This is a genomic window from Bacillus sp. HMA207, assembly GCF_003402455.1.
GTDB classification, from domain to species: Bacteria; Bacillota; Bacilli; order Bacillales; family Bacillaceae_G; genus Bacillus_A; species Bacillus_A cereus.
In genome coordinates, this window is record NZ_BEZT01000001.1 from 2,763,942 (window position 1) to 2,821,612 (window position 57,671).

A 57,671-nucleotide genomic window follows, 5' to 3' on the forward strand; every position below is an offset into this window, starting at 1 on the left:
CGAATTGGCAAATCTGTTATAATTCTGCCGCCTAATTGTCCTTGTTCTTCCCAAAATCGGCTTTTAAATTGAATTCCTATTTTCGTCGCAGGCATATAATGTAATTCACGAATTGCTTTCCATTTTTCATGAGATATAGAATCAAACGGATCTACTTCTACAAAACGCATTGTCGAAAACGGAATGGTAACAATAACTAAATCTCCTGTAATACTACTATATTCAAAAGTTTCCTCGTTCCGATAGAAAGCTGTCACACCATTATCGTGTTGATGTAGCTTCATTAATTTTTGATTATATATAATATTCTCTTCTAATTGCGGTAAAAATGACTTTGGCAATCTATCGTTCCCGCCCACAATTTCACAAAATCCGCTCTCCTCTTGCATAATGTATAGAAAGCGTAAAGTCTCTACAAACGATCGTTCCAAAAAACCTTCTAAATCTAATAGAACACCAATCATCTCAATTGTTACTGGCGAAAAGTAAGTATTATACTGATAAGGATGATACTTTAAAAATTGCCCAGTAGAGTATCTTCCAAAATCCTTTACTACAACGTCCCAATTTTTTTCTGGGTTCTTTTTTATAAAATTTATAATGGGCTGTACCGCTAACAATAATAATTCCTCTGACGTTTTTCCAACTTCATTCATTTCCACAGGATATCTTAGAATACTTGGATCTTTTTCATATTGTTTTAACGTCGTTTTCCGTCCATTTACGTATATAATATCCGTCTCATTCCTATTAATAAAAGGTCTCACCTGTAGCCCAAATTTTCTTATATATGTCATCGTTAATGTATGCGAATATGGAATCCTCATTGCTCCAACATCTAAATATAATCCGGTATCTTCCATTCTAACCGTTTCTATACGGCCACCTACCCGGTTATTTGCTTCAAAAATTTTCACATCATGTCCTGCAGCCTTTAATAAAGAGGCTGAAACTAACCCAGCCATACCAGCTCCCACTACAATAATCTGTTTTGGGCTTGTCGTCTTATTCAATCCTTTATCTATAACTTTTAACGCTTCATCCATTTCAGTGTTATACATTATATCTTTCTGCACAATTCCACCCCTTACTTCATCAAATGGACGTTAGTGGTTTAGTGCATTTTATTCATACATCCCCATAAACATAACACCATTGCAATTTGAATATTCACTAAAAGTACATAAGAGACAGATCTCACTTTTCTTTATACTTCGTATAATATAGCAACTACAAAGAAGGAGTGGTTAAAAATGAAACATACCTATGACTATGATGCTACAAAAAAACATTTAGAATTAAAGAAACAAAACTTATGTAAAAAACTTAGCAATATGACACTATCTGAAAAAGAACGTGAACAACTAAAACGTGAAATTGACAACTATGAATATATTTTAAATCTAGTCGAAATGAATCATTATGAACGCGGATTTTCTCGTTAAAAGCGGAAATAAGATTATCCGCTTTTCATTTTGAGCATTTCACTACGCATTTTTCATAAGTAAATATATAATAGGATGTACATTAAGATTGAGAGGTATATTCTATGATCAAGTTAAGTGTATTAGACCAATCACCTATTTCAGATGGTAGCACAGCAGCCCAAGCTTTTTCACATACAGTTACGCTTGCACAAGAAGTTGAAAAACTCGGATTCACACGTTTTTGGGTATCCGAACATCATAATTCCGTAAGCTTAGCTGGTTCAAGTCCAGAAATACTTATTTCTCATATTGCCGCAAAAACGGACCGTATTAGAGTCGGTTCAGGTGGTGTTATGTTACCGCATTATAGCCCATATAAAGTTGCTGAGAATTTCCGTGTTCTAGAAGCATTGTATCCGAACCGCATCGATCTCGGTGTTGGTAGAGCTCCTGGTGGTATGCCAATAGCAACTCGCGCACTTCAAGAAGGGAAAATGGTCTCACTTGATCAATATCCAGAACAAATTGCAGACGTTGCAATGTACTTACATGATCAAGTACCAGAAAACCATCACTATGCAAACTTAAAAGCCACTCCAGTTATCCCAACGTCTCCTGAAATGTGGATGCTCGGTTCTAGCGGAGAGAGCGCTAAAATTGCTGCAAACAACGGAGCTTCTTTCGCATTTGCACAATTTATTAACGGCTTCGGAGGCCCTGAAGTTATGAGGGCTTACCAAGAACAATATCAGCCTTCATTTTTAGGAGATAAGCCTAATTCAATCGTTGCCATCTTTGTTATATGCGGAGAAACAAATGAAGAGGCGGAAAAAATTGCTTCTAGTTTAGATTTATCAATCTTATTATTAGAGCAAGGAAAACGAACTACTGGTACACCTTCTATTGAAACTGCTCAAAATTATTCATACAGCGCTTATGATTTATTCCGTATAAAAGAAAATCGTCAACGTATGATTGTTGGTGATCCGTCTTCTGTAAAAGAAAAAATAATAAACTTAAGCAAAGCATACAATACTGACGAATTTATGATTGTCACGATTACTCATCAATTTGAACATAAATTAAAGTCTTATCGCTTATTAGCAAATGCTTTTAATTTATAATTCTAAAAAGAGATGCATCACATGTGATGCATCTCTTTTTCTTACTACTTATTGTTTTCATTTCCTATATATTCAATAGCTTCTTTTAATAGCTCTTCAAAGTTAATAGGATAATCATGATCTAAGTCAGGCACAACTTTATACTTATGTTCTATATTCTTCTCTCTTAATAGTTGTACAAATTGCTGCGTGGATTCGAAACAATCTTCATCTTGATCCCCGCATACTATATATCCTTTTATATGTTTATCCTGCAGCACTCTTAACAACTCATCCCATTCTTCAATCTCGGGAAGCCATGGTGCCATAAAAACAAAACCATCTACATTTATATCTTGTTGTAAAATCGTATATAAAGCTACTCTCGCCCCTGCAGAAAAACCACCAATGATTACACTTTCTACTGTATGATTTTCTATAAACTTATTGTAATGCTCTTTTAATTCCTCTTTTCCTCTCTCTATATCATCCCAAACAAATCCATCTGAAAACTCAATTTGTGAAGACTGTGGTAAAGCTAACATATAATCTTGTGTCAACACAGATTTCCAATATGGTTCTACTATTTGTATATTTTCTTGGTCACCGTGCAATGTAAGTAGTAGATTTCCCTCTTTCTTGCTGTATATATATTTCACATCTGGTCTTTCCTTTTTATGTGCTAATTCTTCTCTTTCTTTACATAATTGCACCATTGTATGAAATTCTTCAAATTTATGTAGTGATTTTAAATCTTCGTCGGAAATTAAATACTCATTTCCATACCAGAATCCCTTTTCTATAATGGCCTCTCTCATTAAATGTAATGCTTCTTTTTCAAGTCCCGATGCACTTGCGAGTGCATACTTAAAATTATATATTTGCGCCTCATTCCCTATTACACCTGTAGCGTTTTCCATTATATAATTGTACGCTTCAAAACTTCCTTTATTTGCATAACAACGTAACGTTTCATTTAATAATTGAATGTAAGTCATGCTATTTTTCATGTACCAATTCCCCCGAAACCTTTTATAATATTTTTTGCGAATCTTTATACCACTTTGTATAACCCACGCTAACAATACCTTATTCTCAAAATGATGCTTAATAGTTACTCTTCCCTGTCCAATACATTTAGTATAAATAATAATAGACTGAAAAATCAATATTTTAACAAACAAAAAAAGACAACAATATATGTATTGTTGTTTTCATTACATCTACCCGCTCTTTTGTTTTTTTCTATCTGGTTTACTTGAAACTAAATAATGTTTTTCTGAAATATATAAGTCTCTTTTTAAGCTACGATTTAAGTAAGGTCCTAGCTTCATTCCGCATATGAGGCGATCTTCGCTACCTTCAACAATTGGGAACATTTCTTTTTCTGTTACGTATTGGTCTACTGCTTTTTGTACGACATCAATTTCTTTCACTAGGCTTAAATTTTCTGCTGTATGTTCAAATACCTCAAGCGTTTCCTTCGTTATGAGAAAATCATTTGTTGGAAATGCAGGTAAATACGGTTTTAACAAATCATAATTTACTGTATAATCTTCATTTACTAATACTGTATAAACGATATTAGCATTCGTTTCTAAAAACTGAGCCATCGCTTGTTCTAATTCATCTTTCGTAATTTCCCGCTCTTCTTTTCCAGTTCTGAAAAAGCGAAACATCGCATCGCCTCCTTTTTACTATATTATAGCATAAAAGAAAACTGAAAAATCATAAAAAAACCCATTGAAATAATTTTTCAATGGGTTTCTATTATATTTATCGTTATTTTAAGAATGCACTTAGCATCCATACATGCTGTTCTAATGTTGTATGAATTGCTAACAGCATGTCAGCTGATGTTTCATCGCCAGCTTCACCTGCAACTTCCATACCTTCTTTTAATTCTTGAATAAGTGCAGAATAATCATTCACTAATGTTTGCACCATTTCTTCTGCAGATTCTTTGCTTGTCCCTTCGCTGACACTAGATGTTGCGAGATATTCTTTCATTGTCGCTAATGGTTTACCTTCTAAAGCTAAAATACGTTCTGCTAACTCATCAATATACGTTCCAGCCTCATTATAAAACTCTTCAAATTTCTCATGTAATGTAAAGAAGTGTGGCCCTGTCACATACCAGTGATAATTATGTAGTTTCACATATAACACATTCCAGTTTGCTACCTGCTTGTTTAATACTTCAACAACATTTGTTTTCGTACTCATACAATCACTCCTCTTATCATTTTGTAATGTTTATCTTTTAATAACCTAATTACATTTTACCATACATTCCCTTTCCTTTCGAACAATTGGCTTATATGTAACAAAGTTTTAACACCTTTAATGCTTCCCTAATATCATTAAATTCATGTATTTTTTCAAACACTTCATACGTCTAATTGTCCAAGCTCATACATATGCATAATAGTACATCAAGCTCATCATAGTAGAAAGAGGGATAACATGGACAATCAACAATGGCAAGTAGCAAAGAAAGTAGCCGCTACTTATATCGGAACTGTCGTTGGAGCTGGATTTGCTACTGGACGAGAAATTGTTGAATTTTTCACAGTAAATGGATTATACGGGACAATTGGCATATGTGTAAGTGGATTTTTTTTTATTTGGCTTGGCACAAAGATGATGTTACTTTCATCACAAATCGGGGCATTTTCAGCGCAAGAATTTAACAAATATTTATTTGGGGATGTATTTGGGAATGTTGTAAACACATTATTATTACTCGTTTTATTCGGCGTAACGAGCGTTATGTTATCAGGGGCTGGTGCAGTATTTGAAGAGCAACTTCGCTTACCAAGACAACTCGGTATTCTTATTACAGTTATCGCTTGTCTCATTATAAGTAGCCGCGGATTACAAGGTGTTTTTGAAGTAAATACACTTGTCGTACCTATTATGATGATTTTTATTATCGGACTTGCTATTACAACCTTTTTTCACGGTACAACTCCTATTAACAACACTATTCCTGCAGAGAGCTGGAATATGAAATGGATTACTAGCCCTATTACATATGTCGCCTTAAATCTTTCTCTCGCCCAAAGTGTTCTCGTCCCATTAGCCAGTGAAGTAAAGGATCGAAAAGCTATTTTTTGGGGTGGGATTTTAGGTGGTGCTGGACTTTCTTTAATTTTATTATGCAGCCATTTAGCAATCTTATCAGTCGATCAATTTTACCAATATAACATCCCAATGGCTGAAGTCATAAGAAGATTTAATGCAACTTTTCACTTCTTTTTCGTTCTCATTATTTTCGGTGAAGTTTTCACAACTTTAGTTGGTAATGTGTTCGGAATGACAAAACAGATGCAATCTATTACTGGGTGGAAAAATAACAATATTATTTTCTTCATTTTACTAATTAGTTATTGCTTTAGCTACATCGGTTACAGTGACTTACTTCACATTCTATATCCTATCATCGGATGGGTAAGTATTGTTATACTTCCAATCATTGCGTTTAAACAACTTCAAAAAACATAAAAAAGCATCCATGTTATTGGATGCTTTTTTATGTTCATTCACAATCATCACATACTTCCCAGTACGGTCCCATTTCTAATGCTAAATATGGCTTTAACTGCAACCGAATCATTCGACTAGGCATGCGCTCTAAAACAAATTGAATACCTTCTTCATCTTCGTCTAATTCAACTTTTGAAATCGCAATTCTTTGCATAGTCGTAATGGGAATTCCATCTTTATATAAAGCGATTTTCACCTCATCGTATTCATTAAAATATAATTCGACACTCATTTGATTTTTCAGTATTTCATCAACAATTTTAAATGTATTATTTTGTTCTTGGATTATATATTTCCATCCGCCTCTATCTTCTTTCGGAGCTGTTTGAAATAATGTCTCCAAATCCTCGTATAGCATAAGATAACCCCTCTCTTACTAAAAAACGATGAGTATTTTATATACCCTTTATCTCTATCACTATCCATAGCTATTGTACCATATATCAACGTTCTTACCGTATTCATTTGCTTCATACATACTTATAAAATAACTAATTCTATCTCCATTATTATGTATATTACCTCATTACTCCATACACTCTTACAAGTTCAAATAACGACAGACTTTAATCCATGCAAATATTGTCTACTCTCTGCTTTTATTAGCTCACAGCATTCACACTTTTACATATAGTAAGACTACCACAAATAAAAAAGGAGAGTGACTTATACCACTCCCCTCAAAAGACCTTCCCTATAGCTGCTAAAACTAATACGATTATTAAAATTGCAAATAATAATGAGACAATGAAACTAAAAATAGGTAACGCTTTCTTTTCATTCTTCTTAAATAGTAACTTTAAACTAAGAAAAATATTTACTGGTACAAATATAAAATAAAAATATTTAACAATTTGCACCGAGCTATTCGAAAGTGTTTTTAATATAAACACTTCAATTAGAAAAACAATAAAAAATGAAATACTTAGCCAAAATGAGACGTAACTAAGCCAAGAATGTCTTTTTGTCCCCCAATACACTCCCATAATACTCTCCTTTTATTTGTATTCTATACGTTAATAATTATACACAAAGCTAACAAATACCTCTATTTTTCGACAAACATTATGCAAAATACCATTTTAAACGTCATAAAGGAAGTTTACATCTCCATTTGATTTTACACAATAAAACAGACTACCCTCTATTGGCATAATGCTACTAGGGGATAGTCTGTTCTCTATTAAACTTTAAATCTCTCAATTAGTCCTTGCAACTCTTCAGCCATTTGAGATAACGTGCCTGCTGCAGATCCAATTTCCTCCATCGAAGCTAGCTGTTCTTCAGCTGAAGCCGCAACATTTTGTGTGCTTGTCGCATTATTTTGTGCTGTCATTGCAATTTGTCCTACCGAAATAGATACTTCATTTGCCCCTTTTGACATTCCATTAGCCGTTTCAACCATCGTCTTAATTTGATTAGCTATTTCATTTGTAGATTGTAAGATTTCAGCAAAGTTTTGCTTCGTTTCATTTGCGATAACAAGTCCAGATTGAACTTCCTCATTTACATGATTCATAGATTTGACTGTCTTACCCATATCATCTTGTATTTCACATATTAATTTACTAATTTCACTAGAAGATACGCTAGACTGCTCTGCCAATTTACGCACTTCATCTGCAACAATTGCGAAACCTCTTCCATGCTCACCGGCTCTTGCGGCTTCAATCGCCGCATTTAGAGCTAGAAGGTTTGTTTGATCTGCAATATTTTGAATTACTTCTAAAATATCACCAATTTGTTTTGATTTATTATTTAGTAATTGTATAACTGCATCTGATTGTGAAACCGATTCTGCAATAGACTGCATCTGGTTTACTGTTCTTCCTACTAGTTTCCCACCATCTTCTGCTTTTTCACGAGTATGTGCAGAAGCCGTATTAATAGATGATGAACTATTTGCTACATGTTGAATTCCTTCCGTTACATCAAACAGTAACATAGCGCCATTTTCTACGCTTGTTGTTTGCGTCGTTGCCCCACTTGATATTTCATCCATTGCGATTGTGATTTGCTCAGTCGCTTCACTCGCTTGCCTTACACTTGCAGTTAGCTCTTCTGATGCCGCTGCAACATGCCCAGCTGAATCGTTAATTCTTCCAATTAACGTCCGTAACGAATTCGTCATCTCATTAAAGCCTTTAGCAAGTTGGCCGATTTCATCATTAGAATGAATTTCAATTGTTTGCGTTAAATCCCCTTCGCTTATTTCTTTAGAGGTAACAACTAATCTCTTTAAAGGCTTCGTAATTGAAAGTGTTACAAAATAAATAAGTGCCCCGCCTACTACTAATGAGATAAGCATAACAATTAACATATTATAAAATACAGGTTGAGCAGCTTCAATTACTTCACTTGAGTACATCGTCCCACCAATTTTCCAACCTGTTTTTACATTTGTAGCAAATACCATATTCTTTTCACTACCGCCATAAGAATATGAAAAAGCACCGTGATTATCTTCATAAATTTTCTTTGCCCAAGAATCAGCCGCTTTTTCCCCTGATTTTTCTTGTGGATGAGCAATTATTTTTTGCTTTCCATCTAAAATGAAGGCATATCCTTTTTTACCAATATTAATTAACTTTGATGTTTTTAATAAATTATCTAAACTTAAATCTAGCGCAACAACTCCATTTTTATCTTCTGTTTGTTTTGCGATTGTTACGACAATATGTCCATTTCCTTTTGCCTTATATGGCTCAGTAACAACAATACCACCTTGTTTTGCAACCGCATCTTTATACCAAGAACGCTCTGTTGGATCATAGTCTGCTGCCATTTGTATATTTGGTTCTTGTACAAATTTTTTATCATTTCCGGCAACATATACTTGTTCAATATCTTTATTTAAATTTATATATTGAGATAACATTTTTCTTAATTCATCCTGATTATCTCCTTGATACATATTCCCCTGAATCACCCGTGCAAAATTATTCACATCATTAAATTTTGCATCAATCATTTGATTGATTAAATTATCCAGTATTTTTATATTGTCGTTGGCACTACTCTTAATTTGCGATTCAAAATTCTTTTTGGCTGTTTGATAAGACATGCCTCCGATAATAGACACAGCCGCAATTAAAATTACAAAGAATGAAATTAATAGCTTTTTTGCTACTTTCATATCACGAAACAAATTTAATAGTTTACCCATTATGAACCTCCTAATTTTCAAATTTAAAAGTTAAATTGAGTTAATTATGAATATTTCCCAATCCCTAATTATTATTTTCATAACCTATTATGATGAATACTTTGTAAAGTTTAAACAATTAATTTCCCTTTGTCTATATATATAAATAATATTATTATAAAATTTACAAATAGAAAAAACCAAAGGGGCACCCTTTGGTTTTTACATTTTTTTATGTTGTTTAGAAAGTTTTTTCCACTTATCACGCTCTGCTCTGGCAAGGATTGCATCTTGTTTTCTTATAAAATACGCCAGTTCTCTTTGTAATTTTTTATAGCTTTTCAAACGATCTATCGTAATAAGTCCGTTTTCAATTGCACTATACACCGCGCACCCTGGTTCATTCTCATGCTTACAATCACGGAAACGGCATGTTGTCGCAAGTTCTTCAATATCAGAGAATGTTGTTTGAATCGCTTCGCTTCCTTCCCAAAGTTGCAATTCCCTCATACCGGGAGTATCAATTACGAGAGCGCCACTTGGCAATTGAAATAACTCTCGATGCGTTGTCGTATGCCTTCCCCTACTATCCTCCTCACGTATATCTCCCGTTTTTGCTACCTCAATTCCTATTAGCGCATTTAACAAAGTTGACTTTCCTACCCCTGATGACCCAACTAAAGCAATTGTTTTCCCTGAAGAAACGAATTGTTTCAACGAATCAATACCTGTATGCTCTAAACTATCAACAACAAAAATAGGAACACCAATTGCTATAGCTTCCGTTTCTACAATTTTTTGTTCTATATCATTACATATACTACTCTTTGTTAAAACAATAACTGGCATAGCGCCACTTTCATACGCTAATAATAAATAACGTTCCATCCTTCTAACATTAAAATCATGATTAAGTGCATTCACTAAAAATAAATAATCTACATTTGCTGCTATAATCTGTTCTTCTGTTCTTGTTCCAGCCTCTTGTCTTGAGAAAGAGCTTCTTCGCTGGAAAATACGATGAATAATCGCTTTCTTTTCATCTTCTATTTTCTTTATATACACCCAATCACCAACTGCTGGATAATCGCCTTTCGTAACTGCTTCATGCCGAAACTTCCCAGACAGTTCTGCCATATATTCACCATCATTACAAATAATTCGATATATATGCTTATGCTCAAGTAAAATACGCCCTACTTCAAAGTTCTCTACAGCTTGTTCCTCAAAAAAAGAATCCCAGCCATACGATTCTAAAATATTTTGATTCAAATTGATATCCTCCCTAGTGTAAGCTAAGTGGAAGGATAGTGCGCTCACTTATATCGTTTCGCCCTTTCCATCCACCTTTGTATTTGGTTTATTATTCATATAAGTTATTTTCGCCATAATACATCACCCCGTTCTTATTTTAATTACCCTCATTATATGGAATTCTCCTATAAAAAGCTACATCATTTAACGTAATTTTCAAACAACTTGTTTTTGAGCATTCTAATTTGTCCTCGGTGACTAATTTCATCTTCTAGCACATGAAACCAAAGATAGTGCTGGTTATATACTACACCGTTAGGCCACTTTCTTTCTGACATGAGCCACTCATTACCTTGTTCACTTAAATACTTCAGAGATTCTTCTCGAACACTTTGTAGAAGTTGTACATAATACTGTATTTCATGACCACGGATCGCTCTACCCGCTTCCCCTAAATACAGTGCATCTTCCCATATTTCTAATTCTTCTTTTGTAAAGTCACGATTTTGAAATGAAATAAGCTGATGAACTTTTTCAATAGCTGCTATATGCTTTAATAAGGCGCCAATTGAATTTCTGCTGCTCTGCATAATTAAATCTAATTGCTCAACTGATAAATTTTTTACTTCGCCTAATGTTACAGCTCTCGTATGCTCCAGCATGCTTACTAATTCCCCTATATTTTTTGTATAACCATCTACACTTCTTATTCGATAATCTATCTTCATATCACGCACCCCTTTCTGCATTCATATTATTGTAAAAATGATTCATATAATAGACTGAAACCTTTCGAAATTTTCTGTTATAATTAAATTGAATACAAAATATACCCAAACAAACTTTCTCAATATGCTTATATGAAATATTAAAAGGAATCAATATAAAATAATCGAATCTTATTCACTAAAAGGAGTGGATTCGATGGAAATGTATCAATGGCTAACCGCTGTTCTCGTTGGTGGCATTACCGGCTTCGTTTCCCATCTAATCAATAACCAAGGTAAGTTATTGCTTCCACGCCGTTTGAAAACATTTTTTCATTTTGGATTTTTAACTGATATTTTTACTGGTAGCCTAGCCGCACTTCTTGGGCTCGTTTTATTCGATGTCACCGCGATAAAAGAAATTATAAAAGTATCCATTGTAACTGCTATTTCTGGCCAAACTTTCTTACTACATCAAGCTCTTGGTGGCGAACAGGCTAAAAATACGCAAATTGGGAAAGCTGATGAGAAGATTCAAGAAATTGACAAATTATTGCGACGTTAGTGTATACTTTCTTTTAAAATTATTGTTATAATGAGAAATAAATATTTTCTATTGCGTCGTTTGTCAGGAGAAAGGGTGTTTCGTATGACAAAAAAGAAAATAGAAGATTTCTTAACAAACTCCGAAAAAGAGGAACTGCTAGAAAACTATAAATGTTTACGAGAAGCCCGCACAAAAAGCGAAGCTAACTATTTTGGTGAAGCAGTAAACCATCTATTAAATAAAGCAAAACAACGAATTATTAAAGATGCAGGTATACATGATGAAAATGCTGCAACTGTTCAATCAAAGAGAAAAGCACTGTTTTAGCTACATTAGCTAAAACAGTGCTTTTTATTTAGAATTTTTTTCTTTCCATGCTATATTCTCTCCGCCTTTATCTTTCCATTTTTACAGTTTCAAAAGTCATCTAGACCTAAAGATCAACCTAATAATATTAGCCCACGCAAACCATTTTAATAATAGATAAAATAATTGAACTAGTAATGCTACAAACTAAATAAGTTTATTAAATCGCTTCTTTTAAATCTGAATGCGGATTTGGTCCGTATTGATTGTCATTTTCTTCACTTTCAATGATAAAAAATACAAGTAAAACAACGCTACCAAACGGTACAAAATTTAATAGTTGCCACCATCCCGTTTTCCCAATATCATGTAATCGTCGTGCACCAACCGAAAAACTTGGTATAATCATTACTAACATAAATAGCAACGCAATAATAGCAACTAACACCTCTGAAAATGATGATAAAAATAACAGTAGCCAAAAAATTACGATATTGGATAAACTAAAAATCCAGTACTCTTTTCGCGTAGCTCTACCACTAAAATTCCCATAATTCTTTAGAGCTTTCAAATACCATTGCATTTAAACCTCTCCCTTTTATCCCTAATAAAATTAAAATATGTAATTATTAACAGATAAGTAGAAATATAACACAACATTTATGTAAAATCCATATCCCCATCTAAATTGCCCTCTATTTAAATAGTTTTTTCCTTCGGCATTTTTCACATTACTTTCACATCTATTTCACAAATATAAGTAGTCCGATATGCTAAACTAAGTATATCCTTTTCCAAGGAACTATATGCCGATATATAAATCCCTATCTTTATAGGGATTTTTATTTTTTGATTCCTCATAACTTTGTTACAATACATTTCTTCTACTATTTCTATACTTTTAGTAACTACTTTAATTAAAAGCACATTCATGTATTCACACTCTTATTAATTCTGATTTGCGAAATATTTATACAAGCTTTATGATGCAATTCCTGTTTCACTATTTTCAGTAAGTTTTTCACTTTTTCTAAACAAAAATAAAGCTCCTATATATAGTAACGCAGTAAAACTACCTATAAGTATAAAATTGTGAGATACTGCAAATAACATTCCTGCTATTGCCGCACCAATCATTTGACCAATATACATAGAAGCATTTGCAAGCGCGGCTCCTGTTCCTCTTGCTGCACTAGATATGTTTTGTAAGTGCCTCATCATTAATACAAACAAAATTCCTGTCCAAAAAAACAAAGCAAAGAACGATAACTCCACCAATACAATGTTCTTTACATGTGGAAGTAATACATATAGCACTGCTGTAAATATAATTCCACCATAGAAAGAAAGGTTATAACCAATTTTATTTACGATTCTAGGACCAAAAATATTACCAGTTAAATTTCCTAACCCTAATACGAGCATAGCTGTACCTACTTCATGAACTTGTAAGCCAAATTGAATGGAAAGCCATACACCAAAAAATGAAAATGCAGCAAAATTTCCGGTTTGAAAAACAAAGTATGCAAAATAAGAAAGTGAAACCTTTGAATCTGTAAGTAATTGTTTATAACGCTGTAAAATCGCTTTTTTATTTCCACCTATATGAACCGACTGTATTTCTGGTAATACAACATAAATAAGAATGACAAGTAGTGCTGATAATATACCAATGAAATAGAATGGGATTGTATAATGTATCGTTGCTAAATAAGCTCCCAGTGGCAGCCCTAAAATTTGAGAGATTGATAACCCTGCTGTTGCAACCCCAATTGCTTTCACAATTTGCTTCTTCTCTATAAGGAGCGGAATAGATGCCCACACTTGTGGAGATACAAAAGCTGCACTTACACCTGCTAAAAATCTAAATGTTAGCATCCATAAAAAACTCGGTGCAATTCCACACAAAAACGTACTTATTGCAAAAAAACTCATACCTAGTACCATCACTTTTTTTCTGTTTAATCCATCTGATATAGGACCAGCAATAAGCGCAAATCCAGCATACCCTAAAGCATACGAACTCACCATCCATCCTGACAACTCGGTTGAAACATGATACACCTGTTGTAATGTCGGCAACAGTGGTGAAATTAAGAAAGTGTCTGTACCGATCATAAACATTATCGTGAAAAATACAGCTAGTACTCTATTCATTTAGACCTTCTCCTTATATAAACAGAGGGTACTATCCCTCTGTTTCACTAATCTTCTAAAATAGATTGGATTTCTTTCATGACTCTTTCATTCAATGAAACGTCTACCGCTTTCACACTTTCTCTTATTTGCTCTGCCCGCTTTCCACCAGGTATAACTGTATCAATTCCTTCTTTATTTAATAACCATGCTAACGCTAAATGAGACACTTCAATATCATTTTCTTTAGCTAGTCCTTTTAACTTTTCCACTTTCTTAAAATTACTCTTATATGTATTTTCTTCAAATAGATTTACATTTTGGCGCCAATCGACTTCGTTCAATTTAAAATCTTCTGTATATTTTCCACCTAATATCCCAAAAGCAAGAGGACCATATGGAATAAATGAAATACCCGCTTCTATACAATACGGCAACAGTTCTTCCTCTGCCGTACGTTCTAACACATTGTACGGAGATTGCACAACATCTATATGACCATTTTGGTTCGCTTCTTTTAATTGTTCTATGTTTACGTTCGATATTCCAATTGAACGAATTTTCCCTTCTTCTTTTAAACGAGTAAGCTCTCCGATTGAATCTATGTAACTTGTTTCAGGATTTGTAAAATGTAAATAATATAAATCAATATAATCAGTCTGTAATCTACTTAAGCTATTCTCCACAGCATTTCTTAAATAACTTGGTTCATTGTTAATATAAGTTTCTCCATTTAACAACGGTTGAATTCCACCTTTTGTAGCAAGTATAAACTCATGACGTTTTCCCTTTAATACTTCTCCTACTAATTCCTCTGATCTACCGAAACCATATGAATCTGCTGTATCAAAAAATGTAATCCCTTGCTGAATAGCTTCTTCTACTAATTGCTTTCCCTCTTCTTCATTCACATCAGCATATAAATTATGTCCCCCTACTGCATTTGTACCTAAACCCAACTTTGAAATATTTAGTCCTGCCTTTTGCAATTTTGTATACTTCATTTTTTCTCCCCCTATATTTCTATTGTTCGAATATATTCGAACAATAGAAATATATCACTTTATATGTTATAGTGCAAATATCTTAACTTATACAAGTAGGTGAAATATGCGTACACTCTATCATCCAAATCGAGAAGAAATTCAATTTTCTTCTGTCTTATATGCACTTAGCGATCAAATCCGTTTACAAATTGTAAATATGTTACTAGAGAAAAATGAACAATCTTGTGGTGCTTTAAACATTCCTATTGCGAAATCAACTTTATCTCACCATTTCAAAGTTTTACGTGAGTCAGGTGTTATGTACACACGCCTTGAAGGAACACAACGTTTCATTTCAATTCGTGAAGAAGATTTAAATGCTAGATTCCCAGGTTTGTTACAAGTTGTATTACATGCGACAGAGCCATATTAAAAAACATCTCATATGAATATGAGATGTTTTTTAATATGGCTATTCTTTTAATAAATCTATTAATCCATTCCCTTCAGATGTACGTTCGTACCCTAAAGGTACAGTTCTTTTAATAAGTTGTGCATATACTTCCGGCTCTGATAACTTTCGACCGTATTCTTTCTCACACTGTTTAATGAGCAAGGCGAGCGCCCCAGCAATATGCGGCGTCGCCATGGAAGTTCCACTTAACACAGCATATTTCCCATCTGGATACGTAGATAATATTTCATCACCTGGCGCTACTAGATCAATTTCTTGATTTGAATTACTAAAACATGCAATCTTCCGCTCTAAATTAACAGCACCAACTTCAATTACCTCAGAGTAAGCACCTGGGAAATCTAATTCCTCTGTTTCATCATCGCAATCTCCATTATTTCCAGCAGCACATACAACGAGAACATCCTGCTTTACCGCATTTTGAATTGCTTCATGTAATTCTGGAACATCTTGCGGACCACCAAGTGACATTGAAATAATTCTCACTTTCTCTTGATTCGGCCCTCTCCAATTTACAGCATAATGAATTGCCTCAATAATTTGCTCGTAACTTCCAGAACCATCTCCCGCTAAAACTTTTAATACTAACATTTTAGCAAGCGGTGCAACTCCTAATACACCGACACCATTTTCAGTTGCTGCAATCGTCCCCGCGACATGAGTACCATGTCCGTTATTATCAAGATACACATTTGGATCAGCTTCATAATCTTTTGTGAAATTTCTTCCGCCGATAATACGATCTTTTAAATCTATATGATTAGTATCACACCCTGTATCTAATACGGCAACGACTACATCTTGCCCCTTCACACTCTTTTCCCATACTTGCGGAGCGTGAATCAGTTGTACACCTGGTGGAATTTCATTTACTTGTTCTACAACCTTATTTACGGTAAATGGAATCAATTGTATACCTTTTTGTTTATTCACTGTACTACTCATCGTAATCCCTCCTGAAAATGTATTATTTTCATTTCAGACCACTTTTGAATACGTGTAAATGTAACATTCGTTTTATTCTTTTTGTTTTCCTTCTTTTCAAATATTTCTCAACATCATTTACTAACTCTATACTACTTTTGTATTTCCCCTATGATTTATAGGAAATAACAGCCTGGGTCATTCAACTAATAACCAAAATAAAAGGACCAATTAATGGTCCTCTTACAGTCTTTTAAAAGAATGATATGTAATTTGAAAAATAATATAAATTAAGACTAAACCTCACTCTTGTTTAAAAACTTTTCTATTTCTTTTACTAAATATTCCGCTCCCTCTATCCCAACAGTAATATTTCCATTTGCTAATGATATGTTCTGCTCTGAAACATCACCTGTGATTTGGCAAGCATTGTAAGGTTGATATTTTTGTAAAATGATTTTATCTGCTTCTACAAAAATTTCAAGCGGTGATTTGATTTGTATTCCCAATACATCGCGTAATTCTTTAGGGATAACAATTCGTCCTAATTCGTCTACTTTTCGAATAACTCCTGTTGCTTTCATATTTCTCCCCCCTTTCTCTCTATTAATTTTTTTCACCTCGCTTTTTCCATTTTATCACTTTTTGGCAATACTTGCCTCTTTTTAGAAAATTTTGTACTCGAGTTAAAAAAACACATTTAATGCATACGTAATCTCTCTTTCAATTGTTTTACATAACGGGATCTTATAAGTAAGAAGTATACAACTTGAATACCTATGAAAATACTTAATACAACTGTATTTTCTTTAAACAATGAGTACTCAAACATTTGCCCTAACGCCGTTAAGGCTACTGCCCCATGTAATGTTGCAACACCAATTGGAACGAAGAATAAAAGCGCCAATCGAATTGTAACTACCTTCGATAATTCCCTGCTTGTCAATCCAACTTTTCGAATCATTTCGAACAAGCGAACATCATCCTCCAAATCGGAGAATAAACGGAAGTAAAGGAAACTTCCTGCGCAAACGAAAAATACTATACCAATAAAGAAACCTACAAATAAAATCGGTCCTGCAATTTGTAAACTTTGGTTTTGCTCGTACTCTTCCGCACTAAACGTTGAATATTCTTGATACGGTTTAATTTGATGCGTAAGCTCTTTACCAATTTCAATCTCATCTTTCGTTCTTTCAGTTTTATACATATAATCTTTTGTCTCTATAAATCCATCTTGTAATGAATCATATTGATCATTAGAGATTACATAAACATTTCCTCTTAATATTTTCCCCAATGAAGATGAAGTAACTTTTTTCACCTTTAAACTTTCATTCATATTAGGTAAAGTAATTTCTTTTCTTTCTTTCATCGCTGGCCCTGGTATATCAGCTGACAAAAATACAACCTCTTTATTTGCTACAGTATTAAATGGTTCTCCCGTTAACTTTGCATATTCCTTATAGTCTGATTCTTTTATAAAAGTGGCGCTTCTTAACGACTGTTCCTCCGTTTTCTTTGTCGAAATATTAGTTTTTGAAGCTGCTATATTATGTTTCTTTAATCCTTTGTCAATCATTTGTATATGTTGTGATTCGTTACTATTCCCTTGCTTAGAATGGTAATGAAAAGCAATTGGTCTCTCCATTATCCCTTTCGTCATGGATGCGAAGCCTACTAATGTCCCTATTGCGGAAAATGCTACAGTAGAAATAATGGTTACAATAAAGAACATTCTTGCGTTATCTCTCATACGATACGCTAAATCTGATAACGTAATAATATTAGTCTGTGTCCAATAGAAACGTTTACTTTTTTTACATAATCGAATAATAAAGACACTCAGCTGCTTGTACAAAAAATACGTCCCGATAATAACTACCGTTGTAACAGGAATCATCATAATAAATACCATTGCTCCATGTGATAGAAGAGCTCCTACATAGCCAGCACTAAGCAATACTACTGCTAATATTGAAGAAATGATTGATGCTTTCGGTTCCGGTTTCGCCTCTGCTGATCCTCTAAACAACTTCATAATCTTATTTTTACGAATCATTCCTGCACTAAACAATGATATGATCATAAATAAAATAAAAAACATAATACCCGTTACAACAATTGCTTTCATCGGTATGTAATAGGATAAGGAGATATCTAGTTTCAATATCATCGGAGCGACAAATAGTAATACCCCTGAAAATAACATACCTGAAAGAATACCAAAAATAATTGCCCCTATTCCAATCATAATATTTTCAAAAAAGATCAGACGCTTTAATTGATATTTCGTCATACCTAGCATCATTAAAATTCCTAGTTCACGCTTTCTCGTTTTTAAAAACATTCCCATCGAATATAAAATAAAGAAGAATGTAAATAAGTAAATAATAGACTGTGCAAAAGACATACTTACGAATACGTACTGACCTAATTCTCCTGCACTTAATGCCGGATGAAACGCAAAAAATGAATACACAAAAAAGGCCATAATTGCAAATGCACTACTCAAAAAATAGGCTGAGTATGTCCGTCTATTTCGGGTTACATTCCGATATGCTAGTTCTCTAATGTTCATATTACTTCTCCGCCCTTCTACTATCTATGTTTTTATATTAGTAAAGTGCGGAAATACCTTCCATCGATTCAAATGACAAAAACCTTACATTTTTGAAAGGTTTAAAAAAATTGCTTATACGTAGCACTTTATTTATAATGACTACATTCATATTCATACACACATCCTATTGTATATTCGTTAGTTTTGCGAAATAATAAAGGATAGAAGTATGTACCATTATACATATAAACTTATTTACCGCTTTAATATGAATAGGAGGAAAACATAATGACATTACAAGAACAGATTATGAAAGCATTACATGTTCAGCCTGTAATTGATCCAAAAGTTGAAATTCGTAAACGAGTTGATTTCCTAAAGGATTATGTAAAAAAAACAGGTGCAAAAGGATTTGTACTTGGTATTAGCGGCGGACAAGACTCTACATTAGCAGGACGCTTAGCACAACTTGCAGTTGAAGAAATTCGTAACGAAGGTGGTAATGCAACGTTTATCGCCGTGCGTCTTCCTTATAAAGTACAAAAAGATGAAGATGATGCACAATTAGCATTACAATTCATTCAAGCAGATCAATCTGTTGCATTTGATATTGCTTCAACTGTTGATGCTTTTTCAAATCAATATGAAAACTTATTGGGTGAATCATTAACAGATTTCAATAAAGGTAACGTGAAAGCACGTATCCGTATGGTTACTCAATATGCAATTGGTGGACAAAAAGGGCTACTTGTTATCGGAACAGATCACGCTGCAGAAGCTGTAACAGGGTTCTTTACAAAATTCGGAGATGGTGGTGCAGATTTATTACCATTAACGGGATTAACGAAGCGCCAAGGACGTGCATTATTACAAGAGTTAGGCGCAGACGAGCGACTGTACTTAAAAATGCCAACAGCTGATTTATTAGATGAAAAACCAGGTCAAGCTGATGAAACAGAGTTAGGTATTACTTATGATCAATTAGATGATTATTTAGAAGGTAAAGCAGTTCCAGCTGACGTTGCAGAGAAAATTGAAAAACGTTACACAGTGAGTGAGCATAAAAGACAAGTACCAGCGTCAATGTTTGATGATTGGTGGAAATAAATTAAACATAAAAAAGAAGCTAATCTTCATTTAGCTTCTTTTTTATATGTTAACGATATACCCCTACTCTTTTCTCCAATAAATCTTGCAGGCAATCTTCATGTTGTTTACAAAATAACGGTGGCATGTCGTCTAACGGGAAAAACTTCAAATCCAACGTTTCATCACCATCTACTTTTTTGTCACCTCCAACTATTGAGAATGAAAAGAACATCACAATTGACTGGGCCTTGTCTCCATTTGGATATGATTGAAAATATTTTGTATACACTCCAATAAGCTCATTTATTTCTACATCATACCCGGTTTCTTCTTTTATTTCCCGGATTGCAGTTTCCGCAGCTGATTCTCCTATCTCCATTGCACCACCTGGAAAGCCCCAAGCGTTAAAGTCTCCTCTTTTTTGCAGTAATACTTCTCCTTCTTTATTAAATACACAACCACCGGCAAAGTTTAAGAAAACATAATCATGTCCTACTTTTTCACGTAATTCTTTTATATAATTCGCCATTCTCATTCCCCTTTCATACCTCTTCTATCGCTATTTCTTATCTTTTTCAAACAATTCAATGATTCGATCTAGCTTCTGGTTCATATTAATCACGTGGTGTTTCTTTGCAGCACTGCTTTGTAATACTCTTCTAATAAACAAAGTAAATGATATGAAAAACAAAACGATAAGTCCGATTACTAAACAAGTATATATCAATGTAAAAATATCGCTTTCGAACAAGTTCATTCCACATTCACATCCTTATCCTTTTATTTTATCACATAATTCTTAATATTCAAAAGTAATCAATCAATAAATAAAAAAAGCACCTTTTACAGGTGCTTTTTCCCATTGCTTAATACGTAAATGTAATTGTCGCTAATGAATAACCCGCCAATGCACTATAAGGCGCTACTTGATAAGACACACGCTTTGCACCTTTTGGCCAATTTATTTCATTTAATACTTTCTTTATATCTTGCATCGTCCCATCCATGGACTGCTTATATCGCACTTCTACTTTTTCTGGTTTGGCTGCAAACTGTTGCTGCAACTTTTGCTTAAATTCATTATAATTTTCTGCTCCGTATTCTGCAGATAAGTATTGTAAATTTGTTTCTTTTAACATCTGCTCATATACGACAGTTTTTGAGCTACCAGCTTTTATTTTGTTTGTTAATTCACCAAAATAACTTGTAGTTGCTGCTGGATATTTACTACGATCCCAGTCGTGATCTTTACTTAACTGTTCGTCAGACATGTTAAAATATGAGTAAGTTACACGCCCTGCTTTATCTGGTACTGGATCATCAAATGTAGTATCTAGGTGATACCATTTGTTTTCAATGTTCACTAAATTCCACGCGTGAGCTTGTCCGTTTCCTGTGCCTGTTACAATATGGTTTTGAATACCTGCCTCTTTTAACAACTCATACGTTAATAATGTATATCCTTGGCAAACGGCAGAACGATTCGCTAATGCTTCATATGCTGTATACGCTTGATAAGACGTATCATAAGACACATGCTTAACAACGTAATCGTGAATAGCTTTTACTTTCTCATGCTCATCCATCCCTGGTTTTACAATTGATCCAACAATTGATTTCGCCTGAGCTTTTACATATTGAGTTTGTTCTTTTGATTCACGGTATTTTACTTGCAGTGTAAACGTATAGTCCCCTGGCATTCCTTTAATAGAATATCTAGTAGACGCTACATTATATTTTACATACTCATCAGCATCTACAATTTTATTAAACTCACCATACAATTGATCCATAATATTTCTAGCATTTCTATCTTTTGTTTTATATGTGATTGTAATATTTTCTTCTCGATTATCAATCTGTTTTTTTAATTCTTTTCTGAAATCATCTAATAACTTTACATCTGATTGTGCTGTCACTGTAGTCGGATTTGTAGCTGCATAAGATACAGATGACGCTTGCAAGCCTCCCATTACTATAGTTGAACAAAGTGCGGCAGCTGTCACATACTTACTTGTCTTTCCCATCTTGTCACTCCTTATATTCTATAACTATACGAAAAAGTATCGTATAGTTTCAGAGTATACAATACTTTTTCGTATAGGTCATATGAGATTATGCATATTAACTAATTCACATAAAAAGGTTGTTCTTTTTAAAAGAACAACCTTTTTTCATTAGCATGTTTGTAATACACAGCATGTATTTTCAAAACGTTGATTTTTCAAATCTTCATTACTAATACAGAAATATAGCATCCCTAGTTCTCCCCAAACCATATTACAATTTTTATGATCTGAATCAATTTGGAATAAAAGAGTCATTTGCTGCGGGTCTACCCCCATATATTCTCCTGTCTCATATAACACTTCTTCTTGTACAGAGAATGGCTCACCAAACATTTGATGGTTATCGTAGTTATCTGGAATTAGCTCTTCAAGTAATTGCAAGAAACGATCTGAATCAGCCTCATCTTCAATGAAAAGTTCTGGTAATTTGTATGTCAGTTCAAAAGTAATTGCACACTGGTTATATTTCGCTTGTATTTCATTTTCTCTTCGTAATTGCTCTACAGGAACATCATAATAAAGTACACGCCCAGCTTCTGTTAGATTCACATTTTCTTCAAAATAATTTTCAATGCAAAAGAAATACAGCATCCCCGTCTTAGGAAGATTGTGATTCATACCAACGTTTTGTAAATCACTTAAGTTAAATTGCGCGATAAATTGTAGTGGATTTCCTTTATGCTTTGGATATTCAAATAAAGCTGGTAGATCAGGAACTCCTCCCATTTTCGAACTACCTATCGCAACAGTTCCCTGCTGCTTTGGCACAACTTTTATACAAGGAAATACAGTATTAATAAGTTCTTCTTTCAAGTGTGTTAGTTCATATTTATCAATTAATACTTCAATTTTTTTATTCATAAATTCTCCTTACATTTACATACTTATTTATATCATAGTACAAAGATTATACTTCATTCTTTACAAAATCAACAAGCCTCCCAAAAACGGGCTTATCCTTCGTACGCGAACAAGTTTAAAAAAGCATACTATACATTGTTCCTACAAACACGATAGTTCTTTAGTTCTTCCAGTACATTTTCCCCTCGTTCATTTTTATTTTTAATATAAGGAGGAATTCCACATGGGTTACGGATATAGTTGCGGCGGTTACGGCGGTAGCTGTGGTGGTTGTGGTTACGGAGGTTTCGCTTTATTAATCGTTTTATTCATCCTTCTAATCATCATCGGAGCTAGCTGTTGGGGCGGCTTTGTAGGCTGCTAGTAAACTTAAAAACCATTGTAAAAAAGCACGTACAATACGTGCTTTTTTGCCATTTCCAAATCTTTTATTTGAAAGGAAGTATGTTTAATGAAGATCGATGGTGTTTTTGAAGGAGGCGGTGTACGCGGTATTGCACATGTTGGAGCAATTTGCGCATTAGCCGAAAAAGGTTATGAATGGGAACGTGTAGCTGGAACATCAGCTGGTGCAATTATCGCGGCACTTGTAGCGGCAGGATATTCTTGTTCAGAGCTAAAAACGATTATAACTGATATCGATTATAACAAATTTACGAAGAAAACCTTTATTGACAAAATCCCCTTTATCGGAAAAGGACTAAGTGCATGGACTACTCTAGGTATATACTCTAATGTATTTATAGAAGAATGGATTGAAGAATTACTTCGAAAAAAAGGTGTTCATTTATTTACTGATTTACCGGATCTAAACAAACTCAAAATCATCGCTTCTGATATTAGTAATGGTAAAATGGTTGTCTTTCCTGACGACTTACCAAACTACGGATTTTTAAATTATCGCTTCTCTATCGCTAAAGCGGTAAGAATGAGTAGTACAATCCCCTTCTTCTTTGAACCCGTAAAATGGAGAACTCCAAAATGGAAGCAGCCTTGTTATATGGTTGATGGAGGAATTCTAAGTAATTATCCAATTTGGATCTTCGATTCACCTACCACTCCTCGCTGGCCGACTTTCGGATTTCATTTTGTAAAAGATGAGATTCAAGCTGATCCTGCTCACTATAACGAGCCTATTTCCATGTTCAAAGGACTATTTAAAACAATGATGCAAGCTCATGATTTACGTCATTTAGATAAGGAATCAAAAGCAAGAACGATTACAATTCCAACAGGAACGATTACAAGTACTAATTTTGAACTGACAAAGGAAGAAAAAGAATGGCTTTACAATTCTGGTTATAACTCTGCTAATAAATTTTTACAAGCTTGGAACTTTAGGCAATATATCGATGAATATAGAAAAGGAAATCAAGACCGAAAGACAAATCGATTTTTTCGTCAACTTGACTCATAATATTATTACTTTGCGTATAAATACGAGAACGTTTAACAACTTAATAATAAATAAGTCTAGTAATTTCTTATATTACTAGACTTATTTATTATTATATAATCTCGTACATTGTTTAAGGATACGTTAACCCTTCGGCTTCCTCTGCAGTAATAACTATGTAACGATTTCCCGTTCTTAATCCTAACAGTTCTGCTTTTTCAATCGCTTCTTGCTTCGTCTCCGCATAAGCAGCTAAATATTTTTCTCCATTGATCATTTGGCAAATTACATATTGTTTCATTACTTTCTCCTCTTACTTTTTCATTAGTTGTGCAAGTTTTTTTATACCTATTTCAATTTCTTCTAACGTTGCGTATGAATACGATAGGCGCAAAAATTGATTTGCACTTCTATCATATAAAGTACCTGGGTTTAATAAAACCTTTTCTTGCAGAGCTTTATCAAATAAACTGCGATATGAAATGGTTACTTTTATATGTACCCATATATAAAATCCCCCTGTTGGTTCATGCCAAGTTGCTATTTCACGAAGATATTTATCTAACATTAGTAACATAAAATCTCTTCGTTTTTTCAATTCACTTCTTACAAAGCGCAAATGCTCATCATATAGACCATTTGTAAACCACTCTGCTGCAATTTGCTGGGATATAGTGCTTGAACCATAATCTGTTTGCATTTTTATGTCTGACAATCTTTGAATTACTGGCTCAGGTCCAACAATCCATCCAATTCTTAACCCTGGACTAATTACTTTGGACATGCTTCCAATATGTAGTACGATTCCGTTTTTATCATAGGCTTTTAAAGGTTTCGAACAAGGTGCATCAAACCATAAGTCTTGATACACTGCGTCCTCTATAATAGGTAATCCAATTTCATTACATATTTCCATCACTTCTATTCGTCTCTTCGCATTCATACTAAAGTTCGTTGGATTATGAAAAGACGGGATTGTATATAAAATAGATGCATTAAATTGCTTCTTATATTTTGTAATATATGATGTATTTAAACCGTTCTCATCCATTGGTATTCCAATGAAACGCATTCCTGCGGATTGAAAAACATTAAGCGAATATAAATAGGATGGTTTTTCTAATAAGATGGATGCCCCTTTTGGAAGAAGCCCCATAGAGATAAGTTGCAGCGCTTGAATTGCTCCTGAAACAATTAATATAGAGTCCGGAGATACACATATACCATGCCCCTTTAAGTATTCGGAAATCTTTTCCCTTAAATAAAAATTTCCTTTCGGCTCTTCATACCCAAGCGTCACATTTGACTTTAAAAGCTTATTCATAATTTCTTTCATCTTTTTCTCAGGTAAGAGACTCGGCGCGAGCTCACCTGTTCCTAATCGAATTACATGTGGATAAAATTCAGCTTGATTAATCTCCTGAATAGCTGGGAGATTCGGATAATGAAGTCCTGTTTCTACATAAGACTGCCAATTAGGCGGAGGTGCGTAAGTTGAAGCATTCTCATTATTATTTACAACAATTGTTCCTTTCCTGCCATTCCCTTCTATGTATCCCTTTGCAACTAGTTCATCGAAAGCCATTACAATTGTGCTTCGATTCACACCAAATGTATGTGCCAAATCTCTTTGTGAAGGTAATTTCGTTCCAACGGTCCATTCTCCATTAACGATCCTTTCTTTTATATACGTTTCTATTTGTTTATACAGAGGAGTCGCTAGAGACATATTCGGTTTCCAAACGAATCTTTCCATTATATCACCTTATATTCTTTTTGGTTGGTAACCTCCCCAACCATATGGATGGATACAAATTTTCATTTCTTCTATACAATATACACTATCATAATGAATTAAAATAGGAGGTAATATGATGAGTGAAGCAATTATTCATGGTATCATTCTTGCATTTGGACTTATCATTCCATTAGGTGTACAAAATGTTTTTGTCTTTAACCAAGGTGCGAGCCAACCAAACATTTGGAGGGCAGCCCCTGTAGTATTAACTGCCTCTATATGTGATACGTTACTCATATTGATTGCAGTGCAAGGTGTCTCCCTTGTACTCCTTACTTTTTCTTGGCTAACTAACTCGTTATATATAATTGGATTTTTCTTTCTCCTATACATGGGCTTTGTTATTTGGAGAAGTAACCCTTCCAACGATGTAAAACAACAAAAAAGTATGCCCTTAAAAAAGCAAATCCTTTTCGCAGCATCCGTTTCGTTATTAAATCCACATGCTATTTTAGACACAATCGGTGTAATTGGAACAAATTCTATTCAATACATAGGAAGTGAAAAATGGGCTTTCACACTTGCAACTATTATCGTTTCTTGGATTTGGTTTATAAGCTTAGCGTTAGCGGGGAAATTTCTAAAAAGACTAGACTCAACCGGAAAGACAATTTTATTATTAAATAAATTTTCTGGTCTCATCATATGGGGTGTCGCGCTTTATATGTTAAAACAAGTTATTTATTCTTAATGAACGAAAGAGAATTGCATGTTACTCAAAACATCATGCAATTCTCTTACAAATTATGAAGTAGGCTCTGGTTTCTGTTTTACCGTCTTTGCATCCTTTGCTGGTTTAATCCAAATGATTGCTATGACAGCACCAATGGCAGCGAAAATACTTGTCAAATAAAACACTTCATGGTCCGCCCCTTTCATGAAAAAAGAATATAAAGGTGGTCCAGCTGCTACACCGATAAATCGCATTGAACTGTAAAATGACGTAACTGTTCCCCTTTGCTCCTTTTCAATTCCTTGTGTAATGAGGGCATCTAAACATGGGAGTGCCATACCAATCCCTATCCCCATAATAACGAGACAAAGAAGTAGTAAATAAATCCCTTTTATAAATAAAGGAATGATGACTGATGCAGCTGCCATTAAAAAACCAATATAGATACACTTCTTCATAACATTTTGATTATCTCCAATTTTTTTACCGGCCATATATGAACTAAGTGACAGTACAAGTAACGGGATAGCAAGCACACACCCTTTCCATATACCATGAATGTCATACTTTGATTCCAGTATAGTCGACAAATAAAAGAGAATTCCGAATAAAATAAGCATAATAATTGCACCTAATGCAAAAATGGCAATTAACCATCTTCCTTTTTCTCGAAACGTAGACAGAATAGATTTTATAAACTCTTTAAGTGGTGGTACTTCTCCTTCTTGTTTCTTTGCCTTTACTAGAACAAGTAATAAAACAATTGATACTACGCATAAAATTGGAATCGCCCAAAATGGTAAGAACCATACAACGGCAGCAAGAGCAGACCCTAAAATAGGGCTCAGCACTTTCCCAAATGTATTGGATGTTTCTATGATTCCTAAACCTGTACTAACTTGTTTTTCGTCTTTGTATAAATCACCAACACACGGTATAACAACTGGCATTGCACCAGCAGCACCAATACCTTGAATCGCTCTACCAATCAATATCCAATTGTAGGGATTATCAACTTTCCAAGATACCCAACCAGTTATCGCTCCTCCTATAGCTGCAATCAGCAAACTCGGAACCATTACCATCTTTCGTCCCCATCTATCTGATAAATAACCAGCAATCGGTATAAGTAGAATGGCTACGATAGAGTAAATTGTAATAATCATGGATACTTGAAACGATGAAATATGTAATTTCTTTTCAATAGTCGGCAGAATTGGGATGAGCATTGAATTCCCTAATGTCATAACAAGTGGAACTGATGCAAGCGCAATTAAACAACAGTTTTCTTTTTTTAACATGTTGGCTTCGAAACCTTTCATCATATATTTCTTACCATATAATAGCCCCGCTGGAACGTAACTTTTCATTCCACCAGGGCTATTACATCTTTACTACTTCCCATTCACAACAAAAGAAATTGGGGAAATTATAGTATTATTCCTATTCTTTGAATCCAGTTCACAATATATCCATACCAATTAATTGAAAAAAAAAGAAAGGAAGAATCCTTCCTTTCTCCTATAACCTTCTACAATTAGCGAGTATATCCGCCACCAAGTTGTTGTTCTGCCATCGCTACAAGGCGTTTTGTAATTTCACCGCCTACAGAACCGTTTGCACGTGAAGAAGTATCAGCGCCAAGTTGTACACCAAACTCTTGTGCAATTTCATATTTCATTTGATCTAAAGCTGCTTGTGCTCCATGTGATGCTAATTGATTAGAATTACGATTTCTAGCCATTACCAATCACCTCCTTATTTATATATAAATTGTGTTAAATTCAAATTAAAATACATGGAAATTTTTGGTTATTTTTTACCATAAAAAAAGAGCCTCTAAAACGAGACTCTCACATCATTTCACATTACGAAGTTACTACTTCTAATTTTCTATTTATTAATACTTTCATTTCTTCTTTTAATATCTCTTTTGCATTATGTCCAAACCATTCTAAGGAAGCAAAAAGATCCGTACCTCTCACTTCCTGAATAATCTCATCATAATTTACAATACCTTCAAATAACGGAACCATACCAATACGACTTCCTGCTGCAGCATATACATTGTTAGGTTCAAACACATGCAAATAATCCGCTGAAGATATATTCTTAAAATGGTAATGTAGTGTCCACGGCTTTAATCGATGGAAACTGTCTATTGGATCTGCGCCAGACTCCCATATATGAAGAAAATCAAGATTTATTTTTAAATTCGGATGATTTACTTCTTCTAATAGTTCTATAGTAGAAGGCAATGTGTCCGTTAGTGTATTGGGATGTGTTTCTAACAGCACATACATATTGTGCTGAGCAAACACATCACAAATCTTACGTATTCGCTTCACATACTCTTTTCTCTCTTGTTCCGAGAAGTCCTTGCTCCCTTTTTGCCCAGCAAACGTGCGAATTTTATTCGTATTAAACCAATTAGCTAGTACTACAAGTTGTTCACTTTTCTCTATCGTTTTTTCAAAATCTGCTGATAATGATATATCTAAGTAATCACTTATCATCGTAATTTCTAAGTTTTTATCCTTTAGAAAAGTCAATTCTCGTTCTGTCGTTTCGCGTTCTTGTATATACAAATTTTGTGCATGTGTCCCCCACAATTCAATTCCTTCAAAACCGTTTTCATATGCAAATTGAACAATATCAGTAAATGAAATTAATTGATGACGAAATGAAATGGTACATAGCGAATATTTCATAGCATTAAACTCCCCTATCTTAAATTCAGTTAGCTTATTAAAGAGTTGCGACAGATTGATTTGTTTTCATACCTTTCCATGATAGAAACTGTCTCTCTAATTCCTTCTTAATCTGCAGTTCAATTGCATTCATTTCATCCAGTTTTTCAATAATTGATACTAGCATACCTTTATTATTCGTCATTGCCATTTTAATTGCACGATACTGTACATTTGTAAATCCTTGTACAATATCCTCTACCCGATCACACCAATAATCAAATTCTTGCTCCGAATATTGCAACGTTTCACGGAAGTATGCAAAGGCATGCTCATAACTATATTTACGAATTGCAAGTACTGGTATTTGTTTTACTGCTGCTACAAGTCCAGAAAGCGCATATCCTTCTTCCTCATTTGCCATTTTTACAATTAATTTTTTCAGTTCCATAGTCAGTTCATTGTCGTTCTTTTTGAATGTTTCTGTGAAATAACTAGCTACTATTTCTTGCGTTGGCTCCCCAATTCCTTCTATATCAATGAAATACCCTCCACCAAATGGGTTATCTTGAATAGAGTGAAGTACTTTTTCTCTTTCCATATTTCCTTCCCAACGAAAATCTGGATCTAGCATGAACCACTCTTCTTCTTTCTCTGTTTTTGATATCATTAAATAATGTGGAAACGGTTTTTGATGAAATTTATTTTCCCTCTCTGGTAATAGAGACATATCAACCATTACAATGACATAACGATTTTCCGGCTTGTTTTCTACTAATTCTAAAAACGTTTCTACATTGCTATCTTTATCTTTTGCATGATCATACCATTCGTTTACTTTAATACCGTACAATTTTTCAAACCAAAGTAAATAATGATCATGGTTAATGTTTTCAGAGTGATATGAAATAATTCCGCCTTCTGTTATATCAAAATCTCCATCCCATAGTCCAAAATAAAATGGACGAAAATCAATGTCGCTACGCCTTTTTATAATTTCACAAAAACAACTCACTAAACAGTGCACTTTAATTGAAGTCATACTCTCATCCACTTTCCTAAAGGTTAGTTATTCACATTTACTTCCTGTAACGGCTCTAACTCCTCCATAAAATCAAGCAAAGATCCTACAGTAAGAAATGCCTTTGGATCTACCTCATCCTCTGGAACGCATAGCTTTACATCCATTTCTATGTATACAATAAGCTGTAACATCATTACCGAATCTATATATAAATCTTGATTTAAGCGCATCGTTTCTTCTAAATGCGTTACATTTTTCAGTTCCATTTTTTCTATCATAATTTTTAACACGGCATTCTTTAACGCTTCCCGTCTCATGTTGTAACCTCTCCCATCTCTAGTAACTTTCTACTTACTTTTCCAGTTTTATTTTTAGGAATTTCATTTACACTTTCAATTTCATACGGAACTTTATAAGAAGGTAAGTGCTGAATACACCATTCTCTTATTTTCACTGGATCAACATGAGAGATCACTTTCGCTTTAACTATTTCGCCCATCACAGGATGTTTCCCTCGATATACAATTGCCTCTTGCACACCTTCCAATCGAAGCATCGTTTCTTCTACCTCTATAGGAAAGACTTTTAATCCTGAAACATTAATTACATCGTCCATACGCCCCATAAAATGAATGCCACGCTCAGATTTATAACCTAAATCTTTCGTGAAAATTTCCTTATCATTCATTTTCACGACAATTTCTTCCGGTGCATTTTCATCTGAACCTATGCTAATACTTGCATGAGGTAGAGGGTTTCCTAAATCTAAATGGCTTTTCATATCATGACATATACTAATACAACCTGCTTCAGAACAACCGTATTGCTGCATCATATATGTTGTCATTTCTTTTAGTTTATAAAATAGTGCTTCTGGCAAAGGCGATCCTGATGTCATAATTTTATGAAACTGGAACGTTCCTAATGGAAAACTCCCCATAATGTGTAACATAAGTGGTACTGCATATATGATATGTTTTTCTGTATTGCGAACTATATTTAATGCGAATTTAGGATTTTTGTTCGTAATGATTACAGGTTTGCTCCCCCTCGTAATTGCTGATAACGTACCACATATTAGTCCGTATGAATGTGAAACAGGAGCCATAACGATTGGCACTTCATCTACTTCACAGTTTAAAGCTTCATTATAGGCAGTAATTTCTGTATCAACTTCCGTCCATGCTCTACGAATCAGTTTCGGTTCTCCCGTAGTTCCCGAACTATATTGCAATAAAGAAGGCTCTTCTAGTAAAAAGTTCCCTACTTCTAATTTTGTAAAATCGCCATATTCTCCATATAAAACTCCTACACAATTTGCACGCTTTGCCATTTCAATAACCGTTTCTTTTGGCGTATCTTCATGTATAAGTAATACTGATGATTTCTTTTCTTTTAAGAAAAACACAAGCGTAATAATATCGAATGGATCTTTCAGACAAAGTGCAAATCTATTTCCTTCTGCTTCTTGAAATTGTTCCAATTCCTCATAAACTTGTAATCTCAAATTAAAATCACTTTTGCTATACTCTTGTTTATTAACGATTAGCATAATTTCCCCCTGTAACAATTGATTTTTGTTTCATAAGTTTTCTTACTCTATACAATGGATTTGGAACTTCATGAACAAGCGATTCCACATCCATATATAATCGACGTTTCGTTAATTGTTCAGCATAGAATGTAGGTGCATATAATTGAATATTTTTAAATCTACCTTTCAAATGTGGATATATTCTTAAATGATCTTCAATTTCTTCAACAACCATCATCCAAAAATGTTCTTCTTTCAATCCATATTCATCCGCAAGTACGAATGCTAATTCTCCTAAATTAAACAGGAATAGTGCATCTAACACCATCTCTTGCAAACATTCAATGCCATCCATTTCAAAGAAATCATTCATTTTTCCATTCGCATATGTTTTATGCATTTTAGTAAAGTCGGGACATTTGTCAACTTCTTTCAAATATGGACGATAAAACTCAAGCCCTTCATGAAAATCCTTTAACGCAATACGAACAGGCACCCCTTCTTTATGGACTAGAATCATATTTTGTCCATGTGATTCCAGTGCGATGCCATGCTCTACAACAAGATGTATAACTGGTATTATCGCTTTTTGAATAAGTAATTGTAGCCAATCCTTCATTCCATATTTATTCAACCACGCATCAATAATTGGTGTACCATCTTTCTCTTTAGCGTATAAACCATTAAAAGGAATTGCATCCTCTTGTGCATCTAAATACTTATGAACGCTTTCGCGCCAAATACATCCTAATGAACCATATATAGCTTTCTTATTCGTGTCATACGTTACACTTGAAAACTCACTTAACAAGATTAAACGTGCTTCATCCATTAAATAGGCGTCATTACTTACAACATCATTTAACCAATTTGATATTACTGGTGCACTCACAACAGAGTATGGTTTCAGCGTACGAAGTGTTGAAGTGTTGAGTAAATTCATCGATAATTTAACGTACGGTTTCTTTGGACTCGTAATATTTCTTAACGTTCTCATTGACTGTTGCGCGCAATAATCGTCCTCTGATGTTCCTAAATAAATAATAAATTTACCCTGTATATGATCCGCATAATTTGAAATGATGAAATTCTCCCACTGCCATGGGTGAACAGGTATAAACACGTACTGTTTTGGATTACATCCCTTATTACGAATTCGTTCCATAAACTCTTCTAATTTACGATCGCCAATCTCCTCTTTTAAAAGGTTGTTATACATCACTTCATTCTCATAACCTACAGTCGCATAATTCTTATGTGCTGCAATCCATATGAGTTTTATTGGCTGCATAAATTCATAACCATATTGAAAATTGTCACGATATTGAAATCCAACACGTGCTTTATAACTAGGATGGTATGGATGGCCATCTATTAATTGGCTTTCAAACTCATCGTAAGATTTTTGAGTATATTCTCTCTTATTATTTCTTTCATATTGTGCAATCGTATCTTTAAATATTGTTTGTTCTAATTCGTGCATAAAAGAATCTAATTTAGCTTGTTCTACACTAGTAACCCGAAAAACTTCTTCTAGAAATTGCGAGACAGACTGTATTTCTTGCTGTTCATCTTGAACTCTTACTATTAATGAGTCTAACGAAATACGTCCAAATGTCATCCGTTCCCTGCCATAGCATTTGTACGTGACACTTTTGTCTTCTTCATCAAGTCCTTGTATTAGAAAAAGAAGTTGTTCTTCTTTTTCTATGCGAACCGGTGTAATAATCCCCTCATAAATTAACGATTCTACTAATTGACGTAGCACTCTTCTTCGTACTGAAATGTAATCTTCTGATTCGAGCGCCTTCAATACTTTCGTATGATACATGTCCACTCTCATAAAACCCTCCACCTTATGACAAAATACCATTATTTGTATTACGTGAAATTTTAACGTTATTTATGAACGAACAGCCACTTCTCTAACGAGTGGATTATGTACTTGCACATAAATAGCTTGCTCCAATGGATTACTTAACTCATCGACATCGAAAAATCTCGTTAGTAAATTTGCTTTACACGCTAACTTATCTTCGTCCAATAATTCTCTTAAAAATGTAGAAGGTTCCCGGTTATATGGAAGAAATGATTCAAGTACAGACCTTAATTCCGAGAGAAGAATTTCCTCCTTAATTAATCCTGCTGTGCCAAAGCCATTAATGAGGCCAAACATATGATTGAAAATTAAGTAGTAACGAAATCTCTCATCCACAATATAGTCGTCATATAAATTTCCAGTACGTTCTCCAATACCAGCTAATTCATTATTAAGCATCTCTTTCATTGAGTTACAGAAATAAAATCCTTGATTATCACGGAAATAATATTTGATCGGATAACCATCTTTTAGCTGAACAACGCTATTTTGCTGATGAGCTTCTAATGCAACACCATACTGTAAATACATCCATACCATTGGCTTTAAAGAAATATTCATATATCGTCTAAACCACTCTAAGCTTACTTCTTCACAGCTTTTACTTTCTAAATCTGCTAGGCGATGAATAATATTCGATAACCGCGTACGCTCCCCAGGTATAGCGTCTTGAACTAGCCCAGCAATTAATGTTGCGTCGTTTGCATGTTCACTATAAAAAGGATTCTCACGAATAATCACTTCAAATCCAGATTCTTGTGTTCCATAATTTAATGTAATAAAGGCTGGATCACAAATAAAATCAAATCCTGGAAATCTTTCTCGTACTTCACCAATAGCCGTATTTAACATTTCCTTCCCTTCAAGACCACTCTCAAGTTCTTTCAGTTTATTAATACGCATTGAATTCGTTACTTTCACCGGAAATGAAAACTTAAGCATATACTTCGAATTGGGATGATATAGCGTCCTTAGTGATGATGTTGCCATATAATACTTACCTACAGGACCAATATACTCAAGCAATTCTTGAACTATCAAATCTTGTACGTAAGCTTGATGCAAGAGCCATTCTGCCTGAAGCGGATGAATTGGAATTAATGCATATTGATCTTCCTTACAGTACTTCGCTATAAATTCCTTACTAACCATCTCATCATTACTTAATTCTTCTTTTATAATCATTGTTGTAGAATCTGATAATAATGATTTTTCATTTACTATACTTTTATGTGCCCGAAAATAATGAAGCTGACATTCTCCTTTTAATTCTGGAGAATACATTGCACTTTTCCAATCCAATATCCCCTGTCTACTCTTTGGTGTAGGATGAGTTAAATGCCCAAATAATAAAGACTGCTCCGCTTCTATAAAAGTTGTATGAAAACCGTATAATGCGGATGTATCTTCTATTCTCTCTTTTGTAAATTCCTCAATATTTTGACAACTACGGATAACTCGAAGCATAAGTTCCGCAGGATTCGTTCCTTCTCCGTAGTTGATAGACATCTCTTTTATTAAAAATGTAATAACTGTAACATAATCTGCTGTAATAACAGAATGACTATCTCCAATTTGATAATAAAATTGTTCTCCAAACAAATGGCGATCTGTTGATGATTTATATATAACTTCTCCATACAAAGTAACGTTCTGTGCCGATAGCCGACAACATAAATATGTGGGGACTGTATCTCTATTCAACGTATTACTGAAGATACTCTTCATTCTTTCATCCTCTGTAATCCATTCTCCACTCCCTGTTTCTCTTAAATAACAGTTTAAAAAGCTTTGTAATGTTGCATGTTCTGCGATTTGTTTCGCATGCTGCATGTTGGTCCTCCTCTTTATATTAACGCTATGAGAATTTCATATTACAATTGATAATTGAACATCGTTATCAATTATGATTCTAATTGATAATGATATTCAATTCAAGAGTATATTTCAGAATTTTTTTATCAAATTAAATTTTTATTTTTTTCTTTCTTTTCTTTAATCTAGTTAAAAGTACACTAGAAAATTTCTTGCTTTCAAACTAATTACCTACTATTTTTTATTAATCCATTTTTTGATGGATTAATAAAAAGGTACACCAAATGAGGTATACCTTTCCCTATGATATATTTACATAATATTATTATATGTATAAATCTATATAGCTGTTTGTTTTTGTAACAAATTTAAATCTCTCCAACAATACGCTGTTTCTTCTACCCTTACTCTCTCTAAAAATTTCGTATCAATTTTTTCAGGGTTAAATTTTTCATAAAACTTTTTAGAAGGATTATTCGTAACAACCCAAACTAAAAGTGATTGCATATCATTCTTTACACATTCTGATAGTAACGCTTGAAATAACTTTTGTCCTATTTTCATTCCTTGATACTCTTGTAAAAGGTAGATTGCATATAATTCTCCATCACAATTATATGTATCAGTTCTTTCTATCCCCCCATCGATGAATCCAACTATTTCTCCATTTAAATTCTCTGCTACAAATCTAAATTGATGATTACCTTCTTTTTGAAAAATATCTTCCCATTGTTTTTCTCGTTTCTCATATGCTATATTATCTAGAATTTCGTCAGCAAATATCCCTTTATACGTTGCTTTCCAACTATCGACATGCACCTTTGCTATACCTTGTATATCATCCTTTATTGCTCTTCTAATATGTATTCCCATCATTTCTCCCCCTTTATTACTCATCATTATATCAATTTCATTCCTTAAAAATCCAAATAAAAAAGAGTGAATTCACTTCACTCTTTTTTATCACAATTATCTACTTTCCACTTCAACTGAAACTACTCGATCAATCTCTTTCAGGGAACTATATAATTCTGTTGTATATAAATCTTCTGGAGCTAAAATAACCATCTCTAGTTGCTGAAATGCTCCACTATCTATATCTTTAATTTTCACGCGTTTCACATGCATGCCTAAATTTTTAATTTGCTTAAATATACCATCTAACTCATGATGCTCTTTAACAGTAATTTTTATAGATAAATCCTTTTGTCTTAATGAATACGGTCCTGCAATTTTCACAAGTTGCGGAAGTACATTAATCGCTAAAATAATTAAAACCATAGCAACTGTCGCTTGTAAATAAAATCCCGCACCAATTGCGATTCCTAAAGCTGAAGCAGCCCACACCATAGAAGCTGTTGTTAATCCAGAAATAACGTCATTACTTCTTCGTAAAATGACACCTGCGCCAAGAAAACCAATTCCACTAACAATTTGAGCGGCCAGTCGCATCGGATCCATATTTGTATGTCCTGGAACAGAATATACATGCACAGATTCAATTGAAACCATCGTAATTAAACAACTTGCTACAGAAATAACCATACTTGTTTTCACACCAAGTGGTTTATTCTTTAGCTGCCTATCTATCCCGATGAATAATCCTAAAAAGAGTGCTAAACCTAATTTGAGTAAAAATTCATATGACATATTCCTATTCTCCTTACTTTACAATGTTTCCCTTAGAATAACTCACTATAACTCTTTTATGATATCAATTCCAGTCTTTTCTATTCATTTAACGTAAAAAACCGAAAAAACATTTATAACGATGTTTCTCCGGCTTTTTATTACACTTTAGATTCTTCTTTATTTCTGATCTTTAATCTTAATTTCTGCACCTTTGTAGAATGCTAATTTACTGTCATTATACTCTTTTGTAAATTTGTTAAACTGCTCTTTCGACTTTTGTGCTTCCACATTTAATTCATTAACAGTTTTAACTTTTTCACCGATTTCTTTTAATTTCGTTTCTTTTACTTTTAATTTTTCATACAGTTCTTTTTCAGTTGCTAACACTTTCGTGTAATTTTCATTCATCTTTTGGAATGCATCATAACGATTCTTATACGACTCTTCTACTGCTTTTGCTTGTTTTTGTAACTTCTTATCTTCAATCTTCTCTATATTACTTTGAACAGATTTCGTTTCCTTCTGTGCTTTTTCTAGCATTTCTTTCTCACTTTTCAATACTTTTTCACGATCATCTACATTTGCAGTAGCTTGCTCTATTTTCTTCACAACTGCTTCATTATGATCTTTACCTTCTTGCAAAATTTGAGCATATAATTCTTGCCCTTGTTTCTCTAACTGCTCTAATTTTTTTGCTTCATCCACTAAAGATTTTTCTTGTGTTGCTGCTGTTTCAAAAGCTGTATATAGATTTTCTTCTGGCTTTTCACCGAAACAACCTGTTAAAAGTCCTACTGATAATGCTCCAACTACTGCTACTTTTCCATACTTCAACGTTCATTCCTCCATTACATACGGTTATCATGCCAGAAGTTCACTGGGAAGTGACTCTCTTCATGATAAGCTTCAAACTCATAACCTTTTTCTTTTAGCCCCTTTAAAATTGCTGGCACAGCAGCAACTGATTGCGGGTGAATATCATGCATTAAAATTACTTCTTGTGGTTTTGTTGCGTTTGTTAATACGTTTTGAGCAATTTGTGCTGCAGCTGCATCAACTGGCATTTTATTGTATCTCCAATCTAATGAATCAATTGTCCAATCCCATACTTTAAATCCGCCTTCTACCACTTTATTTCGAAGACCTTCATTCAATCCAGGCATCGAACCATATGGAGGACGTGTTAATTTAGGTGATTTCCCAATAATATTAGCGATTAAACCTTGATCTTCTTTCATCTCATTTACATACTCGCCATTTTTATATAACTTTGCGAAATTATGTGTCATACTATGCATGCCTACATAATGACCCTCAGCATTTTCACGTTTCACTAAATCAGGAAATTCTTTTACATTCGCTCCAATTAAAAAGAACGTCGCCTTCGCATCATGTTGTTTTAGCGTATTTAATAATTCAGCCGTATATTTCCCTGGCCCATCGTCAAATGTAAGATAAGCAACTTTTCTTTCTTTTCCATTAAAACGACTTGGTGCCGTTTTATTCATTTCAACTTTCGGCTGTTCACTTGCAAGCTGCACTACATTTTCTTGTTTCGCAACAGCTTTTGCTGGTGAAGTAATTGATTGAAACATGTAATACCCAATAGCTACTGCGGCAATCGCTATTAAAACGACTACTATTTGTTTAATTTTTAAAGCTTTTTCCATTCTATCGAATTCCTCTCCCTATTAATCTTATATATAAATCGCCCAATATAATTATACATCTATTTATTTTTATTTCACCATATAAATAGATTTTATTTGTATTATAATGGGAGTTTTATCAAAATTGTTGTTCCTATTCCTTCTTTGCTTGTAACACTAAGCACACCGCCATGAAGCTCTACCATTTTTTTAACGATAGCTAAACCAATACCTGCACCTGCAGCATGATTATTAATTTGGTAAAATGATTGCTCAATATATGGTAAATGTTCTTTAGCAATTCCAATCCCTTCGTCTCTTACCTTAATCACTGCTTGTCCTTCTATTTTAGTCGCTTCAATGTGTATTGTACTTTTTTTATGTGAATACTTAATTGCATTTTGAACAATATTCAAGAAAACTTGCTTTAACCTATTTCGATCTCCCATCAATTCAATTCGGTCTATAGTAGTAATAAATTGAATTTCCTTCTCTTCCGATTTAGGAGTTAATTGCCAAATCGTCTCCTCTAGTATATCGTACAACTGCACCTTTTGTTTATATAAATTAAAATGATTTGATTGTAATCTTGAAAAATCTAGCAATTCTTCTACTAAATGAATCAATCTATCTGTCTCACCTGAAATAATGCCCATACCTTGCTTTATTTCTTCTTCTGTTAAATGATCTACTGTTTTTAACGTCTCACTCCAACCTTTAATTCCTGTTAAAGGCGTTCGTATTTCGTGCGAAATAGAAGCAATGAATTCATTTTTCATCTGCTCAGCCTTATCTATTTTATAGGCCATATAATTTAAACTATGTGCCAATTCACCTAATTCTCCAGGATAATCTTCTTTAATTTTTTGCTTTAATGTGCCTTCTGCAATTTGTGAAGAGGCTTGAATAATGGATTCAATTGGCTCAACAAATGAATTTGCCAAACGTCTACTAATTAAGAAGGCGACTCCCGAAATAACAATACCTACAGAAATAGTAAACGTAATAATTTCAATAATCTTTTTATTTACATTTGTTAAAACAGTCGTATATTTTAAAACACCAATAGTTTGTCCTTGATGTATAAGTGGGCTTAGCACCTCTAGTTGTTTTTTATTACCTTTCGTAGTAACTTGATTATACATTTCACCTTCTAATAATGATTGTGGAATATTCACTTTACCTTCTACCTTTTCACCACTTGAAGATTGTATAACCGAGCCGTGACGATCAATTAACTGTAATTCTGTTCCTTCTAATTGAAAGCTACTAATTATGTCACCACTATATTCTTGTAATCGAATAAAGTATAGTGAATTGTATTCTGAAAAAAAACGTGTACTCGTTTTCGCATGAGACTCTATATATTGCACAATACCATTATAATAGTATCGATAAATTGAGACTGAAAATACAACTTCAAATAATACAAGCATAAGTGTAATGACCGTCATAAAATATAAAGTCACTTTCCGTTTCATCTCATACTTTCCTTCCACACATATCCTTTTCCCCACACCGTAAGAATAAATTCAGGTTCTGATGGATTACATTCTATCTTTTGACGTAACCGTCTCATATTTACATCTACTACTTTCGTCTCACCTACGTAATTGGTTCCCCAAATCATATTTAAAATTTCATCACGCGAAACTGGCTTTGAAGCCTGATTCATTAAATACTGTAATATCATATACTCTGTAGGTGTTAAATCGACTAATTGTCCATCTTTATACAATCTTTCTTCTATAATATTTAACGAAAATGGACCTGACGTAACAATATTCGTTTTTTCTTCATGTACTTCTATTCTTCTTAATAAAGACTGTATACGTGCAGTTAATACTACTGGACTAAACGGTTTTGCAATATAATCATCTGCACCTATTCCTAGTCCTTGCACCTTATCTTCATCTTGTACACGTGCGGTTAACATAATAATACCCATTTTTTTATTTTCTTTCCTGATAGCCTTACAAACTTCTAAACCATCAATCCCCGGTAACATTACATCCAGCAGTGCTATATCAACAGTTTGCTCACTCAAAATCTGTAATGCTTCTTCTCCAGTAGTAGCTTCTATTACATAAAATCCAGCACGTTTTAAATTTAAAACAATAAAGCTACGGATCGTTAATTCATCTTCTAAAACTAAAATTTTTGACATAATTCCCACCTCCTACTCTTGTTGATAATCCGCTAGCGGTTTTATATATGCTTTCACTTTTTCAAATTCCGATTGCTTCGGTACTGCATATACGTGAGAAGCCGTTTTAATTGCTGCGCTGTAGCCTTTTATATTGAACCATTCTTTCCGCTTAAAAATATGAACTTCAAGCCATATTTTATTTGTTCTTGTATCCAAAAACTTTTGAGAATTTGATTCTTTTTGCTGATCTGGTATTGTAATTTTCCCTATTAACTCTTTAGGAATTTTCATATAATACCCTTTTTCTATATCTATATATCGTTCTTCAATTGGTTTAATTCCAGATTCACTCCACTGTATGTAACGTTCAAAAAGCGGACTATCACCATGTGATTTATCCTCCCAACCTTTTGGACGTACAGTACGAACAAATTCAATAATGCCGTCTTCATTAACATCTTTACTTTCTACAACATATTCATTAAATAAATCTTCTTTCCCACCTATAGGTAATACTTCATAATGATCCTGATCAAATTTTGCTACATAAGTTATACCTGAATGAGCGCCAACTCCTGCATCAATTACTACCGCCTTTAGTGATTTAGATATACGCCCCATTTGTATTCTTTGAATACTATTTATAAATGGATCGTATGACACTTCAGATAAAGTCTTAAATTGTTCCATGAACTCAACTGTCAGCTTCTCATCTTTTTCAAATGTAACAAGGCTTATATCTTTCAGTCCATTTTCATTTAGATCCTCTATGAATAACTTCGTATAACTTCGATTATATATTTCCTTCATCTCTTCATTTTCTTCCGAAAAAACATACATAACATGTTCTAACGATTCACGATTTACAGAGATTCCGATTAACAACTCTCTCTTCCCGTTCCCTGTAAAATCACCGACTTCAACGATATCTACATCTCCACCATCAAATTTATGTGTGGACTTTATTCTCCAGCCATTTCCGATTTCTTCATATACGGCTAAATATACGCTATGATCTTCATTCGGCAATTTATAAAATAAGATGGCTTCTTTCTTATTATCTTGTTTAAAATTCATTGACCAAATCATCTGTTTATCTTTGTTAGACATTGGAGTAAGTAAGCGATAATTAACAGGTAAATCTTTATCAATTTGTTCCTTTAATTCATTAATCCATTTTTCATTTGTAGGAGCTTCCATTAGACTTGTTGGAGCTTCAGACATTTTACATCCAGTCAATATAAAGATAATTCCCATCATGCTTAACCATTTCTGCATATGATATCTTTCCTTACCACAAATTTTGAATATGTCCTTTTACTTTTTTACCTATCCATTATACTCATACATATGAGTATAATTTTTCTAAACTAAAAAATCGTTACAGAAAAGTTACAAATACATTCCAAAAAAAAAGATTGGCAAAAGCCAATCTTTTTTTATTATTCGTTTCGGACTGATTTTGGCGTTACACCTAAATGATCATTTAATTTTTTTGAAATATCTTTTACATTTTTTTCATTTGGAATGTAATAATAAATACCACCGATACGTTTATCTGTACCTTCTATTTGCATTTTTTCCATTTCCAAATTAGATCCTGCCATATTTTTTGTAATGGCCAGCATATCGTCAAATGTTAAGTTCGTTTTCATATTTTTATCAACCGCATCCAGTAAAGAGCCCATTTTGCTAATTGATTGAACAGACATCGCTTTTTTAGCAATTGCTTCTATTACAAGTTGCTGTCTCTGTCCACGCATTGCGTCACTATCAATTTTACGCGTTCTTGCAAGTGCAAGAGCTTGTTCTCCATTTAAATGTTGGTAACCTTTTTCTAAATGGATCATACCAGCTTGGTCTTTACTATCTTGTTCAGTGAAAGTAACTGGTACATCAATATCAATACCACCAATTGAATCGACAATTTGTACGAATGATTCAAAGTTAAACTTCACATAATAATCAACAGGTACATTCAAAAATCTTTCCACCGTATCGCGTGTGCTTTCTACGCCACCAAATACGTGAGCATGAGTAATTTTATCTAATTTTTTTCTAGTTGGAATGTAAACACGTGAATCACGTGGAATACTTACTAGCTTAACAGACTTATCATCTTTATTAATTGTTGCTAATAAAAGTGCATCTGTTCGAACTGCTTCGCCATATTGGCTTTTTCTCATTTCACTTCCATCTACACCCATGATTAATATTGAAATATTATCCTTTAAAGGTTCGACTTCTTTATCACGCTTTGATGACTTATCAATTTTTGCATACGCATCATTTACAACAGCTTTTGCTTTATTATATATAAACGAACCATATCCTACTCCTCCAAAAATAAGTAGGAAAAATGGAATTAATATGAACCATTTTATTGACTTTCTTTTAGAACGCTTTTTATTACTTCTCGTATTTTGTTCTAATTCAGAGCTCATACCCATTCGCCTCTCTTTCTCTTTACCAAGTATAATGTAAGTCTATTTATCTTCATATTGAATTTCCTTTCACTAACCTTACAATTTTGTAAGGTTACTACTTAAACCCAATACGTATTCCATTTCACATTATACTCTCGTACTTATTTTTGGCAAGTCACTATTTACCAATTTCAAAAATTTAGCACTTCGCAACATGCGGATTTACAAATTTATTAACTCTTTCATTTTAAATTAGAATGTCTTTTTCCTAACAAACGATATGAATAAAGAATCCAGCTAATTATAAAATCTCTATGAATACAGTATATTTAACTTTATTATTTCTCAAACGGCGTATACACACTTTTCTTCCCCTGATTATCAATGTAAGCCGACTTTGCTTTTATTTTCGTTTTTTCTATTTCCATGTCTTCATTTGAGAAGTTCACAATGATTTTAATATCTTTTCCATAAGAAACAGATTGTACTAGCTTATCTTCTGACAAATACGCAAAATTCGTCATCTCTTCTTTTACTGCTTTTTCATGAACTTCATTCCAAACTTTTAGATGCTCTGTAATTTCTTTTTTATGCTTATCCCACTCTACTTCATCTAAATGGTACAACGGAGGAACATTATACAATAATTCAGACAGCATTCGATTTCCAACTTCATCTTTTACCTTTAAACTTCCCCATTCCCAATGATGCGTTGTAATAACGGAATCATTGTATACTAATTTATATAATGGTACCGAATATACTGGGTTTAAATATACTTGTTTATATTCTTCTTTCAATGGTACTTGTTTTGCATATTTTTCAGGCACATTTTGATTTGGTGACCAATATCCACCGACATAATACGGACTTGTTTTATTTTTCCGCATATCTTCATCGTCCCATTTAATAACAGGTGTTTCAATCCCGTGTGCAAATGCAATCGTACTACTAGCAAAATCATTTCCGCCTTCAGAACCAACGACCATATCCTTTTCTTGCGCAATGTAGTCCATTCGTTTTAAACGTGCTTTTAAATCTTGCTCTTGCGTCGTTATATGTTTCGCTGAATAGTCATCGTAAATTTCACCTGTCGCATCACAATCAATAAACCATGAATTATATTTAGGACCATTTTGTAATATATCATTCATGCGTTCCTTTACACTAGGCAGCGATAAAGTCGGGTTTAATTTGCGACCTCTACCTAAAAAGCCTTGCACCTTTTCTCCGTTTTTCTTCGTTACAGTAGCCTCTTCGTATAATGATGGGTCATTAAAGGATGCTGTGTTCCAATTTTTATCACTTTTTTCGTGAATGGAATGATACGAATCATACGGACCAACTAAATACCCCATTTCCTTAGCTTTTGTCACGAAATTAGGTTGCATAAATCCTTGTTCCCAGTTCGGCAGACCAATCCATGCTTTTTCTATTCCTGCCTCTTTCATTTCCTTTAGTATGTCCGTTCCATCTGCATTACCCCATTTACTTACCTCTTCAACCGCATCACCAAGTAGCGACTTTAATAAATGCTTATTTAAGCTATACAATTCTGTATTCGTTAAGTGACCTACACCTTTCTTTAATAGCACACTAGCTTCCTGATTAACGTTTTGAAAAATATCCTCTTTATAAAATTCCTTCATAGATAACACTTCGTTTATATAACGTAAAATAACATTTTTTTGATACTTATCAATAAAATCTTGTTTACTTACTTGATCTAATACATTCAGTTCCCCAGGCTCTGAACTATTCTTTTGAATAAGTTCTTTTATATGACTAAACAGCGGGCTATTTATTTGCTCTCTTAGTTTTGACCAATTTATATTACTTTCTGATAAACCATTTTGATTCCAAAAATAAAAATGCGCCGCTCCATATAACTTTTCGATTTCTTTATTTTTTCTAGCCTTTTCTTGTAATGTTTTAAATTCACCTTTTTGAACAATATCATCCTTATACAGTTTAGTAATGCTTACCGCATCATTATTTGTCACATATAATTGAAATCCATATGTTTTATTTTTATTTATGCTCGGAAATTCATGTGTAAAATCAAATCCTATTTTCGGATCCGAATGAAATTTCAATTCATTATTAAACATATTCTTTGCAATATATACAATTGAATATTTCGAACCATTTAATGCGAAAAACTTCATAGAAAATGATTCAGCAAATGAATATGCATCATCCTTTAAAAACTTCTTCCAATTCTCATCATTGCTCGGAATTTGCTTACCCTCCCATAACGGAAGTGTATAATTTTCAGCTTCTACTTTCGGCCATGTAAAGCTTTCTGCACCAGTCGATTCCACTTCAATGTTTAAGTGGTCTTTTTTCTTTTCTAATTTTATTTTTACTTTTTGATCTGGATATTCCCACGATGTACGATCCTTTTCTTTTTTTACATTCGATACCTTCATTTTCGGTAGGGGTTGTGATGCCTGTTCCTTTACCCCCTCATGTTCTACAGTTAATGTGAATGTTTCTGGATTTACATCATAAGTAAAATCTTTATACGTCGCTTTCTTTATTTTAGACTCTTGTACAGCATTACTACCTTTTACGTCACAACCGACTAAAGTCGAAAACGACATAGTTGTAAGAAGACATATCGCTATCATTTTTTTCATCCTCTGCACCTCCACCAATGAATATACAGGTGCTTTGTTACAGGAATGTGGCAAAAAATAATAGAGCTAGCATTTTGCTAGCTCTATTTGGAGTATTAAAAGTTGATATGAACAACTATAACTTGCTTAGAAGATATGTAATACAGTAACTGCGTTTTTTTCTCAATAATTATGAAACTAAGCAAATCAAAATTTTAACAAGCATTCTTCAACTGAAAAAATAAGTGTATACAATGTATCCTAAAAATAGTACTAAAATGATTATTCCTGTGCCTTTCCAATTCATACCGCCTGCTATATCAACTGGACTACCTGTTTCCGCTCTATTGAGTCCGTCACGTAAAGAACCCGTAGGATTACTTTTTAATTCACTTTGTCTCATACGCTCTCTTTTTTCTTCTGGTGACTCTTTATTCATGTAATCACCTCCAAAATGAATGCACTCTTTACTTACATTATTCAAAATCAACATTTGTTTTATATTTTCTTCCGAAAAAACCTAATTTAAAATAGGTTTGCAACGTAAAGAAAGCTAGCCATGCCAGCTTTCTTTACGATCCAATATGCTCTTCCTTATTTACAATAATACCTTTATGGTCGATTTCAAGCTCACATACTTTCATATCTGTAAATACTCTCGCTAACTGCCCAGCGATTTCTTGACGTTTCTCATATGGTGCTAATATAAAAATAGATGGTCCCGCACCGCTAAGTGCTGTGCCGTACGCACCAAATTCTTTTGCGCATTTACGAATAGATGGTAATAACGGTACGAGTTCTAAACGATATGGCTCGTGAAAATGGTCTCTCTCCATCATTTCACCTACAACTTCCCACCGCTTTTGACATAATGCAGCTACTAATACGTTACTTATCGCACTCGCTTTAACTGCCTCATGAAACGGAAACATCTTTGGTAATACAGATCGACTTTCATCTGTATTTAATTCTTCATTCGGAATGAGAGAAACTACACCTAATTCCTTGCTCTCAATTCTTACGACGGAAACATCCTTTCCATCAAGTGCTCCAATTACAGTTCCACCTAATATAGAAGCAGCAACATTATCAGGATGTCCTTCAAAATTTGTAGCAATTTGAACTTTTTGATCAGCAGTTAAGTTCAAATTGCCTAGTTGATTCGCGAGCTCTATCCCAGCTACAATCGCTGATGCACTACTTCCTAGCCCTCTCGTTAATGGGATATTACTAGTAACTTCTATTATATGGGGTGATATAGAAGGACATACTTTACATGCCGTGCTAACGATTAAATTTTTATCGTCTGCTGGAATTGATTCTTCAAAGGAATGGATTACTTGCCATTTATCAGCTTTTTCTTTAACCACCACATCTAAATACAATGACAAAGCTATTCCAACTGAATCAAATCCAGGACCAACATTCGCCGTACTAGCAGGGACACGAACGCTAAATGGTATCACGACATAATCACCCCTTTAATATGATCTTTAATTTGTTCTATATCATTTGACACATTTGCGATGTCTAGTTGATTTGAAGAAATAGCGATATCAGGATCCTTCAAACCATTTCCAGTTAATACTGCAACAACTGTTTCTCCCTTTTTGATTTTTCCAGATTCAACATGTTTAATTACGCCGGCTAATGAAGCATTTGATCCTGGTTCAGCGAAAACTCCTTCAGTTTTTGCTAATAACCTATACGCATGTAAAATTTCTTCATCTGATACCATATCTATTTCACCACGAGACTGCTCGGCAGCCTCTACTGCATACGACCAACTTGCTGGGTTACCGATGCGAATCGCTGTTGCAATTGTTTCAGGCTCTTCAATTACATGCCCTTTTACAATTGCAGCTGCTCCTTCCGCTTCAAAACCATGGATTCTTGGCTTCTTATAACCTTTTTCTTTCTCATATTCACAGAAACCTTTCCAATATGCTGTAATATTTCCTGCGTTCCCAACAGGGATAGCTAGAACATCTGGTGCATTTTGCAATTGGTCACAAATTTCAAATGCTGCCGTTTTTTGCCCTTCAATTCGATAAGGATTCACTGAATTTACTAACGTAATCGGCTCTTCTGCAGCAATATTTCTTACAGCCTTAAGTGCATCATCGAAATTCCCTTCTATTGAAATAATTTCAGCTCCATAAGCGACCGCTTGCGCTAATTTTCCATGTGCAATCTTTCCTTCTGGTATTACGATAATACATTTCATCCCAAGACGTGCCGCATATGCTGCAGCTGATGCTGATGTATTACCTGTTGATGCACAAATGATTGCTTCTGAACCTTCTTCTTTCGCCTTAGCAACTGCCATGACCATACCACGATCTTTAAAAGAACCTGTCGGATTCGCTCCTTCGTACTTACCGTATAGCTGAATCCCTAATTGTTTTGATATATTTAATAATGGAATAAGTGGCGTGTTTCCTTCCATTAAGCTGACATCAGGTGTATTTTCATTCACTGGTAAATAAGACGCATACTGTTTTAATAGTCCTTTATACATATTGTTTTTCCTCCTCAATAATGTAGTAACTGTTTATTTCACTTGCGACAGCTTCTATCGCTTCTAAAACTCGTTCAAATTGATACTTGGAAGTTCGATGTGTCACAACAACGACTTCTGCCAGTTCACGGTTTAAAGGTAATTGAATAACCTCTTTTAAACTTACAGAATAATTAACGAAACATTCTGTTATTTTTTGTAACATCCCAGGCTCATCTCGTAATGAAATACGTAAGAAATATTTCGAAACTACTTCTTCATCACCTTGTAATTCATAAGGAACTGGTTCTTTTAACGCACTTTTATTTTTCGGAACTTGATTCATATTTTTAACGATTGAAATAATATCACTTACTACAGCAGAACCAGTCGGTAACTTCCCAGCTCCGGGTCCATAAAACATTACTTCTCCTACCGCTTGGCCATGGACATACACCGCATTAAATTCATTATTCACATTTGATAATGGATGCTGGCTCGGTAAAAGCGTCGGTTCTACACTTAAATGAATGGCTGGTCCTTGTTTTTCAGCCTTACCAATTAACTTCATAGTAAATCCTAACTTTTCAGCCATTTGTAAATCTTCTTTTTCGACCTTTCGAATCCCTCTTACTTGCACATCATCTAATGAAACATTCATCGAAAAACCTAAGTTTGCAAGAATTGCTACTTTTCTTGCCGCATCTAGTCCATCTACATCTGCTGTCGGATCCGATTCTGCAAAGCCTAATTTTTGTGCTTCCTGTAAAGCCTCTTCATAAGACCATCCATTTTGACTCATTTTTGTTAACATATAATTTGTTGTACCATTTACAATTCCCATTATTTTTTCAATTTGATCTGATGCTAGCCCATCAGTTAGTCCTCTTAACACTGGAATACCGCCCGCTACACTCGCTTCGTAACATAAATCACAATCATTATCGTTCGCCAGTTGAAGAAGCTCTGCACCATATACAGCCATTAAATCTTTATTTGCTGTTACGACATGCTTTTTATTTCGTAAAGCCTTAACAATATGCTGCTTTGCTTCTTCAATTCCACCCATTACCTCTACTACAATATCAATATTTGAATCATTTAGAACTTCATCTGCATGACTTGTTACTGCAATTCCATCAATACAAACATCGCGTTCTTTTTCCAAATCACGTACAACGACTGTTTTCACTTTCACTTCGTATCCTGTATCAAGTGCGATTTTTTTATAATGTTCTTTCAAAATATGAACAACACCACTTCCGACCGTACCTAAACCTAATACCCCAACATTTATAACGTTATTCATCTTCTAATCTCCTCCTAAAAGTTTAATTGTTACATCTATAAATCACCTTACTCTGCTTTTTTGTCATGCAGGTGGTGGTTATTTCCGTACTTATAAATCGTTTCATATTACCGCACCTCCTTTCAAAGTAATAAAAAAACACACTCTTCCCTAGGAAAGGGACGAATGTGTTTTCGTGGTTCCACCCTTGTTCCAATCTAGACGTACCTCCTCCTAGATTGCTCAAGTTCAGATAACGGCTGATACCGTCAATAATTACTAGATTACTCGTTCACTATTGAAGTTCAAAGGTGGTAAAATCATTTCTCGTGTTAGGAAGCTCACACCCTTGGCTTCCCTCTCTGTAAACCGTAAAAATGATTTCGTGTCCTTATCGTTACTTTTTTCGTTCATGTTTATTTGTTAACTCATTATACTCGCATAAAAAACAAAATCAATAATATTTTTAATTATTTTAAATTTTCAATCTATAATACTATAAAAAAACACATTCTTCCCTAGGAAAGGGACGAATGTGTTTTCGTGGTTCCACCCTTGTTCCAATCTAGACGTACCTCCTCCTAGATTGCTCAAGTTCAGATAACGGCTGATACCGCCAATAATTACTAGATTACTCGTTCACTATTGAAGTTCAAAGGTGGTAAAACCATTTCTCGTGTTAGGAAGCTCACACCCTTGACTTCCCTCTCTGTAAACCGTAAAAATGATTTCGTGTCCTTATCATTACTTTTTCGTTCATGTCTATTTGTTAACTTATTATAGTTATCAACTTTTTAAAAAGCAAGCCTATTTTTACTAACTATTTTCAAAATAATTTTTTATTATATTTCACAATAACATTATGCAACTGCCACTCAATTTACCTATTTTGTCATTTCTCCAGTTTATAAATCAACGGTTCATATATAAAGTGAAACTTTAATCAGTGGGGATTTTGTTTATCCCCACCTAACTTCTTTGTTTTCGCTGAATTTTGAGGTAGGAATCTTACTGCCCGTTAATGCGGGATAAATTCCCCATTCTAAAACCCGTACATACCCACCTTACAAAACTATATCAATAAAATTTTCAATACAATCTTTTTGTATAACTTTCTTCTAAAGAACGTGCAACATCTTCTTCTGAAGTATTCACTTTCGCATGCTCCAGCAACATTTTTGCTGCTGAAGGTAACTCTTTTTTATTTAACCAAGATTCTGATTCCCACATCTTAGAACGAATAAACGCTTTTGCACAATGAATGTAACACTCTTCTATTTCAACAACAATTCCAAGTAACGGATTGCGTCCATTCGCCTGCATTTCTTTCAAAATTTCTTCGTCGTTTGTAATATATGCTCGGCCATTTATTCTGAGTGTCTCCCCAAGACCTGGAATAAAAAAGATTAGTCCTACACGTGGATTTGAAATAATATTCAAAATGGAGTCTATACGACGATTTCCTGGTCTTTCTGGAATGATAATTTTATTATTATTGAGTACGTATACAAATCCAGGTGCGTCTCCTCTCGGCGAGGCGTCACACTCCCCCAACTTATTTGCAGTAGATAATACTAGAAAAGGAGATTTAGAAAGGAAATCTACACAATGGTGGTCTAATGATGAAATAACTTTTTTCAATGCTCGCTCACTTGGTTGCCCCAATATTTTTCGTAACTCTTCCTCTGTTGAAATAATCGATTTTATTTCCATACGCTCTATCTCCACTTATAATCGCCCCTTTTTCTTTATTTTCCCAAAATTCAATACGAATATTGTATAATAAAATTTGCAGAAAGGGGAATTAAAATGACAGAGTGGTTAACAATATTTGATTCTGAAAGAAATACACTTGGGAAGAAATTACGCGATGAAGTGCATCGTGACGGTGATTGGCACGAAACATTTCACTGTTGGTTTGTAGAAAAAGATGCTAAAGATATATTCTTATATTTCCAGTTACGCTCTAAAAATAAAAAAGAAGCTCCATGTATATGGGATATTACTTCAGCTGGACATATTATGCATGATGAAGATGTACAAATTGGTGGTCTTCGTGAAATCGAAGAAGAATTGGGGCTTTCCTTTCAAACTACTGATTTAGTATACAAAGGAATCTTTAAAATAGACTATGAAATTTCAAATCTTACTGATCGTGAATTTTGTCATATGTATTTTCACAATGTCATCAATCCACTTCCATTCGCACCAGGTGAAGAAGTAGACGATGTGATGAAAGTACATGCAACTTCTTTTCTACAACTATTAAATGGAGAGATTTCATCTTTAAAAACGATTTCAGTCTTAAACAATAAACCGATTACGATAACATTTGAAGATATTTATCCGTATGATCTTGCATACTATGAATTTGTTGTTGCACAAGGAAAAGAACTACTAAAAAATAATAGTTTGTAAATATAATAGGACTCCTATCTATCATTGACTGAGAGTCCTATTTTCCTTATCATCATTGTTCAATTGTCTTTAATCTGTTCTCTACTCGTATAAATAAGCGAATGATTAACAATACCATAACCACCATAATCGCTATTATTGTATGTGGATATCTAAACAGTATACTAATAACACTTCCAATTAACATCATGATAAATCCGTTTTGCTTCATCACTTCTACACTATACCTGTTACCCGCATCCCATAATTCCTTATTTTTCATAGATCGTTTCGTACGATAACCATATGCCGCATTAATATCGGTCGGTGGATTTTTTTGAAGAATAATTGCCGCAAGTATAAAAATAATACCAATCAATATGCTTATTCCTATGTTTACGAGTGCATCAATCAATTATCCCCCCCTAACTTACACTTTCATTATACGACACAACCTTTATTTTTCAAATTTATAACACATTCACTTTCTTTCTTTCGATGTCTGGAACATACTTGGAAGTGTTACAAAACGTGCCCCTTTCGTTTTTAACTGCGGAATGATTTTGTCTAGTGCATCAACAGATCCTTGTAAATGCCCACCTGGAGTAGAATGCTGCAGTATGACACTACCTGGAAATGAATTCCCTAACACATTATTTGTAATCGTATCGGCACTTACACCTTTCCAATCAACTGTATCAACACTCCACTGTACAATCATAAAATTTTGCTCAGTTGCCCAATTCAATTGATTTTCAAGTATTTCACCATACGGTGGACGTATAAATTTAGGGGCATAGCCGGCTAAACGTTTTAATATTTCTTCCGTTTTTATAATTTGATTACGGTACTCAACGTCATTTACTTTCGCTAAATTCGGATGACTGTACGTATGATTACCAATTACATGCCCTTCATTTGCAATACGCTTTACTACGTTCGGAAATTTTTCTGCGTTTTCACCAAGTAAGAAAAAAGTAGCTTTTACATTATGTTGTTTTAACTTATCTAATATTTTTGGCGTGAATTCTAAATCTGGTCCATCATCAAATGTAAGAGCGACTTCCGCTTTATTATACGGTCCTGAAAATGCGTACGCATATTTTTCAACCCATGAAAATGGTGTCCACGATCCACGATCATATGCTTTCATTTGTACTTCATAATTTTGAGGGATATATGCGTATGGCAATGAGTTTATATAGTCTCCATAATAAAATGAATTATATGGCATATAAGCATACGAAACATCTCGTTCTAGTCCCCATTGATATGGAGCAAACATTTGTGGCGAATAAAAATAATACATGATAAAAAACCTCCCTAAATTTTCATATGTGATTCATCTGCACTTTGTTAGAGAAATTGTTATTCATAAACAAAAATAAGACTGTCCTTAATTAGGACAGTCTTACTACTTTATATTATTAATAAATTGATGTACTATCTTTTGGCAAAGCTTTCACATGTTTTAAATAGTTCGTCACTTTATCATCCTCATCTTGCGGATATTGATATTCATACGTGTTAGCGATTTCGTTCGCCACTTCCCTAAATAAATCACTCATGACAAAGAATGACTCCCATATGTTTTCATATTCAGCATTAGAAAATGTCCTTTTAAATTGCTCCCACATATCTTCTTCAATATATTGCTCGAAATGCTTTCCAAACTTCCCTGTATTAACTGTAAAGTCTGTTTTCATACCAATATGCCATTCTAGCATTACAATGAACATATCTCGCACTGGTCCTTCAAGCATTCCTTTTGCATAAGAAAGTTCCTCTCTCCATAACCCTTTTGCCACATTTGTACTACACCACCAAAATTCATTACAGCAATCCAAAAACTCTTTTTCTGTAGGCTTTTTTATTAAGTAATCCTTATCGCTTGCTGGCGGGAATCCTTCCATACAATTATCTTTATCAAGAAGCAGTTTACTTAAACTATCTTGTCCAACGAACTTTTTTATTAACTCAACTGGAACTAGCGTTAAATCAATCCGATTCCCATCCATGAACTGCATTAAATACGGAAACTTCCCATCTTCATCTGGTTGAACTAACGACATTTCTTCTGGCATTTGTACTATCATTATTTCTCCAAATCTATGAACCCAATTATGATTAGACGTAAAAGATTGTATATCATTTACAACATACATAATATCATAGTCTTGAAAACAATCTCTTTTCACATTTGGATTTACACGCGATCCATTCATGATAACTGCTCGAATTCTTTCATCCTCTTTTGCTATATTTATAATTACGTCTAACATTTCTTTTTCAGTTCTCATCTACTTATATCCTCCAATTTTTTAATATATAATATAGTGTTATGTATATTGGAGGTCCACGAGCTAATCTCGTTATACACGATACATGTTATAATTTTTGAAACTTCTTTTTCATCCTTTTTCCTCCTTACATCACTCTTTTACAACTGCCATCCCTTTCAATTTCCCAATGCTTTCTACCATTCACTTTTAATTATACCGAAAATTCTGTCTCGAATACAAAAAATAAAGAAGGGACATCTACCCCTTACAGAATAGATATCCCTTCTTTTAAAGTTAAATTTAATTCCTATGGATTAGTAGACCAAAGCCCAGCAGATTTAATAAATGTACGTTTATTTAATTTCAGCTGCGCTACGATAAATTCTGCAATATCTTCTGCTTGCATTACTTTATCAGGGTTTCCATCAGTTAATCCTAAATCTACAGCCATATCAGTTGCTACTGTACTTGGAGTTAAAGCTGTTACACGAATGTTATGTTTGCGAACTTCCATCGCTAACGATTCTGTTAAGCCAAGGACACCAAATTTAGAAGCACTATATGCACTTGTTACAGGTGCACCTTTTTGTCCTGCTGTAGATGAAATGTTAATGATATCACCAGATTGTTGTTCAATCATGCTCGGTAAAGCTGCACGAGTTGCATAGTATACACCCATTAAGTTTACTTGAATGATTTTTTCCCAATCAGCAACGTCTAGTTCTAAAAACTTACCGAATTTAGAAATACCAGCGTTATTAATTAAAATATCGATAGATCCTAAACCATTTTTTAACGTTTCAATCGCAGTTGTTACTTCTTCGTATGAAGAAACATCAGCAGTTGCAATAACAGCTTTTACACCTTCTGCTTCTACTTCTTTCGCTACAGCTTTTAAGTTTTCTTCTGAACGAGCTAATAAGCCTACATTTACGCCTTCTTTCGCTAATGCGATTGCTACAGCGCGACCAATCCCTCTACCTGCTCCTGTAATTAAAGCATTTTTACCTTGTAATAATTCTGCCAAGTATAACACTCCTTAATCATCTCAGTTATGTATTATATTAAAATTGTATCTATGTTTATGTAAAAAGGCAATGATGCACTTTCATGTGCGTAGGTTACTTGTAGGTAACTGTAGAAAATTACTATGCATTCATTACACGTATTTATCATTATTCATGCAAAATAAAGACACCCTCCTCATAAGAGAGTGTCTGCGTATGAAATAAAAAATGGTTCTTTATCACTACACTATTTTTCTTCATAATTAGGAATACGCACAATAAATTCAGTACCTTTTCCTTCCTCACTCTCCACTTTTATCTCTCCTTGATGAAGGTCGAGTACTTTCTTTACAATAGCTAAACCTAAGCCACTTCCTCCATAGGCACGATTTCGTGAAGAATCCGCTTTATAAAAACGCTCAAAAATATGTTGTTTCTGTTCTTCTAATATACCAATTCCTGAATCATGGATACGCACTTCCACTACTGTCTCATGTTCCTTTAACTGAATAGTAATCGTACCACCGCTTGGAGTAAATTTAATACTATTATGAATTAAATTAATCCACACTTGACTCATACTTTCTTGGTCAGCAATAACATATACTTTTTCTAAATCTAGTTCTAACTCAATTTCTTTTTCAGCCCAGAGTGGTTCACTATTTAACACAATTTGCTTTAATTGTTGATCTAATCGATAGCTCACTCTTTCTGGTGTATACTCCTCTGATTCTAAAAGAGTTAGCTTTAGTAAATTTTGACTTAGTTTAGATAATCTCGTTGTTTCAGTTTCAATAATGGTAAGATAATGCTTTCTTTTTTCCTCAGAAAGATTATCGTCTTGTAGTGCTCTAGCAAATCCTTTTATAGAAGTTAACGGTGACTGTATTTCATGAGAAACATTCGATACAAACTCTTGTCTCATTTTCTCCATCGTATTCAGTTCATCTGTCATATCATTTATACTTTTTACGAGCACGCCAATTTCACCATCATACTTTTCTTCATTTCTTATTTTTACGGAGAAGTCTCCTTTTGCAATTTTTTGTATCGGTTCAATAATAGTCCAAATCATCGCCTCTCGTTTTGGTCTCATTAATATTCCAATCAATGTCCAAATAAGAATAATAAAGACAAAACCGACCATATCACTAATTAGAAAGGCAACAAACGGCGATACGTTTACGTCAAAAGCATTCAATAAACTAGTTGCTACATAAAATGCGATAGACCAAATGATAGTAAGAATAGAAAAGAGCGCTAATACTGCTCCAAATACTTTCAGCATCTTCAACTTACTCATTCGTTTTCTTTTTCTCATTTACTTACCTCTAAGCGATACCCTAATCCTCTTATTGTTTTAATACTAAATTTCGATTGCTCTTCTTGAAACTTCTCACGTAACCGATTAATATGAACGTCTAGTGTACGTTCATTCCCTTCAAAATCATATCCCCATATTTCTTCAATTAATTGCTCTCTCGAACAAGTTCTTCCCGATTTAGCCCCTAAAGTAAAGAGCAGCTCAAATTCTTTTAACGGTAACGTAACCGTTTGTTCTCCAGATGTAACTTCGAATGTTTTACGATTTAATAATACATTTCCAACTTGAATCGATTGCGAAACTGTAATTTGGTAACGTTTCAATAATGCCTTTACTCTCACTACTAGTTCTATAGGATCAAATGGTTTTACAAGATAATCATCTGTCCCAAGGTGAAATCCTTTTACTTTTTGTGATGTTTCTCCTTTGGCAGTTAGCATCAGAAC

General features: G+C 33.9%; 61 protein-coding genes and 2 other annotated features (2 of these 63 cut by a window edge). Of the genes, 11 read left to right on the plus strand and 50 right to left on the minus strand.

What is annotated here, in order from left to right:
• Positions 1-1,076, minus strand: partial view of a flavin monoamine oxidase family protein gene (locus tag HMAS_RS14335; RefSeq protein ID WP_001168130.1) — the 5' portion only. It extends 388 nt beyond the left edge of the window; the window shows 1,076 of its 1,464 coding nt (coding positions 1-1,076); the start codon lies at positions 1,074-1,076; its stop codon lies off the left edge, out of view.
• A 177-nt stretch (positions 1,077-1,253) separates the two neighbouring features.
• On the opposite strand from HMAS_RS14335, the gene HMAS_RS14340 reads away from it, so the two are divergent.
• Together HMAS_RS14340 and HMAS_RS14345 are read left to right on the plus strand one after the other, a co-directional pair.
• Positions 1,254-1,445 (plus strand): DUF3896 family protein, encoded by a 192-nt coding sequence (locus tag HMAS_RS14340; protein ID WP_000683359.1) that lies wholly within the window; start codon positions 1,254-1,256, stop codon positions 1,443-1,445.
• Positions 1,446-1,549: 104 nt separating this feature from the next.
• Entirely contained in the window at positions 1,550-2,551 is a 1,002-nt protein-coding gene (locus HMAS_RS14345) for an LLM class flavin-dependent oxidoreductase (RefSeq protein ID WP_000594045.1), read from the plus strand.
• A 44-nt stretch (positions 2,552-2,595) separates the two neighbouring features.
• Here the strand turns inward: HMAS_RS14345 and HMAS_RS14350 are convergent, their stop codons facing one another.
• From HMAS_RS14350 to HMAS_RS14360, 3 genes are all read right to left on the minus strand, one after another.
• Positions 2,596-3,540, minus strand: a complete 945-nt coding sequence (locus HMAS_RS14350) for an alpha/beta hydrolase (protein ID WP_000798313.1) — start codon at positions 3,538-3,540, stop codon at positions 2,596-2,598.
• 213 nt (positions 3,541-3,753) lie between these two features.
• Positions 3,754-4,209 carry a DUF3939 domain-containing protein gene (locus tag HMAS_RS14355; RefSeq protein WP_000488210.1) on the minus strand — a complete coding sequence of 152 codons (456 nt, stop codon included), beginning with the start codon at positions 4,207-4,209 and terminating at the stop codon, positions 3,754-3,756.
• A gap of 103 nt (positions 4,210-4,312) precedes the next feature.
• Positions 4,313-4,756, minus strand: a complete 444-nt coding sequence (locus tag HMAS_RS14360; protein WP_000105199.1) for a Dps family protein — start codon at positions 4,754-4,756, stop codon at positions 4,313-4,315.
• A gap of 240 nt (positions 4,757-4,996) precedes the next feature.
• On the opposite strand from HMAS_RS14360, the gene HMAS_RS14365 reads away from it, so the two are divergent.
• Positions 4,997-6,037 carry a GerAB/ArcD/ProY family transporter gene (locus HMAS_RS14365; RefSeq protein ID WP_000370210.1) on the plus strand — a complete coding sequence of 347 codons (1,041 nt, stop codon included), beginning with the start codon at positions 4,997-4,999 and terminating at the stop codon, positions 6,035-6,037.
• A gap of 34 nt (positions 6,038-6,071) precedes the next feature.
• Here HMAS_RS14365 and HMAS_RS14370 read toward each other — a convergent pair whose 3' ends face one another.
• The 5 genes from HMAS_RS14370 to HMAS_RS14390 all read right to left on the minus strand — a co-directional run bounded on the left by HMAS_RS14370 (position 6,072) and on the right by HMAS_RS14390 (position 11,206).
• Positions 6,072-6,437, minus strand: coding sequence for a DUF3979 family protein (locus HMAS_RS14370; protein ID WP_044306614.1), 366 nt, complete (start codon positions 6,435-6,437; stop codon positions 6,072-6,074).
• A 322-nt stretch (positions 6,438-6,759) separates the two neighbouring features.
• Positions 6,760-7,065 carry a hypothetical protein gene (locus tag HMAS_RS14375; RefSeq protein WP_000539569.1) on the minus strand — a complete coding sequence of 102 codons (306 nt, stop codon included), beginning with the start codon at positions 7,063-7,065 and terminating at the stop codon, positions 6,760-6,762.
• 197 nt (positions 7,066-7,262) lie between these two features.
• On the minus strand, positions 7,263-9,245 hold the full coding sequence (locus HMAS_RS14380; RefSeq protein WP_016122348.1) for a HAMP domain-containing methyl-accepting chemotaxis protein: 1,983 nt from the start codon (positions 9,243-9,245) through the stop codon (positions 7,263-7,265).
• A gap of 201 nt (positions 9,246-9,446) precedes the next feature.
• On the minus strand, positions 9,447-10,496 hold the full coding sequence (gene rsgA, locus HMAS_RS14385; protein WP_001073088.1) for a ribosome small subunit-dependent GTPase A: 1,050 nt from the start codon (positions 10,494-10,496) through the stop codon (positions 9,447-9,449).
• Between the two features lie 182 nt (positions 10,497-10,678).
• Positions 10,679-11,206 (minus strand): DinB family protein, encoded by a 528-nt coding sequence (locus tag HMAS_RS14390; RefSeq protein WP_116344889.1) that lies wholly within the window; start codon positions 11,204-11,206, stop codon positions 10,679-10,681.
• A gap of 196 nt (positions 11,207-11,402) precedes the next feature.
• Here HMAS_RS14390 and HMAS_RS14395 point away from each other — a divergent pair, with 196 nt between their 5' ends.
• Together HMAS_RS14395 and HMAS_RS14400 are read left to right on the plus strand one after the other, a co-directional pair.
• On the plus strand, positions 11,403-11,750 hold the full coding sequence (locus tag HMAS_RS14395; protein ID WP_000426317.1) for a DUF4257 domain-containing protein: 348 nt from the start codon (positions 11,403-11,405) through the stop codon (positions 11,748-11,750).
• A gap of 84 nt (positions 11,751-11,834) precedes the next feature.
• Positions 11,835-12,059, plus strand: a complete 225-nt coding sequence (locus tag HMAS_RS14400) for a hypothetical protein (protein ID WP_000162602.1) — start codon at positions 11,835-11,837, stop codon at positions 12,057-12,059.
• Between the two features lie 199 nt (positions 12,060-12,258).
• Here HMAS_RS14400 and HMAS_RS14405 read toward each other — a convergent pair whose 3' ends face one another.
• From HMAS_RS14405 to HMAS_RS14420, 4 genes are all read right to left on the minus strand, one after another.
• Complete coding sequence (locus HMAS_RS14405; RefSeq protein ID WP_001198796.1) at positions 12,259-12,621, minus strand: DUF805 domain-containing protein; 363 nt, start codon at positions 12,619-12,621, stop codon at positions 12,259-12,261.
• Between the two features lie 143 nt (positions 12,622-12,764).
• Positions 12,765-12,971: a hypothetical protein gene (locus tag HMAS_RS28335; RefSeq protein WP_001101741.1), complete on the minus strand. Its 207-nt coding sequence runs from the start codon at positions 12,969-12,971 to the stop codon at positions 12,765-12,767.
• Positions 12,972-13,019: 48 nt separating this feature from the next.
• Positions 13,020-14,195, minus strand: a complete 1,176-nt coding sequence (locus HMAS_RS14415; RefSeq protein WP_116344890.1) for an MFS transporter — start codon at positions 14,193-14,195, stop codon at positions 13,020-13,022.
• 47 nt (positions 14,196-14,242) lie between these two features.
• Positions 14,243-15,178: an aldo/keto reductase gene (locus HMAS_RS14420; RefSeq protein ID WP_116344891.1), complete on the minus strand. Its 936-nt coding sequence runs from the start codon at positions 15,176-15,178 to the stop codon at positions 14,243-14,245.
• 106 nt (positions 15,179-15,284) lie between these two features.
• Here HMAS_RS14420 and HMAS_RS14425 point away from each other — a divergent pair, with 106 nt between their 5' ends.
• Positions 15,285-15,593: an ArsR/SmtB family transcription factor gene (locus HMAS_RS14425; protein ID WP_001259903.1), complete on the plus strand. Its 309-nt coding sequence runs from the start codon at positions 15,285-15,287 to the stop codon at positions 15,591-15,593.
• Between the two features lie 39 nt (positions 15,594-15,632).
• On the opposite strand, the gene HMAS_RS14430 is transcribed toward HMAS_RS14425, so the two are convergent.
• The 3 genes from HMAS_RS14430 to HMAS_RS14440 all read right to left on the minus strand — a co-directional run bounded on the left by HMAS_RS14430 (position 15,633) and on the right by HMAS_RS14440 (position 19,140).
• Positions 15,633-16,580, minus strand: coding sequence for a serine protease (locus HMAS_RS14430; RefSeq protein WP_116344892.1), 948 nt, complete (start codon positions 16,578-16,580; stop codon positions 15,633-15,635).
• Between the two features lie 275 nt (positions 16,581-16,855).
• Positions 16,856-17,143 carry an AbrB/MazE/SpoVT family DNA-binding domain-containing protein gene (locus tag HMAS_RS14435; RefSeq protein ID WP_000648324.1) on the minus strand — a complete coding sequence of 96 codons (288 nt, stop codon included), beginning with the start codon at positions 17,141-17,143 and terminating at the stop codon, positions 16,856-16,858.
• A gap of 116 nt (positions 17,144-17,259) precedes the next feature.
• Positions 17,260-19,140, minus strand: coding sequence for an FtsX-like permease family protein (locus HMAS_RS14440; RefSeq protein ID WP_078439156.1), 1,881 nt, complete (start codon positions 19,138-19,140; stop codon positions 17,260-17,262).
• Between the two features lie 270 nt (positions 19,141-19,410).
• Here HMAS_RS14440 and nadE point away from each other — a divergent pair, with 270 nt between their 5' ends.
• Positions 19,411-20,229 (plus strand): ammonia-dependent NAD(+) synthetase, encoded by an 819-nt coding sequence (nadE, locus tag HMAS_RS14445; protein WP_000174901.1) that lies wholly within the window; start codon positions 19,411-19,413, stop codon positions 20,227-20,229.
• A 49-nt stretch (positions 20,230-20,278) separates the two neighbouring features.
• Here the strand turns inward: nadE and HMAS_RS14450 are convergent, their stop codons facing one another.
• The 4 genes from HMAS_RS14450 to HMAS_RS14465 all read right to left on the minus strand — a co-directional run bounded on the left by HMAS_RS14450 (position 20,279) and on the right by HMAS_RS14465 (position 23,141).
• The gene (locus HMAS_RS14450; protein WP_000024999.1) at positions 20,279-20,740 is read right to left on the minus strand and encodes an NUDIX hydrolase; all 462 of its coding nucleotides are present in this window, start codon (positions 20,738-20,740) and stop codon (positions 20,279-20,281) included.
• 30 nt (positions 20,741-20,770) lie between these two features.
• Positions 20,771-20,968: a DUF4083 domain-containing protein gene (locus tag HMAS_RS14455; RefSeq protein WP_116344893.1), complete on the minus strand. Its 198-nt coding sequence runs from the start codon at positions 20,966-20,968 to the stop codon at positions 20,771-20,773.
• A 109-nt stretch (positions 20,969-21,077) separates the two neighbouring features.
• Positions 21,078-22,238, minus strand: a complete 1,161-nt coding sequence (locus HMAS_RS14460) for a transglutaminase domain-containing protein (protein WP_000520862.1) — start codon at positions 22,236-22,238, stop codon at positions 21,078-21,080.
• Positions 22,239-22,388: 150 nt separating this feature from the next.
• Positions 22,389-23,141 (minus strand): YwqG family protein, encoded by a 753-nt coding sequence (locus HMAS_RS14465; RefSeq protein WP_001034846.1) that lies wholly within the window; start codon positions 23,139-23,141, stop codon positions 22,389-22,391.
• Between the two features lie 223 nt (positions 23,142-23,364).
• Between HMAS_RS14465 and HMAS_RS14470 the strand changes: the two genes are divergently transcribed.
• Together HMAS_RS14470 and HMAS_RS14475 are read left to right on the plus strand one after the other, a co-directional pair.
• The gene (locus HMAS_RS14470) at positions 23,365-23,505 is read left to right on the plus strand and encodes a YjcZ family sporulation protein (RefSeq protein WP_000540423.1); all 141 of its coding nucleotides are present in this window, start codon (positions 23,365-23,367) and stop codon (positions 23,503-23,505) included.
• Positions 23,506-23,592: 87 nt separating this feature from the next.
• The gene (locus tag HMAS_RS14475; RefSeq protein WP_000686794.1) at positions 23,593-24,558 is read left to right on the plus strand and encodes a patatin-like phospholipase family protein; all 966 of its coding nucleotides are present in this window, start codon (positions 23,593-23,595) and stop codon (positions 24,556-24,558) included.
• 112 nt (positions 24,559-24,670) lie between these two features.
• Here the strand turns inward: HMAS_RS14475 and HMAS_RS14480 are convergent, their stop codons facing one another.
• Positions 24,671-24,838 carry a DUF3933 family protein gene (locus tag HMAS_RS14480; protein ID WP_000816389.1) on the minus strand — a complete coding sequence of 56 codons (168 nt, stop codon included), beginning with the start codon at positions 24,836-24,838 and terminating at the stop codon, positions 24,671-24,673.
• A gap of 12 nt (positions 24,839-24,850) precedes the next feature.
• Positions 24,851-26,293 carry a PLP-dependent aminotransferase family protein gene (locus tag HMAS_RS14485; protein WP_000439414.1) on the minus strand — a complete coding sequence of 481 codons (1,443 nt, stop codon included), beginning with the start codon at positions 26,291-26,293 and terminating at the stop codon, positions 24,851-24,853.
• A gap of 118 nt (positions 26,294-26,411) precedes the next feature.
• Between HMAS_RS14485 and HMAS_RS14490 the strand changes: the two genes are divergently transcribed.
• Entirely contained in the window at positions 26,412-27,026 is a 615-nt protein-coding gene (locus HMAS_RS14490; RefSeq protein ID WP_116344894.1) for a LysE/ArgO family amino acid transporter, read from the plus strand.
• A 53-nt stretch (positions 27,027-27,079) separates the two neighbouring features.
• Here HMAS_RS14490 and HMAS_RS14495 read toward each other — a convergent pair whose 3' ends face one another.
• The 22 genes from HMAS_RS14495 to HMAS_RS14600 all read right to left on the minus strand — a co-directional run bounded on the left by HMAS_RS14495 (position 27,080) and on the right by HMAS_RS14600 (position 51,943).
• A complete protein-coding gene (locus HMAS_RS14495; RefSeq protein ID WP_113303231.1) occupies positions 27,080-28,309 on the minus strand; it encodes an MFS transporter in 1,230 nt (409 codons plus the stop codon).
• Positions 28,310-28,545: 236 nt separating this feature from the next.
• Positions 28,546-28,752: an alpha/beta-type small acid-soluble spore protein gene (locus HMAS_RS14500; protein ID WP_000113545.1), complete on the minus strand. Its 207-nt coding sequence runs from the start codon at positions 28,750-28,752 to the stop codon at positions 28,546-28,548.
• A 124-nt stretch (positions 28,753-28,876) separates the two neighbouring features.
• The gene (locus tag HMAS_RS14505) at positions 28,877-29,719 is read right to left on the minus strand and encodes a sugar phosphate isomerase/epimerase family protein (protein WP_000877670.1); all 843 of its coding nucleotides are present in this window, start codon (positions 29,717-29,719) and stop codon (positions 28,877-28,879) included.
• Positions 29,720-29,756: 37 nt separating this feature from the next.
• Entirely contained in the window at positions 29,757-30,740 is a 984-nt protein-coding gene (locus HMAS_RS14510; protein ID WP_000200702.1) for a DUF6005 family protein, read from the minus strand.
• 23 nt (positions 30,741-30,763) lie between these two features.
• Positions 30,764-31,039 (minus strand): petrobactin biosynthesis protein AsbD, encoded by a 276-nt coding sequence (gene asbD / locus HMAS_RS14515; protein WP_001250560.1) that lies wholly within the window; start codon positions 31,037-31,039, stop codon positions 30,764-30,766.
• Complete coding sequence (locus tag HMAS_RS14520; protein ID WP_000909583.1) at positions 31,036-32,274, minus strand: AMP-binding protein; 1,239 nt, start codon at positions 32,272-32,274, stop codon at positions 31,036-31,038. Before HMAS_RS14520 ends, asbD begins: the two co-directional genes overlap by 4 nt.
• Entirely contained in the window at positions 32,261-34,099 is a 1,839-nt protein-coding gene (locus tag HMAS_RS14525) for an IucA/IucC family protein (protein WP_001261828.1), read from the minus strand. The genes HMAS_RS14520 and HMAS_RS14525 overlap by 14 nt, the downstream gene beginning before the upstream one ends.
• A 60-nt stretch (positions 34,100-34,159) precedes the next feature.
• Positions 34,160-35,968, minus strand: coding sequence for an IucA/IucC family protein (locus tag HMAS_RS14530; RefSeq protein WP_001163343.1), 1,809 nt, complete (start codon positions 35,966-35,968; stop codon positions 34,160-34,162).
• 321 nt (positions 35,969-36,289) lie between these two features.
• Positions 36,290-36,826 carry a GNAT family N-acetyltransferase gene (locus tag HMAS_RS14535; RefSeq protein WP_012593210.1) on the minus strand — a complete coding sequence of 179 codons (537 nt, stop codon included), beginning with the start codon at positions 36,824-36,826 and terminating at the stop codon, positions 36,290-36,292.
• Positions 36,827-36,919: 93 nt separating this feature from the next.
• Positions 36,920-37,600: an MgtC/SapB family protein gene (locus HMAS_RS14540; RefSeq protein WP_000119510.1), complete on the minus strand. Its 681-nt coding sequence runs from the start codon at positions 37,598-37,600 to the stop codon at positions 36,920-36,922.
• 159 nt (positions 37,601-37,759) lie between these two features.
• Positions 37,760-38,416: a YkyA family protein gene (locus HMAS_RS14545; RefSeq protein ID WP_000873566.1), complete on the minus strand. Its 657-nt coding sequence runs from the start codon at positions 38,414-38,416 to the stop codon at positions 37,760-37,762.
• A 14-nt stretch (positions 38,417-38,430) separates the two neighbouring features.
• Positions 38,431-39,252 (minus strand): peptidoglycan-N-acetylglucosamine deacetylase, encoded by an 822-nt coding sequence (locus tag HMAS_RS14550; RefSeq protein WP_000409484.1) that lies wholly within the window; start codon positions 39,250-39,252, stop codon positions 38,431-38,433.
• 101 nt (positions 39,253-39,353) lie between these two features.
• Positions 39,354-40,712: a sensor histidine kinase gene (locus HMAS_RS14555; RefSeq protein ID WP_000824532.1), complete on the minus strand. Its 1,359-nt coding sequence runs from the start codon at positions 40,710-40,712 to the stop codon at positions 39,354-39,356.
• Positions 40,709-41,398 carry a response regulator transcription factor gene (locus HMAS_RS14560; protein ID WP_000036071.1) on the minus strand — a complete coding sequence of 230 codons (690 nt, stop codon included), beginning with the start codon at positions 41,396-41,398 and terminating at the stop codon, positions 40,709-40,711. Before HMAS_RS14560 ends, HMAS_RS14555 begins: the two co-directional genes overlap by 4 nt.
• A 12-nt stretch (positions 41,399-41,410) precedes the next feature.
• The gene (locus HMAS_RS14565; RefSeq protein ID WP_001174866.1) at positions 41,411-42,658 is read right to left on the minus strand and encodes a hypothetical protein; all 1,248 of its coding nucleotides are present in this window, start codon (positions 42,656-42,658) and stop codon (positions 41,411-41,413) included.
• Positions 42,659-42,822: 164 nt separating this feature from the next.
• On the minus strand, positions 42,823-43,824 hold the full coding sequence (locus HMAS_RS14570; RefSeq protein ID WP_001987131.1) for an LCP family protein: 1,002 nt from the start codon (positions 43,822-43,824) through the stop codon (positions 42,823-42,825).
• Between the two features lie 320 nt (positions 43,825-44,144).
• Positions 44,145-46,448, minus strand: a complete 2,304-nt coding sequence (locus HMAS_RS14575; protein WP_006929152.1) for a glycoside hydrolase — start codon at positions 46,446-46,448, stop codon at positions 44,145-44,147.
• Between the two features lie 208 nt (positions 46,449-46,656).
• The gene (locus HMAS_RS14580; RefSeq protein WP_001031482.1) at positions 46,657-46,866 is read right to left on the minus strand and encodes a DUF6366 family protein; all 210 of its coding nucleotides are present in this window, start codon (positions 46,864-46,866) and stop codon (positions 46,657-46,659) included.
• Between the two features lie 133 nt (positions 46,867-46,999).
• Complete coding sequence (thrB, locus tag HMAS_RS14585) at positions 47,000-47,893, minus strand: homoserine kinase (protein WP_000612098.1); 894 nt, start codon at positions 47,891-47,893, stop codon at positions 47,000-47,002.
• A complete protein-coding gene (thrC, locus tag HMAS_RS14590) occupies positions 47,890-48,948 on the minus strand; it encodes a threonine synthase (protein WP_000276437.1) in 1,059 nt (352 codons plus the stop codon). Before thrC ends, thrB begins: the two co-directional genes overlap by 4 nt.
• Positions 48,941-50,236, minus strand: a complete 1,296-nt coding sequence (locus HMAS_RS14595) for a homoserine dehydrogenase (protein ID WP_001066901.1) — start codon at positions 50,234-50,236, stop codon at positions 48,941-48,943. Before HMAS_RS14595 ends, thrC begins: the two co-directional genes overlap by 8 nt.
• 154 nt (positions 50,237-50,390) lie before the next feature.
• Positions 50,391-50,622, minus strand: a binding site (T-box leader).
• A gap of 115 nt (positions 50,623-50,737) precedes the next feature.
• Positions 50,738-50,969, minus strand: a binding site (T-box leader).
• A gap of 335 nt (positions 50,970-51,304) precedes the next feature.
• The gene (locus HMAS_RS14600) at positions 51,305-51,943 is read right to left on the minus strand and encodes a pyridoxamine 5'-phosphate oxidase family protein (protein WP_000402142.1); all 639 of its coding nucleotides are present in this window, start codon (positions 51,941-51,943) and stop codon (positions 51,305-51,307) included.
• Between the two features lie 81 nt (positions 51,944-52,024).
• Here HMAS_RS14600 and HMAS_RS14605 point away from each other — a divergent pair, with 81 nt between their 5' ends.
• Positions 52,025-52,633 (plus strand): NUDIX hydrolase, encoded by a 609-nt coding sequence (locus HMAS_RS14605; protein WP_000141378.1) that lies wholly within the window; start codon positions 52,025-52,027, stop codon positions 52,631-52,633.
• 52 nt (positions 52,634-52,685) lie between these two features.
• On the opposite strand, the gene HMAS_RS14610 is transcribed toward HMAS_RS14605, so the two are convergent.
• The 6 genes from HMAS_RS14610 to hitR all read right to left on the minus strand — a co-directional run.
• Positions 52,686-53,027, minus strand: coding sequence for an SdpI family protein (locus HMAS_RS14610; protein ID WP_000564329.1), 342 nt, complete (start codon positions 53,025-53,027; stop codon positions 52,686-52,688).
• A gap of 66 nt (positions 53,028-53,093) precedes the next feature.
• Complete coding sequence (locus HMAS_RS14615; protein WP_000291222.1) at positions 53,094-53,921, minus strand: peptidoglycan-N-acetylglucosamine deacetylase; 828 nt, start codon at positions 53,919-53,921, stop codon at positions 53,094-53,096.
• A gap of 118 nt (positions 53,922-54,039) precedes the next feature.
• Positions 54,040-54,912 (minus strand): aminoglycoside 6-adenylyltransferase, encoded by an 873-nt coding sequence (locus tag HMAS_RS14620; RefSeq protein ID WP_001258539.1) that lies wholly within the window; start codon positions 54,910-54,912, stop codon positions 54,040-54,042.
• 289 nt (positions 54,913-55,201) lie between these two features.
• Complete coding sequence (locus HMAS_RS14625; protein ID WP_000818985.1) at positions 55,202-55,921, minus strand: 3-ketoacyl-ACP reductase; 720 nt, start codon at positions 55,919-55,921, stop codon at positions 55,202-55,204.
• A gap of 227 nt (positions 55,922-56,148) precedes the next feature.
• A complete protein-coding gene (gene hitS, locus HMAS_RS14630) occupies positions 56,149-57,222 on the minus strand; it encodes an envelope stress sensor histidine kinase HitS (protein WP_001231629.1) in 1,074 nt (357 codons plus the stop codon).
• Positions 57,219-57,671 carry the 3' portion of an envelope stress response regulator transcription factor HitR gene (gene hitR / locus HMAS_RS14635; RefSeq protein ID WP_000612413.1) on the minus strand. Its footprint extends 225 nt past the window's final position, so the window shows 453 of its 678 coding nt (coding positions 226-678); its start codon lies beyond the right edge, outside the window; its stop codon occupies positions 57,219-57,221. The genes hitS and hitR overlap by 4 nt, the downstream gene beginning before the upstream one ends.

Bases quoted from the DNA above. Each gene is read 5' to 3' on its own strand.
- HMAS_RS14540 (WP_000119510.1), bottom strand. From the start codon at position 37,600: ATGTCATATGAATTTTTACTCAAATTAGGTTTAGCACTCTTTTTAGGA.
- HMAS_RS14460 (WP_000520862.1), bottom strand. From the start codon at position 22,238: ATGGGAAAGACAAGTAAGTATGTGACAGCTGCCGCACTTTGTTCAACT.
- HMAS_RS14430 (WP_116344892.1), bottom strand. From the start codon at position 16,580: ATGAGTAGTACAGTGAATAAACAAAAAGGTATACAATTGATTCCATTT.
- HMAS_RS28335 (WP_001101741.1), bottom strand. From the start codon at position 12,971: ATGAATGTGCTTTTAATTAAAGTAGTTACTAAAAGTATAGAAATAGTA.
- HMAS_RS14615 (WP_000291222.1), bottom strand. From the start codon at position 53,921: ATGTATTATTTTTATTCGCCACAAATGTTTGCTCCATATCAATGGGGA.
- HMAS_RS14550 (WP_000409484.1), bottom strand. From the start codon at position 39,252: ATGGAAAAAGCTTTAAAAATTAAACAAATAGTAGTCGTTTTAATAGCG.
- HMAS_RS14375 (WP_000539569.1), bottom strand. From the start codon at position 7,065: ATGGGAGTGTATTGGGGGACAAAAAGACATTCTTGGCTTAGTTACGTC.
- HMAS_RS14555 (WP_000824532.1), bottom strand. From the start codon at position 40,712: ATGAAACGGAAAGTGACTTTATATTTTATGACGGTCATTACACTTATG.
- HMAS_RS14480 (WP_000816389.1), bottom strand. From the start codon at position 24,838: ATGAAACAATATGTAATTTGCCAAATGATCAATGGAGAAAAATATTTA.
- HMAS_RS14475 (WP_000686794.1), top strand. From the start codon at position 23,593: ATGAAGATCGATGGTGTTTTTGAAGGAGGCGGTGTACGCGGTATTGCA.
- HMAS_RS14620 (WP_001258539.1), bottom strand. From the start codon at position 54,912: ATGAGAACTGAAAAAGAAATGTTAGACGTAATTATAAATATAGCAAAA.
- HMAS_RS14350 (WP_000798313.1), bottom strand. From the start codon at position 3,540: ATGAAAAATAGCATGACTTACATTCAATTATTAAATGAAACGTTACGT.
- HMAS_RS14415 (WP_116344890.1), bottom strand. From the start codon at position 14,195: ATGAATAGAGTACTAGCTGTATTTTTCACGATAATGTTTATGATCGGT.
- HMAS_RS14570 (WP_001987131.1), bottom strand. From the start codon at position 43,824: ATGAGCTCTGAATTAGAACAAAATACGAGAAGTAATAAAAAGCGTTCT.
- HMAS_RS14580 (WP_001031482.1), bottom strand. From the start codon at position 46,866: ATGAATAAAGAGTCACCAGAAGAAAAAAGAGAGCGTATGAGACAAAGT.
- asbD (WP_001250560.1), bottom strand. From the start codon at position 31,039: ATGAGACGGGAAGCGTTAAAGAATGCCGTGTTAAAAATTATGATAGAA.
- HMAS_RS14370 (WP_044306614.1), bottom strand. From the start codon at position 6,437: ATGCTATACGAGGATTTGGAGACATTATTTCAAACAGCTCCGAAAGAA.
- HMAS_RS14535 (WP_012593210.1), bottom strand. From the start codon at position 36,826: ATGATGGGAATACATATTAGAAGAGCAATAAAGGATGATATACAAGGT.
- HMAS_RS14500 (WP_000113545.1), bottom strand. From the start codon at position 28,752: ATGGCTAGAAATCGTAATTCTAATCAATTAGCATCACATGGAGCACAA.
- HMAS_RS14440 (WP_078439156.1), bottom strand. From the start codon at position 19,140: ATGAACATTAGAGAACTAGCATATCGGAATGTAACCCGAAATAGACGG.
- HMAS_RS14340 (WP_000683359.1), top strand. From the start codon at position 1,254: ATGAAACATACCTATGACTATGATGCTACAAAAAAACATTTAGAATTA.
- HMAS_RS14470 (WP_000540423.1), top strand. From the start codon at position 23,365: ATGGGTTACGGATATAGTTGCGGCGGTTACGGCGGTAGCTGTGGTGGT.
- HMAS_RS14390 (WP_116344889.1), bottom strand. From the start codon at position 11,206: ATGAAGATAGATTATCGAATAAGAAGTGTAGATGGTTATACAAAAAAT.
- HMAS_RS14490 (WP_116344894.1), top strand. From the start codon at position 26,412: ATGAGTGAAGCAATTATTCATGGTATCATTCTTGCATTTGGACTTATC.
- HMAS_RS14405 (WP_001198796.1), bottom strand. From the start codon at position 12,621: ATGCAATGGTATTTGAAAGCTCTAAAGAATTATGGGAATTTTAGTGGT.
- nadE (WP_000174901.1), top strand. From the start codon at position 19,411: ATGACATTACAAGAACAGATTATGAAAGCATTACATGTTCAGCCTGTA.
- HMAS_RS14575 (WP_006929152.1), bottom strand. From the start codon at position 46,448: ATGAAAAAAATGATAGCGATATGTCTTCTTACAACTATGTCGTTTTCG.
- HMAS_RS14425 (WP_001259903.1), top strand. From the start codon at position 15,285: ATGCGTACACTCTATCATCCAAATCGAGAAGAAATTCAATTTTCTTCT.
- HMAS_RS14565 (WP_001174866.1), bottom strand. From the start codon at position 42,658: ATGCAGAAATGGTTAAGCATGATGGGAATTATCTTTATATTGACTGGA.
- HMAS_RS14365 (WP_000370210.1), top strand. From the start codon at position 4,997: ATGGACAATCAACAATGGCAAGTAGCAAAGAAAGTAGCCGCTACTTAT.
- HMAS_RS14435 (WP_000648324.1), bottom strand. From the start codon at position 17,143: ATGAAAGCAACAGGAGTTATTCGAAAAGTAGACGAATTAGGACGAATT.
- HMAS_RS14345 (WP_000594045.1), top strand. From the start codon at position 1,550: ATGATCAAGTTAAGTGTATTAGACCAATCACCTATTTCAGATGGTAGC.
- thrC (WP_000276437.1), bottom strand. From the start codon at position 48,948: ATGTATAAAGGACTATTAAAACAGTATGCGTCTTATTTACCAGTGAAT.
- HMAS_RS14560 (WP_000036071.1), bottom strand. From the start codon at position 41,398: ATGTCAAAAATTTTAGTTTTAGAAGATGAATTAACGATCCGTAGCTTT.
- HMAS_RS14485 (WP_000439414.1), bottom strand. From the start codon at position 26,293: ATGGAAAGATTCGTTTGGAAACCGAATATGTCTCTAGCGACTCCTCTG.
- HMAS_RS14380 (WP_016122348.1), bottom strand. From the start codon at position 9,245: ATGGGTAAACTATTAAATTTGTTTCGTGATATGAAAGTAGCAAAAAAG.
- HMAS_RS14355 (WP_000488210.1), bottom strand. From the start codon at position 4,209: ATGTTTCGCTTTTTCAGAACTGGAAAAGAAGAGCGGGAAATTACGAAA.
- HMAS_RS14495 (WP_113303231.1), bottom strand. From the start codon at position 28,309: ATGTTAAAAAAAGAAAACTGTTGTTTAATTGCGCTTGCATCAGTTCCA.
- HMAS_RS14505 (WP_000877670.1), bottom strand. From the start codon at position 29,719: ATGAAATATTCGCTATGTACCATTTCATTTCGTCATCAATTAATTTCA.
- HMAS_RS14605 (WP_000141378.1), top strand. From the start codon at position 52,025: ATGACAGAGTGGTTAACAATATTTGATTCTGAAAGAAATACACTTGGG.
- hitS (WP_001231629.1), bottom strand. From the start codon at position 57,222: ATGAGAAAAAGAAAACGAATGAGTAAGTTGAAGATGCTGAAAGTATTT.
- HMAS_RS14520 (WP_000909583.1), bottom strand. From the start codon at position 32,274: ATGCTAATCGTTAATAAACAAGAGTATAGCAAAAGTGATTTTAATTTG.
- HMAS_RS14420 (WP_116344891.1), bottom strand. From the start codon at position 15,178: ATGAAGTATACAAAATTGCAAAAGGCAGGACTAAATATTTCAAAGTTG.
- HMAS_RS14360 (WP_000105199.1), bottom strand. From the start codon at position 4,756: ATGAGTACGAAAACAAATGTTGTTGAAGTATTAAACAAGCAGGTAGCA.
- HMAS_RS14450 (WP_000024999.1), bottom strand. From the start codon at position 20,740: ATGGCGAATTATATAAAAGAATTACGTGAAAAAGTAGGACATGATTAT.
- HMAS_RS14525 (WP_001261828.1), bottom strand. From the start codon at position 34,099: ATGAGAGTGGACATGTATCATACGAAAGTATTGAAGGCGCTCGAATCA.
- HMAS_RS14510 (WP_000200702.1), bottom strand. From the start codon at position 30,740: ATGACTTCAATTAAAGTGCACTGTTTAGTGAGTTGTTTTTGTGAAATT.
- HMAS_RS14455 (WP_116344893.1), bottom strand. From the start codon at position 20,968: ATGAACTTGTTCGAAAGCGATATTTTTACATTGATATATACTTGTTTA.
- HMAS_RS14595 (WP_001066901.1), bottom strand. From the start codon at position 50,236: ATGAATAACGTTATAAATGTTGGGGTATTAGGTTTAGGTACGGTCGGA.
- HMAS_RS14465 (WP_001034846.1), bottom strand. From the start codon at position 23,141: ATGAATAAAAAAATTGAAGTATTAATTGATAAATATGAACTAACACAC.
- HMAS_RS14530 (WP_001163343.1), bottom strand. From the start codon at position 35,968: ATGCAGCATGCGAAACAAATCGCAGAACATGCAACATTACAAAGCTTT.
- HMAS_RS14400 (WP_000162602.1), top strand. From the start codon at position 11,835: ATGACAAAAAAGAAAATAGAAGATTTCTTAACAAACTCCGAAAAAGAG.
- HMAS_RS14395 (WP_000426317.1), top strand. From the start codon at position 11,403: ATGGAAATGTATCAATGGCTAACCGCTGTTCTCGTTGGTGGCATTACC.